Source organism: Mycobacteriales bacterium (genome assembly GCA_035504215.1).
GTDB lineage: Bacteria > Actinomycetota > Actinomycetes > JAFAQI01 > JAFAQI01 > DATAUK01.
Genome location: DATJSI010000086.1, coordinates 1 through 49285, shown reverse-complemented (window position 1 = coordinate 49285; position 49285 = coordinate 1). Strand labels below are relative to the sequence as shown.

At 68.9% G+C, this 49285-nt stretch carries 53 protein-coding genes; 30 read left to right on the top strand and 23 right to left on the bottom strand.

Annotated features, from left to right (window positions below; all coding sequences use genetic code 11):
• Positions 1 to 101 precede the first annotated feature (101 nt).
• Both VME70_10705 and VME70_10700 read left to right on the top strand, forming a co-directional pair.
• Complete coding sequence (locus VME70_10705; protein HTW20667.1) at positions 102 to 1214, top strand: enolase C-terminal domain-like protein; 1113 nt, start codon at positions 102 to 104, stop codon at positions 1212 to 1214.
• Between the two features lie 16 nt (positions 1215 to 1230).
• Positions 1231 to 1884 carry an HAD family hydrolase gene (locus VME70_10700; GenBank protein ID HTW20666.1) on the top strand — a complete coding sequence of 218 codons (654 nt, stop codon included), beginning with the start codon at positions 1231 to 1233 and terminating at the stop codon, positions 1882 to 1884.
• Between the two features lie 17 nt (positions 1885 to 1901).
• On the opposite strand, the gene VME70_10695 is transcribed toward VME70_10700, so the two are convergent.
• Positions 1902 to 2171 (bottom strand): hypothetical protein, encoded by a 270-nt coding sequence (locus VME70_10695; protein ID HTW20665.1) that lies wholly within the window; start codon positions 2169 to 2171, stop codon positions 1902 to 1904.
• 175 nt (positions 2172 to 2346) lie between these two features.
• Between VME70_10695 and VME70_10690 the strand changes: the two genes are divergently transcribed.
• From VME70_10690 to VME70_10650, 9 genes are read left to right on the top strand one after another with little or no spacing between them, the layout of a single operon-like run.
• On the top strand, positions 2347 to 2877 hold the full coding sequence (locus VME70_10690; protein HTW20664.1) for a DUF892 family protein: 531 nt from the start codon (positions 2347 to 2349) through the stop codon (positions 2875 to 2877).
• Between the two features lie 27 nt (positions 2878 to 2904).
• Complete coding sequence (locus tag VME70_10685; GenBank protein HTW20663.1) at positions 2905 to 3621, top strand: DUF72 domain-containing protein; 717 nt, start codon at positions 2905 to 2907, stop codon at positions 3619 to 3621.
• Between the two features lie 33 nt (positions 3622 to 3654).
• Entirely contained in the window at positions 3655 to 4614 is a 960-nt protein-coding gene (locus VME70_10680; protein ID HTW20662.1) for a TIGR03557 family F420-dependent LLM class oxidoreductase, read from the top strand.
• A gap of 25 nt (positions 4615 to 4639) precedes the next feature.
• A complete protein-coding gene (locus VME70_10675) occupies positions 4640 to 5698 on the top strand; it encodes an acyl-CoA dehydrogenase (protein HTW20661.1) in 1059 nt (352 codons plus the stop codon).
• The gene (locus VME70_10670) at positions 5695 to 6420 is read left to right on the top strand and encodes a PIG-L family deacetylase (protein HTW20660.1); all 726 of its coding nucleotides are present in this window, start codon (positions 5695 to 5697) and stop codon (positions 6418 to 6420) included. The genes VME70_10675 and VME70_10670 overlap by 4 nt, the downstream gene beginning before the upstream one ends.
• Positions 6417 to 7025 (top strand): SAM-dependent methyltransferase, encoded by a 609-nt coding sequence (locus VME70_10665; GenBank protein ID HTW20659.1) that lies wholly within the window; start codon positions 6417 to 6419, stop codon positions 7023 to 7025. Before VME70_10670 ends, VME70_10665 begins: the two co-directional genes overlap by 4 nt.
• On the top strand, positions 7025 to 7705 hold the full coding sequence (locus tag VME70_10660) for a glycosyltransferase (protein HTW20658.1): 681 nt from the start codon (positions 7025 to 7027) through the stop codon (positions 7703 to 7705). The genes VME70_10665 and VME70_10660 overlap by 1 nt, the downstream gene beginning before the upstream one ends.
• 43 nt (positions 7706 to 7748) lie before the next feature.
• Positions 7749 to 8633 (top strand): Rieske 2Fe-2S domain-containing protein, encoded by an 885-nt coding sequence (locus VME70_10655; GenBank protein HTW20657.1) that lies wholly within the window; start codon positions 7749 to 7751, stop codon positions 8631 to 8633.
• Entirely contained in the window at positions 8630 to 10204 is a 1575-nt protein-coding gene (locus VME70_10650) for an MFS transporter (GenBank protein HTW20656.1), read from the top strand. Before VME70_10655 ends, VME70_10650 begins: the two co-directional genes overlap by 4 nt.
• On the opposite strand, the gene VME70_10645 is transcribed toward VME70_10650, so the two are convergent.
• Both VME70_10645 and VME70_10640 read right to left on the bottom strand, forming a co-directional pair.
• A complete protein-coding gene (locus tag VME70_10645) occupies positions 10201 to 10593 on the bottom strand; it encodes an STAS domain-containing protein (protein ID HTW20655.1) in 393 nt (130 codons plus the stop codon). The two genes, VME70_10650 and VME70_10645, sit on opposite strands and share 4 nt — an antisense overlap.
• A gap of 165 nt (positions 10594 to 10758) precedes the next feature.
• Positions 10759 to 11463: a GAF and ANTAR domain-containing protein gene (locus VME70_10640; protein HTW20654.1), complete on the bottom strand. Its 705-nt coding sequence runs from the start codon at positions 11461 to 11463 to the stop codon at positions 10759 to 10761.
• Between the two features lie 202 nt (positions 11464 to 11665).
• On the opposite strand from VME70_10640, the gene VME70_10635 reads away from it, so the two are divergent.
• Both VME70_10635 and VME70_10630 read left to right on the top strand, forming a co-directional pair.
• Complete coding sequence (locus VME70_10635) at positions 11666 to 11800, top strand: hypothetical protein (protein ID HTW20653.1); 135 nt, start codon at positions 11666 to 11668, stop codon at positions 11798 to 11800.
• A 16-nt stretch (positions 11801 to 11816) separates the two neighbouring features.
• Positions 11817 to 12827: an SDR family oxidoreductase gene (locus tag VME70_10630; GenBank protein HTW20652.1), complete on the top strand. Its 1011-nt coding sequence runs from the start codon at positions 11817 to 11819 to the stop codon at positions 12825 to 12827.
• Here the strand turns inward: VME70_10630 and VME70_10625 are convergent.
• From VME70_10625 to VME70_10615, 3 genes are all read right to left on the bottom strand, one after another.
• Complete coding sequence (locus VME70_10625) at positions 12769 to 13266, bottom strand: DUF1360 domain-containing protein (GenBank protein HTW20651.1); 498 nt, start codon at positions 13264 to 13266, stop codon at positions 12769 to 12771. The genes VME70_10630 and VME70_10625 overlap by 59 nt on opposite strands.
• Before the next feature lie 118 nt (positions 13267 to 13384).
• Positions 13385 to 13774 carry an STAS domain-containing protein gene (locus tag VME70_10620; GenBank protein HTW20650.1) on the bottom strand — a complete coding sequence of 130 codons (390 nt, stop codon included), beginning with the start codon at positions 13772 to 13774 and terminating at the stop codon, positions 13385 to 13387.
• A 45-nt stretch (positions 13775 to 13819) separates the two neighbouring features.
• Complete coding sequence (locus tag VME70_10615; GenBank protein HTW20649.1) at positions 13820 to 14146, bottom strand: hypothetical protein; 327 nt, start codon at positions 14144 to 14146, stop codon at positions 13820 to 13822.
• Between the two features lie 469 nt (positions 14147 to 14615).
• On the opposite strand from VME70_10615, the gene VME70_10610 reads away from it, so the two are divergent.
• On the top strand, positions 14616 to 16067 hold the full coding sequence (locus tag VME70_10610; protein HTW20648.1) for a N,N-dimethylformamidase beta subunit family domain-containing protein: 1452 nt from the start codon (positions 14616 to 14618) through the stop codon (positions 16065 to 16067).
• A gap of 16 nt (positions 16068 to 16083) precedes the next feature.
• On the opposite strand, the gene ugpC is transcribed toward VME70_10610, so the two are convergent.
• The 4 genes from ugpC to VME70_10590 form a co-directional block, all read right to left on the bottom strand.
• Positions 16084 to 17274: a sn-glycerol-3-phosphate ABC transporter ATP-binding protein UgpC gene (gene ugpC, locus VME70_10605; protein HTW20647.1), complete on the bottom strand. Its 1191-nt coding sequence runs from the start codon at positions 17272 to 17274 to the stop codon at positions 16084 to 16086.
• 22 nt (positions 17275 to 17296) lie between these two features.
• Positions 17297 to 18205, bottom strand: a complete 909-nt coding sequence (locus VME70_10600; GenBank protein HTW20646.1) for a carbohydrate ABC transporter permease — start codon at positions 18203 to 18205, stop codon at positions 17297 to 17299.
• Positions 18206 to 19042 (bottom strand): sugar ABC transporter permease, encoded by an 837-nt coding sequence (locus tag VME70_10595; GenBank protein HTW20645.1) that lies wholly within the window; start codon positions 19040 to 19042, stop codon positions 18206 to 18208.
• Positions 19043 to 19146: 104 nt separating this feature from the next.
• On the bottom strand, positions 19147 to 20415 hold the full coding sequence (locus VME70_10590) for an extracellular solute-binding protein (protein ID HTW20644.1): 1269 nt from the start codon (positions 20413 to 20415) through the stop codon (positions 19147 to 19149).
• Between the two features lie 308 nt (positions 20416 to 20723).
• Between VME70_10590 and VME70_10585 the strand changes: the two genes are divergently transcribed.
• Both VME70_10585 and VME70_10580 read left to right on the top strand, forming a co-directional pair.
• Complete coding sequence (locus VME70_10585; protein ID HTW20643.1) at positions 20724 to 21767, top strand: sterol desaturase family protein; 1044 nt, start codon at positions 20724 to 20726, stop codon at positions 21765 to 21767.
• 57 nt (positions 21768 to 21824) lie between these two features.
• A complete protein-coding gene (locus tag VME70_10580) occupies positions 21825 to 23600 on the top strand; it encodes a glycoside hydrolase family 15 protein (protein HTW20642.1) in 1776 nt (591 codons plus the stop codon).
• A gap of 24 nt (positions 23601 to 23624) precedes the next feature.
• Here the strand turns inward: VME70_10580 and VME70_10575 are convergent, their stop codons facing one another.
• Together VME70_10575 and VME70_10570 are read right to left on the bottom strand one after the other, a co-directional pair.
• A complete protein-coding gene (locus VME70_10575; GenBank protein ID HTW20641.1) occupies positions 23625 to 25397 on the bottom strand; it encodes a thiamine pyrophosphate-dependent enzyme in 1773 nt (590 codons plus the stop codon).
• Between the two features lie 107 nt (positions 25398 to 25504).
• The gene (locus VME70_10570; protein HTW20640.1) at positions 25505 to 25987 is read right to left on the bottom strand and encodes a MarR family transcriptional regulator; all 483 of its coding nucleotides are present in this window, start codon (positions 25985 to 25987) and stop codon (positions 25505 to 25507) included.
• 167 nt (positions 25988 to 26154) lie between these two features.
• On the opposite strand from VME70_10570, the gene VME70_10565 reads away from it, so the two are divergent.
• From VME70_10565 to VME70_10540, 6 genes are all read left to right on the top strand, one after another.
• Complete coding sequence (locus VME70_10565) at positions 26155 to 26436, top strand: hypothetical protein (protein ID HTW20639.1); 282 nt, start codon at positions 26155 to 26157, stop codon at positions 26434 to 26436.
• Between the two features lie 17 nt (positions 26437 to 26453).
• Positions 26454 to 26675, top strand: coding sequence for a hypothetical protein (locus tag VME70_10560; GenBank protein HTW20638.1), 222 nt, complete (start codon positions 26454 to 26456; stop codon positions 26673 to 26675).
• 85 nt (positions 26676 to 26760) lie between these two features.
• Positions 26761 to 27897 (top strand): glycosyltransferase, encoded by a 1137-nt coding sequence (locus VME70_10555; GenBank protein ID HTW20637.1) that lies wholly within the window; start codon positions 26761 to 26763, stop codon positions 27895 to 27897.
• 32 nt (positions 27898 to 27929) lie between these two features.
• A complete protein-coding gene (locus tag VME70_10550) occupies positions 27930 to 28631 on the top strand; it encodes a polysaccharide deacetylase family protein (protein HTW20636.1) in 702 nt (233 codons plus the stop codon).
• Positions 28632 to 28833: 202 nt separating this feature from the next.
• Positions 28834 to 29571, top strand: a complete 738-nt coding sequence (locus VME70_10545) for a phosphatase PAP2 family protein (protein HTW20635.1) — start codon at positions 28834 to 28836, stop codon at positions 29569 to 29571.
• Complete coding sequence (locus tag VME70_10540) at positions 29552 to 30481, top strand: DMT family transporter (GenBank protein HTW20634.1); 930 nt, start codon at positions 29552 to 29554, stop codon at positions 30479 to 30481. Before VME70_10545 ends, VME70_10540 begins: the two co-directional genes overlap by 20 nt.
• Here VME70_10540 and VME70_10535 read toward each other — a convergent pair.
• From VME70_10535 to VME70_10505, 7 genes are read right to left on the bottom strand one after another with little or no spacing between them, the layout of a single operon-like run.
• Complete coding sequence (locus VME70_10535) at positions 30415 to 32247, bottom strand: proton-conducting transporter membrane subunit (protein ID HTW20633.1); 1833 nt, start codon at positions 32245 to 32247, stop codon at positions 30415 to 30417. The two genes, VME70_10540 and VME70_10535, sit on opposite strands and share 67 nt — an antisense overlap.
• Positions 32247 to 32594: a cation:proton antiporter subunit C gene (locus VME70_10530; protein ID HTW20632.1), complete on the bottom strand. Its 348-nt coding sequence runs from the start codon at positions 32592 to 32594 to the stop codon at positions 32247 to 32249. Before VME70_10530 ends, VME70_10535 begins: the two co-directional genes overlap by 1 nt.
• Positions 32591 to 33328 carry an MnhB domain-containing protein gene (locus VME70_10525; protein HTW20631.1) on the bottom strand — a complete coding sequence of 246 codons (738 nt, stop codon included), beginning with the start codon at positions 33326 to 33328 and terminating at the stop codon, positions 32591 to 32593. The genes VME70_10530 and VME70_10525 overlap by 4 nt, the downstream gene beginning before the upstream one ends.
• Positions 33325 to 33561, bottom strand: a complete 237-nt coding sequence (locus VME70_10520) for a hydrogenase subunit MbhD domain-containing protein (GenBank protein ID HTW20630.1) — start codon at positions 33559 to 33561, stop codon at positions 33325 to 33327. Before VME70_10520 ends, VME70_10525 begins: the two co-directional genes overlap by 4 nt.
• A gap of 10 nt (positions 33562 to 33571) precedes the next feature.
• The gene (locus VME70_10515; protein ID HTW20629.1) at positions 33572 to 33877 is read right to left on the bottom strand and encodes a monovalent cation/H(+) antiporter subunit G; all 306 of its coding nucleotides are present in this window, start codon (positions 33875 to 33877) and stop codon (positions 33572 to 33574) included.
• On the bottom strand, positions 33874 to 34128 hold the full coding sequence (locus VME70_10510; protein ID HTW20628.1) for a monovalent cation/H+ antiporter complex subunit F: 255 nt from the start codon (positions 34126 to 34128) through the stop codon (positions 33874 to 33876). The genes VME70_10515 and VME70_10510 overlap by 4 nt, the downstream gene beginning before the upstream one ends.
• The gene (locus tag VME70_10505; GenBank protein HTW20627.1) at positions 34125 to 34607 is read right to left on the bottom strand and encodes a hypothetical protein; all 483 of its coding nucleotides are present in this window, start codon (positions 34605 to 34607) and stop codon (positions 34125 to 34127) included. The genes VME70_10510 and VME70_10505 overlap by 4 nt, the downstream gene beginning before the upstream one ends.
• A 349-nt stretch (positions 34608 to 34956) precedes the next feature.
• Between VME70_10505 and VME70_10500 the strand changes: the two genes are divergently transcribed.
• Positions 34957 to 36000, top strand: a complete 1044-nt coding sequence (locus VME70_10500; GenBank protein HTW20626.1) for a DNA topoisomerase IB — start codon at positions 34957 to 34959, stop codon at positions 35998 to 36000.
• Between the two features lie 90 nt (positions 36001 to 36090).
• Positions 36091 to 38337, top strand: a complete 2247-nt coding sequence (locus tag VME70_10495) for a glycosyltransferase (GenBank protein ID HTW20625.1) — start codon at positions 36091 to 36093, stop codon at positions 38335 to 38337.
• Positions 38338 to 38348: 11 nt separating this feature from the next.
• Here the strand turns inward: VME70_10495 and lysA are convergent, their stop codons facing one another.
• From lysA to VME70_10480, 3 genes are all read right to left on the bottom strand, one after another.
• The gene (gene lysA / locus VME70_10490; GenBank protein ID HTW20624.1) at positions 38349 to 39635 is read right to left on the bottom strand and encodes a diaminopimelate decarboxylase; all 1287 of its coding nucleotides are present in this window, start codon (positions 39633 to 39635) and stop codon (positions 38349 to 38351) included.
• 46 nt (positions 39636 to 39681) lie between these two features.
• A complete protein-coding gene (locus tag VME70_10485; protein ID HTW20623.1) occupies positions 39682 to 40701 on the bottom strand; it encodes a nitronate monooxygenase in 1020 nt (339 codons plus the stop codon).
• Positions 40702 to 40866: 165 nt separating this feature from the next.
• Entirely contained in the window at positions 40867 to 43011 is a 2145-nt protein-coding gene (locus VME70_10480; GenBank protein ID HTW20622.1) for a hypothetical protein, read from the bottom strand.
• Positions 43012 to 43204: 193 nt separating this feature from the next.
• Here VME70_10480 and VME70_10475 point away from each other — a divergent pair, with 193 nt between their 5' ends.
• The 3 genes from VME70_10475 to VME70_10465 are packed head-to-tail and all read left to right on the top strand — an operon-like array spanning position 43205 to position 45497.
• The gene (locus VME70_10475; GenBank protein HTW20621.1) at positions 43205 to 43723 is read left to right on the top strand and encodes a MarR family transcriptional regulator; all 519 of its coding nucleotides are present in this window, start codon (positions 43205 to 43207) and stop codon (positions 43721 to 43723) included.
• Positions 43720 to 44688, top strand: a complete 969-nt coding sequence (locus VME70_10470) for an ATP-binding cassette domain-containing protein (protein ID HTW20620.1) — start codon at positions 43720 to 43722, stop codon at positions 44686 to 44688. The genes VME70_10475 and VME70_10470 overlap by 4 nt, the downstream gene beginning before the upstream one ends.
• Positions 44685 to 45497 (top strand): ABC transporter permease, encoded by an 813-nt coding sequence (locus VME70_10465; protein HTW20619.1) that lies wholly within the window; start codon positions 44685 to 44687, stop codon positions 45495 to 45497. Before VME70_10470 ends, VME70_10465 begins: the two co-directional genes overlap by 4 nt.
• A 16-nt stretch (positions 45498 to 45513) precedes the next feature.
• Here the strand turns inward: VME70_10465 and VME70_10460 are convergent, their stop codons facing one another.
• Positions 45514 to 46374 (bottom strand): hypothetical protein, encoded by an 861-nt coding sequence (locus VME70_10460; protein HTW20618.1) that lies wholly within the window; start codon positions 46372 to 46374, stop codon positions 45514 to 45516.
• Between the two features lie 114 nt (positions 46375 to 46488).
• On the opposite strand from VME70_10460, the gene VME70_10455 reads away from it, so the two are divergent.
• From VME70_10455 to VME70_10445, 3 genes are all read left to right on the top strand, one after another.
• Complete coding sequence (locus VME70_10455; GenBank protein ID HTW20617.1) at positions 46489 to 47049, top strand: GNAT family N-acetyltransferase; 561 nt, start codon at positions 46489 to 46491, stop codon at positions 47047 to 47049.
• A 45-nt stretch (positions 47050 to 47094) separates the two neighbouring features.
• Positions 47095 to 47538 carry a GAF domain-containing protein gene (locus VME70_10450; protein HTW20616.1) on the top strand — a complete coding sequence of 148 codons (444 nt, stop codon included), beginning with the start codon at positions 47095 to 47097 and terminating at the stop codon, positions 47536 to 47538.
• 285 nt (positions 47539 to 47823) lie between these two features.
• Positions 47824 to 49056 (top strand): DUF222 domain-containing protein, encoded by a 1233-nt coding sequence (locus tag VME70_10445; protein ID HTW20615.1) that lies wholly within the window; start codon positions 47824 to 47826, stop codon positions 49054 to 49056.
• Positions 49057 to 49285 lie beyond the last annotated feature (229 nt).

The following is a 49285-nucleotide window of genomic DNA, read 5'->3' as shown; positions in this document are numbered from 1 at the left end:
GGGTCGGCGAACCCGGCGCTGACGATCATGGCGCTCGCGGCGCGTGCAGCCGACGGTTTGGTCGCGCGGCAGCGCGACGGCACCCTTGTCTCGGGCGCGGCGTGACCGTTACGCAGCCCGACCCGGCCATCGTCCGGATCGATGTCGCGGCCTATTCGATACCCACCGACGCGCCGGAGGCGGACGGCACGCTCGCCTGGGATTCAACGACCGTGGTGGTGGTTCACGCGCACGCCGGCGGTCGCCGAGGGATGGGTTGGACCTACGGCAGCGCGGCCGCCGCGCATCTGATCCACGAGACCCTCGAACCCTTGCTGTGCGGTCGATCGGCCTTCGACGTGTCTGGCGCCAATGGCCGGATGAGCAAGGCGGTGCGCAACATCGGGCGGCCGGGCATCGCGGCAACGGCCATCTCCGCCGTCGATGTCGCCCTGTGGGACCTCAAGGCGCGCCTGCTCGACCTTCCGATCATCGGATTGCTCGGCGCGACGCGGGAGAGCACGCCGGCGTACGGAAGCGGCGGTTTCACGACGTACGACGACCAGCAGACCACCAAGCAGGTGCAGCAGTGGATCGACGACTGCGGCATCACGATGGTGAAGATCAAGATCGGCGAGTCGTGGGGCACCTGCGCCGACCGTGACCTGCAGCGCGTGGCCATCGTGCGGAAGCTGATCGGCGACCGGGCGCTGTTCGTGGACGCCAACGGCGGCTACGACGTCGGTCAGGCGGTGCGGGTGGGTCACGCCCTGGACGAGTTGGGGGTGAGCTGGTTCGAGGAGCCGGTGAGCTCCGACAACCTGCCCGGGTTGAACACCGTCCGGCAGGCGCTCATGGCCGACGTGACCGCGGGGGAGTATGGCTGGGACCTGCCCTACTTCTACCGGATGATTGCGGCGGAGGCGGTCGACTGCCTGCAGATCGATGCGACACGCTGCGGCGGCATCACCGAGTTCCTGCGGGCCGCCGCGACGGCCGCGGCCGCGAACCTCGAGGTGTCCGCCCACTGCGCACCGCACCTGCACGGCTCGTTCGGCTCGGCGGTGTCGAACCTCCGGCATATCGAGTACTTCCATGACCATTCTCGGATCGAGGAACGGCTCCTGTTCGACGGCGCCCGGCAGCCGTCGACCGGGCAGCTGACTCCGTCCGGGGAGTGCGGGCACGGGTACGTGCTGCGCGAAGCGGACGCCGAGCAGTGGCGGGTGGCGTGATGCGGCGGTCGGCCGGATGAAGGGAGTGCTGTTCGACATCGACGGCACGCTGGTCGACACCAACTACCTGCACGCGGTGACCTGGGCCGAGGCCTTCCGCTCCTGCGGGTACGCCGTTGCCACGAGCCGGCTGCATCATCTGATCGGGCAGGGTTCGGATCGGCTCGTGACGTCGGTGTTGGGCAAGGATGATCCTGCAGTGGCCGAGGCGCACGCGGACTTCTACGGTCCGCACCTTCACCACCTGTGCGCATTTGATGGGGCGGCGGACCTCCTTCGCAAGATCCGAGCATCCGGGGTCAGCGTGGTCCTGGCGACGAGCGCCGCCAAGCGTGACGCCCGGTTCCTGGCCGATGCGATCGACGCCGATGACGCGATCGACCACCTCACGACGAACGACGACGCCGACTCCTCGAAGCCGGACCCGGACATCGTGAACGCCGCGCTTCGCGGCGCCGGGCTGGACGCCGCCGACTGCGTCTTCGTGGGGGACACGACGTGGGACGTGGAGGCCGCAAAACGGGCCGGCATGCCGTGCATCTGCGTCCTCACCGGTGGGATCGACGAACGCGAGCTACGCGATGCAGGCGCGATCGAGATCTACGAGGATGTCAGTGCGCTTCACGAGCGGCTTGCGCAGTCGGCCATCGGGGCGCTGATCGACCGCTAGTTGCCGACGTCGGGCGATCAGCGACGGCCGAGCGCGCGGGCCAGCTCGTCCCGGCCCATGCTCGATCGACCGGGAAGGTCGCGGCGCTTCGCCTCCTCGTACAGCTCAGCGCGGGTGGCCGGGGTCCGGCTTCCCGTCCGCTTGCGTTGCGCGACCGCTGCGCCCTGCTTTCCCAACGCTGTCCTGGTGGACTTCGGGAGGTTGGCGATGGAGCGCTTGGAGCGAGCGCCCGCCTGCGCCTTCTTGACGTTCTTACGAGCCGCCGCAACCTGCTTCCCACTGGCCATCTGGTCCTCCTGAGAAGTGGAGCCGTCAGTGTCAATGGCCTACCCGCCCGCCTCGCTGCCTACTCGGCTGGCTCATTGCCTACTCGGCACTGCCGGCGGCATGCGGCCAGGTGTGCGTCACCGTGGTCGCGGGTACCCGCCAGACGTAGTCATCCCCGTGGAAGGAAGCTTTAACGTGCCGAACCAGTTCGCGCTCGATGTCACGCGAATCCGCGAGCAAGCTCGTGAGCAGATCGATCGCGGTCCCGTCACGAAGGACTTCGGCGCCGATGTCGATGCCGTGATCGACGTACTCAACCAGGTGGTCGCCACCGAGATCGTCTGTTACCTGCGTTACACGCAGCACGCGATCGTCGCGTCAGGGATCGATCGGGCCCAAGTGGCGGCCGAGTTCAGCGAACATGCGCAAGAGGAGCGAGCGCACGCCGAGAGAGCGGCCGAGCGGATCAGCCAGCTCGGCGGCGACCCCGACTTCAGCCCGGACGCGCTGAAGCGATCGCATACCGACTACGCGACGGCGGCGGGCAACGACCTCAAGGCCATGCTGGAGGAGAACCTCGTCGCGGAGCGGATCGTGATCGCCAGCTACCGAGAGATCATCCGCTGGCTCGGTGACGGCGATCCGACCACTCGGCGGCTGATGGAGGGAATCCTCGAAGAGGAGGAGGAGCACGCCGACGATCTGGTCGACCTGCTCGGCATCTGAGCTAGCCCGCGCGGCGCGGGGCCGTCGATGACGATCCGCGTCGGAACGAGCGGATGGCAGTACGCAGACTGGCGCGGCCTGTTCTACCCCGATCGGTTGCCGCAACGCGAATGGCTGAGCTGGTACGCCGCAGCCTTCGACAGCGTTGAGGTCAATGCGACGTTCTACCGGCTGCCCAAGCGGGAGGCGGTGCAACGCTGGGCGGACACGCTGCCCGACGGCTTCCTCATGACCGTCAAGGCCAGCCGCTACCTCACCCACATCAAACGACTGCGCGATCCCGAGGAGCCGGTGCAGCGGTTACTCGACCGGATCGAGCCCTTGCGCGAGCGCGCCTTGCTCGGCCCGGTGCTGCTCCAGCTACCGCCCGCCTTCCCGGTCGACTGCCCGCGCCTCGAGCAGACCCTCGCCTGCTTGAACGGGCACGTCCCGGTCGCGGTCGAGCTCCGCGACCCGTCCTGGTTTCACGCCGACGTGCGCGACGTCCTGGCCGCGTTCGACGCGCCGCTGGTATGGGCCGACCGGGACGGGCGTGCGACGGGGCCGCTGTGGGAGACCGCGAGCTGGCGTTACCTGCGGCTGCATCATGGCCGTGACTCGTGGTCGTACGACACGTCGACGTTGCGTCGATGGGCTCGCCGGCTGTCGGCCCACGATGGCTTTGCCTACGCCAACAACGACCCGGGCGGTGCCGCGGTCGAAGACGCTCGACGGCTGCGCGAACTGCTCGCCGATCTGCCATGAGTCGGCGAACTCCGATCCGGGTACTCAGGAGGTATGACTGAGTTCGGCTACTTCCTTTCCGCAGAAGAGCTCTCGCCCGCGGAGCTGGTCCGCGCCGCGCACCTTGCGGAGGACGCAGGGTTCGATCGGATCTGGATCTCCGATCACTACCACCCGTGGACGAGGGAGCAGGGCGAAAGCGCTTTCGTCTGGACGATCCTCGGAGCGATCGCGGCGCAGACCGAGCTGAGGATGACGACGGCCGTGACCTGCCCGACCGACCGCATCCATCCCGCTGTCATCGCGCAGGCTGCTGCGACCGTCGCCTCCGTCGCGCCGGGCCGATTCACGCTTGGGGTCGGCACCGGAGAGCGGCTGAACGAGCACATTCTCGGCGGCTTGTGGCCGCCGGCAGAGATTCGACGCGAGCGACTGGCCGAGGCGATCGAGATCGTTCGTCGGCTCTGGTCCGGCGAGACCCTCACCCATCGCGGCGCGCACTACGTCGTCGACGCGGCACGGGTTTTCTCGCTTCCGGAGCAGCTGCCGTCGATCCTCGTATCTGGCTTCGGGCCGGAGTCGGCAAAGCTCGCCGCAGCGGTTGGTGATGGCTATATCAACGTGCAGCCCGACGGCGATCTGGTCAAGGCATACCGGGACGCCGGCGGAAGGGGCTCGGTCCAGGGCGGTCTCAAGATCTGCTGGGCCGGCTCGGCGGATGACGCGGCGAAGACGGCGTACCGGCTCTGGGGCCACGAGGCCGTTGGTGGGCAGAGCGCCCAGGATCTGCTGTCGTGGACCGAGTTCGAGACGCTCGGCGAGGCCGTCACGCCTGACCAGGTCGCGGAGACCTTCCCGTGCGGGCCCGATCCCGAGCCGGCCGCGAAGCTGATTCGCTCCTACGTCGACGCCGGTTTCGACGAGGTCTATGTCTCCCAGATCGGTCCCGACCAGGAGGGCGGTATCAAGTTCCTCGCCGAAGAAGTGCTTCCGTCGCTGCGCGGCCGAGCCTGAGTTGCTGAAAGGTGACACAGCCGACGTGACGACGGCACCGATCGTCGGGTCGCGCGGCGCGGTGGAGGCCTGGTGGGACCGCTATCACGGTGCCCGCAGCATCGACGGCGCCGAGTTCGCCCGGCCCGAGGTGGTGAGCGAAGTGCTCACTGACCTGGCCGCCGACGTGCTCGACCGGCTCCCCTTGCCAGGGTCCGGCCGGACGACGGCGCGGTTCGCGGCGCTCACCGGGATCGGCGAGATCGACCTCAACCTCGGCCGGCTTGCGGAGGCGCACGCGGACGCGGTGGCGATCTTGGCGGAGCTCGCGCCCGACTACCCGCGGCCGGCGCGATCGTTGTGGGGGGTGTGGGCGGCCGAGGACCCGCGGCAGCGGCTGCATGCCGGTCGCGACACCCTCGGCCGCTGGTCCCTCGAGGGCCGCAAGGGTTGGTGCAGCGGCGCGACCGGCAGCACCCACGCCTTGGTGACGGCCGACGACGGGGAAGGCTCGCGTCCTTTCGCGGTCGAGCTCGATCAGCCCGCGGTCCGTACGGATAGTGCGCGGTGGCCCTCGCCCACGCTGGCCGGCGCGGACACTCGGGCGGTCGAGTTCCACGGCGCGGTCGCGGTGCCGATCGGCGCGGTCGGCAGCTACCTGACTCGCCCCGGCTTCTGGCACGGCGCCGCCGGCGTCGCGGCGGTCTGGTACGGCGGTGCGGTGGCGGTGGGTCGGCGGCTGCTCGACTCGAGCCGGCGTCGTGACCTGCCCGACATCGACCTGGCCCATCTGGGTGCGGTCGACGCCGCCCTGACCGCGGGACGCGCCGTCCTGCTCGAAACGGCAAGGGCAATCGACGCCGATCCCGATGACCGTGCGGAGCTTGGCGAGGCGCGCGCACGCAGCACCCGCGCGGTCGTCGAGGCTTCGGCCACCGAGGTGATCGACCGCGTGGGCCGCGCGCTCGGTCCGTCGCCATTCGTCACGGACGACCGGCACTGGCGGAAGGTCGCCGACCTGCAGCTCTACCTCCGGCAAAGCCACGCGGACCGCGACCTCGCCGAGCTCGGCCGGCAACTGGCCGCACGAGGTCCCGAGTGGTGACGATCGACGTCAACCGTCCGCGCACGGATGAGCGGCATTGGCGGGCATGGCTGACGGCTACCGCTCTCGCGCCGGTTCAGCTGCCGGCGCCGGGCCGACGGATCCTCGTGGTCGCCGCCCACCCGGACGACGAGGTGCTCGGCGTGGGCGGGCTGCTCCACCGGCTGGCGGGACAGCATCCCATCGCCATCGTGTGGGCCACGGACGGCGAGGCGTCACACCCGGGCTCGTCGGTCGTGCGGCCCGAAGCCCTGGCCGTCATCCGGCGTCAGGAATCCCAGCGCGCGCTCGCGTCCCTTGACGTCGTACCGGTCGAGAGCCACCACCTCGGCTTGCCGGACGGACGTCTCTTCGAGTGCCGGGACAATCTCGCCGCTGCGCTGCGCCGGCTGGTCGCACCCGGCGACCTCGTGCTCAGTACGTGGCGGGAGGACCGGCATCCCGACCACGAGACGGTCGGTGCAGTCACTTCCGGGCTGGGCGTCGAGTGCTGGCAATTCCCGATCTGGATGTGGCAATGGGCGGAGCCGGCGGATCGGATGGTGCCGTGGCGTCATGCCCGGTGCGTGCCCGCCATCGATGGTGCGGCGAAAGCGACGGCGATCGCCTGCTTCACCAGCCAGACCGAGGCACTCGGTCCAGAGCCCGCGGATGCCGCGATCCTGCCGCCGCACGTCGTCGAGCGGTTCGTCCGGCCGTTTGAGGTCGTGTTCGTCGAATGACCGTGAGCCTTGCGCCTTCCTACTTCGAGCAGATGTACGCCGACAGCGCCGACCCGTGGTCATTGGCAAGTCGCTGGTACGAGCAGCGCAAGTACGCGCTGACCGTGGCCAGCCTGCGGCGCGAACGGTACCGGCGCGGGTTCGAACCCGGCTGCTCGATCGGGGTCCTCAGCAAAGCCCTTGCCGCGCGATGCGACGAGCTGATCGCCACGGATGTCGTTCCGCAGGCCGTCGAGATCGCCGGCCGTCGGGTGGCGGCATCGCCCCACGTCCACGTGCGTGAACTCGCCGTGCCGCGCCAGTGGCCTGACGGCCGGTTCGACCTGCTCGTTATCAGCGAGCTGGGCTACTACCTGTCTCACTCAGAGCTCGGCGGACTGGTCGAACGGGCGGCGAGCAGCCTGGAGCCCGACGGCGACCTCGTCGTCGTGCACTGGCGCCATGAAGTTCCGGACTACCCCCTGACCGGTGACGACGTCCACGCGGCCTTCCGATCCGCCGGTGGGTTGCAACTCGTGGCCGCTCATGAAGAGACCGACTTCCGGCTCGACGTCTTCGCCCCGTTGGGCGCACCGTCCGTCGCCGAGCGGGAAGGACTGGTCTGATGCCGTCGATCACCGCGGTTGCGGTCATCATTCCGGCTCGCGACGAGGAGGAGCTGCTCCCCGCCTGCCTGGACGCCGTTGCCGCGTCAGCTCGCGTGGTCGACGTGCCAGTGCATGTGGTCGTCGCGCTCGACAGCTGCCGGGATGGAACTGCCGGTATCGTCCGCGCCCGCCCATGGGTCACGTCGGTCGAACTCGATGCCGGAAGCGTCGGAGCGGCACGCGCGGCCGCTGCCGCCACGGCTCTGACGGTCTGCGGGGAGCACGGCCCCGAAGAGCTGTGGCTGGCATGCACGGATGCGGACTCGACAGTGCCCGTGGACTGGCTGTCGACCCAGCTTCAGCTGGCCGCCGATGGCTGGGAGGTGACGGTCGGCACGGTCGATGTCGATGACTGGTCCGGCCATCCCGACGACGCCCGTCGTGCATGGCGCGACGGCTACCAACCGGTCGAGCACCATCCGCACATTCATGGCGCGAACCTCGGACTCACTGCGGCGGCGTACCTGGCGGCCGGCGGGTTCCCGCCACTTCCACTCGGTGAGGATGTCGCGCTGGTCGGTCGGCTTGCCGGTCGGCGGGTGATCCGGACCGCCAGCCACGGCGTGCTGACCAGCGCACGCACCTCGCCCCGGGCTTCGGGTGGGTTCGGCGACTACCTGCGATCGGTGGCGGGTTGACCATTGAGGGAGTGCCGCAGGGGTCGCGGGGTAGGTCGACCGGGTGTCGATCAGTGACGTACTGGCGCGGCTAACCGCGCGAATCGAAACCGCGAGCCGGCTTGATCCCGCGGCCGGAAAGCTGCACACCGCAGGCGATGTCGCGCTGGCATCACCGGCCGCCCGGGATGCGCTGGCCGGACGAGCCATCGGTCATCCGCTTCATCCGATCCTCGTGCAGCTCACCGGCGGGTCGCTGATGAGCGCGACCGCGCTCGACCTCATCGGTGGCAGCAAAGCGCGTCCGGCCGCCCGGCGGCTGATCGGCCTCGGCCTGCTCAGTGCAGTTCCCAGTGCACTCGCCGGCCTGTCCGACTGGCTGGACACCGAGGGCGCGGAGCGCCGGGTCGGCGTCGTGCACGCGGGGACTAACACCGTGGCACTCGGCGCTTATCTCGTCTCGTTTGCAAGCCGCTCGCGCGGTCACCGCGGCCGGCCAAGCGCCGCGATCGGCATCGCGGCGCTCTGCGTCGGTGGCTGGCTCGGCGGTCACCTGTCGTTCGGTCTCGGCGTGGGCGTGGACACGACGGCGTTCCAGACCGGCCCGACCGACTGGGAGGACGTGGCCGCGGTCGAGGAAGTCACGGATGAGCTGCGCCAGGTGGTGGCCGACGGCGTTGCGCTGGTGCTGAGCCGGATCGATGGCGAGGTGGTAGCGCTCGCCGACCGGTGCACGCATCGTGGCGGTCCGTTGAGCGACGGTGAACGCGACGGCGACTGCGTCATCTGCCCATGGCACGGCAGCCGGTTCAGCCTGCGCACCGGTGACGTCAAGCAGGGTCCCGCGGTTCGGCCGCAGCCGGTGTACGAGACCCGAGAGCGCAACGGACGGATCGAGGTACGCCGGACCGAGGCGCGTGCGCTTCGCCGCAACCCGGTAGGCACGTGAGCGAGTCGGGACATCGGGTCGCGACCCGTCGATCCGGCCCGCTGGCCGATAGCTATCCGGCGGCGGTCGTGCTCGTCGTCGTTGCGCTTGCGCCGTACCTCATGCTCACGGCGGCGGTGCTGCCGTTGAGCACTGTGCTTGCAACAAGCGTGGGGTTGAGCAAAGAGAGCTTCACGATCGTTCTATCGATGTCGGATGCTGCGTACGCGTTCGGCACCGTGCTCGCTGTGCAGTTCGCCCAGCATCTGCGGCCGCGGCGGATGCTCGTGCGCTACGCGGTTCTCTTGGTGGTGGCCTCGGTGCTCGCGGTCTGGGCGCCCACCGGCGCGGTGTTTGCGGCCGGCTTCGTCGGACAAGGGCTCTGCACCAGCCTGCTCCTCATCGCAGCGGTGCCTCCGCTGGTCATCGGTTGGCCGGCACGAAAGGTGCCGGTGACGGCGTCGTTCATGAACCTATGCATCTTCGGCGCCGTCGCACTCGGCCCCACGATCGGGGCTTTGCTTGCCGACGCCAAGCAGTGGAGACCGTTGTTCATTGCGGTTGTCGTCTCCAGCACGAGCACGGTGCTGTTCGCGCTCCTCACGTTCCAGGACGATGACCCGGCCGACCGTAGCGCTCCGTGGGACATCGTTGCCGTGGTTCTCGCCGCCGTCGCGTGCGCCGCGGCCTTCTTCGGTGTCGGACTGCTTGAGGGCCGGTTGTCGGCGACGGTGGCAACGATCGGGCCGCTCGCCGGCGGGGTGCTCGCCCTCGTGATCCTCGTCATTCATCAATACCGTGCGCGCCAGCCGCTCACCCCGGTCCGGCTGCTTGCGACGACGATGCCGACGGTGGGCTTGTTGACGGCGTTGCTGGCGAGCGCCGCGGGGTTCGGCCTCATGGAGCTTCTGCTTCAGTACCTGAAGTCGGTGACCAGTCCGCTGCATATCGCGGCACTGTTCGCTCCGGAGTTCGGTGCTGCAGTGCTGGTGGCTGGTGCCTTCGGCCTGGTGTTGCCGACCAGAGGCATCGCTGTGTTCGCCCTGTCCGGTCTCGTCCTCCTCGTCGCGTCGGCAGTTGTGTGCCATGTGATCGTGGCCGGTGGCGCCGAGGACCTTGCCTATGCAGCGACCACCTTGATCGGGCTGGGCCTTGCCGCCTCGGTGTCACCCGCGCTGTTCCTCGCCGGTTTGTCGCTGCGATCCGTGCAGATCCAGCGGGTCTTCGCCCTGATCGAGCTGTTGCGCGGCGTGGCGGCATTCGTCACCGCGCCGTTGCTGGTCTTCGTCGTATCGGTCGTTGGAAGCTCGCCGCAGTCCGGCCTGCAGGTGGGTGTCTGGGTGTGCCTGCTGCTAGCCGCCGGCGGCGGGGTCGTTGCGGGTACGACACTGATCGCCGGCGGCGGCGGCTTGCCCCGACCGGACATCGAGGAGTGGCAGGAGCGCGACAACCCCGCCTGGATCTCGCCCCCGTTGTTCGACGCGGTCAGGTCTCATCCACGGCACGCGCGCGAACGGGGACACACGTCGGCGCAGCCGCAGCGCTCGGGCGAGGAGCCGGTGCCCGCGGCGTCGGGCACGAGAGGCCCTTAGCTCTCGTCTCGGCCGGTCATGAGACCGCCCGGTTCTATGGGGTCGGTGGCGTCGATGCGCAGCGCTGCCGGGAGCGTGTCCCGAACGGCGAAGATCGACTCCAGGCCCGTGATCTTCAGCACCTTCAACGTCTGCGGTCGCGTGCAGATGACAGTCATGCTCCCGCCCTTTGACTGCACCCGCTTGGTAGCGCTGACCAACACGCCGAGTCCCGTGCTGTCGACGAACGAGACGCCTTCGAGGTCCACAACGAGGTCTGTGGCACCCTCGTTGATCAAGCTGAGAAGGGCATCTCTCAACGCCGGCGCGGTCGCGATGTCCAGCTGACCGCGCACGGTTGCCAGTGCGCCCGAAGGATGGTCGATGTCGATGCTGAAGTCAGAGTCCATCTGCGCACGGAATCCACAACTACGGCGTCGGCCGTACGTAGGGAGCCTGCTCGCTGCTGAACAGTAGCCTCGCGGACATCATTTGCTCGGCTGGTGAATGATCTTGTCAGCCGTCTGATGGACGGTCAACTCTGCGGCTCTGCCGCGACGCGATCGCGCACGTCGTTATGCCTGCGAACCTTCTCCGAGGACAACGGTCCCGGTCTCTGTCAGCTCCTCCGCCACATCGCGAAGCTTGCGCTGAGTGCGTTGCGACATTGCGATGAGCAGCTGGAAGGCCTGGTCGGCACCGATCCTGTGCCGCTCCATCAAGATCCCCTTCGCCTGGCCGATGACGTCCCTGCTGTCGAGGGCCACCAGCAGGTTGGCGCGGACCCGGCTGGCGGCCATGGTGGCTGCAGCGTGTGCGGCCAGCAGCTCACCGACCTGGTCGGCCGACGCGCGGAACGCGCCGGCCTCCCGCGAGTAGAGATTCAGCGCCCCGATCGCCTGCAACTCGGTGAACAGGTGGAAGCACTTCATCGACCGGATGCCATAGGTCAGCGCATGCCGTGTGAACTCCGGCCATCGCGGCTCGCTCTGCATGTCGTCAACGACGACGACGACCGACTTGTCGGGTCTCGCGGCATCCAGGCACGGGCCCTGGCGGGTCGCGTACTGCGCCTTGTCGATCTGTCGCACCAACTCGTCGGACGGGGCGTAGGTGAACATCGCCGTCTCGTCGACCACCGTGATGCCGGCGTAGTCGGCGCCGGGCACTTCGGAGACGACCACCTCGATGACGTGCTTCAGCAAGGTTTCTTCGTCGTGCTCGTCACCGAGCCGGCGAATCAGATCGGCGAGGTTGCCGGGAACCGAGGGTGCCGCCACGCTCGGACTCCTCCGTCAAGGTTCGCTCACAGATCGCCCTCCCAGGGGCGTTCGTGCGGTTCGGAGGAGTATTTGCCCGGGCGGCGGCCAAGTACACCCCGACCACGACCTCGCGGCCGGCGCGACATCAGGTGTCGATCACGATCACAACGGGTACCGACCAGACAGGCCGGAGCGCGGCCGACGGATTGGGAGGTCGGGCATGTTGCTGATCATTGCGTTGATTCTGCTGGTCGTCTTCGGGGGCCTCGGTTTCCTACTCCACGTCCTGTGGTGGGGACTCATTCTCGCCGTGATCATTGCGATCGCCCACGCCCTTACCGGGCGGCGGGCTTAGCTCATCGGAAGGACTCATGAACAGCAACGGAACAGCGCCGAATCCGGGTATCGCGGTCGTGACGGGAGGTAGCGCGGGCGTCGGCCGAGCGGTGGTGCGTGAACTAGCCGCGAGCGGGTGGGACGTTGTGGTGTTCGCGCGCGGCCAGGCCGGCGTTGATTCCGCGGTGCAAGACGTGGAGGACGCCGGGCGGCGCGGTCGCGGCTTCACGATCGACGTCACTGACCTCGAGCAGCTGCGAGTCGCAGCCGCCGACGTCGAGCGGGAACTGGGTCCGATCGACGCCTGGGTGAACGTGGCCTTCGTAGGTGCGTTGCGCTATTTCTGGGACACCGATCCAGAGTCCTTCCGTCGCATCACCGATGTGACGTATTTCGGACAGGTTAACGGCACCAGGGTGGCCCTCGAGTTGATGCGTCCCCGAGATCGTGGCGTCATCGTCAATGTCGGTTCGGCGCTTGCCTTCCGCGGCATACCACTGCAGTCGGCGTACTGCGGTGCAAAGCATGCCGTGAAGGGTTTCACCGAGTCCGTGCGAACGGAGTTGAAGAGCGAGCAGAGCCAGGTGCATCTCGGAATGGTGCAGCTGCCCGGCCTCAACACTCCTCAGTTCGACTGGAACGACAACGCCTTTGACAAGCACCCCCAGCCGGTGGCGCCGATCTTCCAGCCGGAGGCGGCGGCACGGGCGATTCGGTTCGCGGTGGAGCATCCGCGGCGGAACATGTGGGTCGGCGCATCGACGGCGTACACCATTCTCGGCAACCGTCTGATTCCGGGCGTTCTCGACTGGTACCTCGGCCGCTCAGGTGTGAAGGGTCAGCTTTCGGACCAGCCTGGGCCGCGGCACGGCGCCAACCTGTTCCAGCCCCGCGACCAGCACACGGACCGCGGCGCGAGGGGCATGTTCGACCGCAAGGCACATCCGCACGACCCGTGGTCGGGGTTGGCGATCGCAGCTGGGCGGGTCAGCTCGCGACTCGCTGAAGTGCGTCATAGCCGAACTGCAGCAGGTCGGCACCAGTAACCACGGTGAGAACGGTTGCAGCGGTTCGGGCCAGCCGGGGGTTCGCGACGTAACCGAGCACGAATGCGGTGGCCACCCACATGTCGAGGCAGAACGGGCAGGTCACCAGTTCACCGACGGCATGGCTGAATCCGGTCCCGACCACCTTCTCGGAGACTTCCGACTCGCCGCTCTGCCCTTCGAACTCGGTGAAAGGCGCGCGGAACGGGCTCGACACCGGGTCCTTGGCGAGCAGCCGCGAGGCCTTGTGGGTGGCGACCATTCCGAGGGCGACGTCCCGCAACGGAAACTCGGCGGGGAGCCGGCGCCCCTTGTGTCGCAGCACACCCGCTGCCGCCGACACGCTCGAGCTGTAGATCGTGAGCAGGATCAGGAACGATCCGAGCGGGCGGTCAGAACCGTGCTCGTACCTGTGCTTTATCCGCTCAACAGCAGTCATGGTCATACCTTCCGCCTACCCGGGTACGCCGCGGACCAACCGGTCGCGCAGCCCGGCCGGTGAGTTCGGTCGAGGTTCGTTCGAGGGCGGCAGCGGTTCGCCTATGACGAGCCCGCGCTCATGACGAGACCGTGCCGCCGTTGAGACCGGGATGCTCGCGGTGCCGACGCCCGTGCTCGGGCGGCGGCGGGATCGGGCGGTCGTCGCCGTTGCGCACCGTGAAGAACGAATGCAACCCGGTGATGCTGAACAGCCGCAGAATCTCGGGGCGGTGGCAGACGACGAGCAGCTCGCGTCCTTCCGACCGCATCCGCTTGTTGGCACTCGCGAGAACGCCGAGGCCGGTGCTGTCCATGAACGTCACGCTGTCGAGGTCGACGACCACCCGGGCATGACCGGCCGCGATCAGGGTGAGAAGTGCCTCCCGGAAGGCCGGCGCCGTTGCGATGTCCAACTCACCGGTCGCGGTGAGGATCGACTGCTCCCGGACGTCGAGCCTCAGGACCATGAGCTTGCCGTCGGCGGCGCGACGGGCCCGCGTTTGCACGGCTTCCTACGCCACATCGATGTCGGAGGTGCCCGGCTCGGATGCGGGCTTGGCTACGGCGCCCATTCGGCGGTGGTGCACTTCCGGGTCGAGCCGGGCCTTCACGACGATCTCACCATTGCGCTGCCCGAGTTGCTGGGTCGCGACCTGCAGCATCATCTGCTGCTGGTCCTCACCACTGAGCCCGAACAGCTTGGTGGCCTCGTAGGCACGCAGCACTTCATTGACGATGACGACACGGGGGTAGGTCGGGAACCGGTCGGCGAGGTTGTGGCATAACTCGGCCATGAGCAGATCGGCAGCCTGGGCTGGGGGTACGGACTTCGGCCGCATCGGCGGCTCCTTGAGTGGGCACGACGAAGTGGATTGACGACGCGCGCTCACTTCTGAGCACCTAACAGGGGGCGCTCGCTGCTGAGCACCAACCGAGCGGCCAGCAAGCCCGGCACCGGCTACCTCTCGACGATTGCACGGTGTGCATCGCTGGTCAAACCGCGCCGGTCAAACCGTGTGCTGCATGCGGGCGCCGGCCTGCGCACCGGCCGTTGCTTCGAGCCGTTGCAACGCATAATCCGCCGGTATCCGGGAACAACCGGCATGATCCAAGGCGGAGCAAGTAGCGGGCAGGCAGTGCGGTGGCACGAGAAGAGATTCGATGCGCGGGTGCCGGGGCTGACGTTCTTTCCGGCGCCTGATGGCCACCTGGTCGCGGCGGGACGTCATCCGTTTGTTCGGTGCGGCGGGCGTCGCGGCGGCTGCAGCGGGCTGTGCCCGACCTCATGCGACGACGGCGCCGACGCGCATGTCGGTCGCCGTCCACCCGTTGCGCCGTACGGTCCCGGAGTACGACCAGCCGGGCGACTCGCACTGGCGGGTGACCAGACCGGGGCCACTGTTGGCCGTCAACGGTTACCTCGACCGCACGACCGTCATGCCCGGCGATGCCGTGCAGCTGTTCGCAGCGTCCACCAACGCCGCCATTCGGGCCGACGTCTTCAGGATGGGGTGGTACGCCGGCAAGCTGGCCCGCCGCGTCGCCGGTTTCGAGCGTGTCATCGTGCCGCGGCCGTCCGAGCCGGCGCTGGATCCGGCCACGCGGACCATCACCGCCGGGTGGAGTCCGGTTCTGCGATTCGGGACCGGTGGTTGGACACCCGGTGCATATCTGATCCGGCTGCGCTGTGACGACGGTGAGCGGCACGTGCCGTTCATCCTCACCTCGCCGCGCACGCTGGGTGCGCCCGTTGTCGTGCACTCGACCGCCACCTGGCAGGCCTACAACACCTGGGGCGGCTACAGCCTCTACCAAGGTCCGGGCGGCCCGGCCGACTACGACAACCGCGCGTACGTCGTCAGCTTCGCCCGACCGTTCGACGGAAACGGCGCGCAGCGCTTCCTCGACAGCGAGCTTGGTGTGGTCGCGCTGATCGAGCGGCTGCGGTTGCCGGTCGCACACACGACCAGCGAGCAGCTCGACCTCGACCCGCAACGGCTCGACGGCGCTACCGCGGTGATCTCGCTTGGCCACGACGAGTACTGGACGCCGACGATGCGGGAGCGGGTGACGACGGCTCGCGACCGCGGCGTCAACGTCGCGTTTCTCGGCGCAAACGCCTGCTTCCGACGGATCCGGCTCGAGCGCAGCCGGCCCACCGGCGACCGGGACGTCGTGTGTTACAAGACCGACTACCAGCTCGACCCCGACTACGGCGTCGACAACGCCGCGGTGACGAATGACTACCGCGAACCTCCGGACCCGGATCCGGAGTGCACACTGACCGGCACGTATTACGAGGCCTACCCGACATCCGCGTCGTACACCGTGTACTCCCCGGACAGCTGGCTGTTCGGAGACGTGAAGGTGGAGACCGGCGAGGAGTTTCCCGGGCTGATCGGGCCAGAGTACGACCGGGTCAACCCGGTCGTACCGCTGCCGCGACCGATGCAGGTCCTGTCGCACTCCCGGTTGACCTGCAAGGGCATTCACAGCTTCAGTGATTCCGCCTACTACACGCGCCCTAGCGGAGCAGGGGTCTTCAACGCCGGAACCATGAGCTGGGTGCACGGCTTGGCCGGCAGCCAGGGGCAACTGAGTCGGCGCACCACCCGGCTCGTCACGGCGGTCACGTCGCGGCTGCTCACCGAGTTCGCCAAAGGGCCGGCGCTCGAACGCGGTCTCGAGGCTCACGACAACCTCGACGCGGTGCATCCGTGGGTGGGTGACCCGACCTACCTGCGCCACAACCTCTGGTGAGCCAGTCAGCGGTCTCTCAGGTGCTCCGGATTGCCCGTCCGCTCTCTTCGTCGAACAGACGCAGGCCATCGGGATCGATGACGAAGCTCGCCGTCGTGCCCGGCTTGATCGTGCTGTTGGGCGGAGTGCGGGCAATTCCGTCGGACAGCGTGGCCGCCCCGATGTCGCCGGCGCGGAGCGAAGCTGCCTCGTCCGCGGAGGTCGTCGCCGTCATGGCATCGGAGGTCTGCACCCGCTCGGCATCGATCTGGAAGTGCACCAGGTGCTCGGAGCCGAGCGACTCGACGAGCTCGACAGTCGCCGTCAGCAGGTTTCCGCGCGAAGTCGCGTCTCCGTTCGCCTCGTGCATGTTCTCGCCACGGAAGCCGATGATCACCGGTTGGTTGCGGTAGGGCGCCAGCGCGGGGTCCTGGCGGAGCGCCGGGGGTAGGTCGAGCCGTTGGGACCCGAGCTGTGCGCTGCTGCCGTCCTCGCTGATGGTCGCCTTGTAGAGGTTCATCGCCGGCGACCCGATGAACGCCGCGACGAAGGTGTTCGCCGGGTGGTCGTAGAGAACCTGCGGGGCGTCGCATTGCTGAAGCCTGCCGTCGCGTAGGACGGCGACGCGGTCACCCATCGTCATGGCTTCGGTCTGGTCGTGGGTCACGTACATCGTGGCGACACCGAGCCGACGTTGGATCCGGGAGATCTCGCCGCGCATCTGTACGCGGAGCTTGGCATCGAGGTTCGACAACGGCTCGTCCATCAGGAATGCCGAAGGCTCCCGTACGATCGCCCGGCCCATGGCGACGCGCTGACGCTGGCCGCCCGAGAGCTGGCTCGGCTTGCGGTCGAGATGTTCGGTCAGGCCGAGGACCTCCGCGGCCGACTCGACCCGCTGTCGGACCGCCTGCTTCGGCAGCTTGCGCAGCTGAAGGGAGAAGCCGATGTTCTCGGCGACCGTCATGTGGGGGTAAAGCGCGTAGTTCTGGAACACCATGGCGATGTCGCGGTCGCGAGGTGAGTCGTCGTTGACGACCCGGTCACCCACTCGCACAACGCCGTCCGAGATGTCCTCGAGACCGGCGACCATCCGCAGCGCAGTGGTCTTGCCGCATCCCGACGGGCCGACCAGGACGAGGAACTCCCCGTCCCCGATGTCGATCGACAGGTCGCTCACCGCGTGGGTTCCGTTGGGATAGACCTTCGACACGTGTTCCAACGTCACCGTTGCCACGATGGCGCCCCTCTCATCGGAATGACCCGGCCGTGAGCCCGGACACGATGCGACGCTGCGCGAACAGCACGAGCAGAGCGATCGGGATGCTGATGATCACGACCGCGGCATCGATCCGGTTGTAGAAGACCTGGAACTGGCTCTGGCCGAGGTTGACGATCGCGAGCGGGGCGGTGAACCGGTTCGGCGTCTCGAGGAACGAGACGGCGAACGCGAAGTCGTTCCAGGCGAGGATGAACGACATGATCGCCGCCGTGAAGACGCCCGGCACGGCGACCGGTACGACGACACGGCGCAGTGCCTGCAGCCGGGTGGCACCGTCGACCAGCGCGGCTTCCTCGAGCTCGGCCGGGATCTGCTGGAAGAAGTTGCGTAGCAACCAGGTGGCGATCGGCAGCGTGTAGATCAGGTAGACGACGATCAGCGGATAGATCGAGTTCAGCAGGCCGAGGTGCCGAAGCAGCAGGAACAGCGGGCCCACCATCGCGAGCACCGGGAAGAAGCCGACCAGCAGGATGAACCCGAGGATCGCGCCGGCACCGCGGATCGGCAGGCGCGCGAGCGCGTAACCGCCGAGCGACGCGACGATCACGGTGACCACCGTGGTGCCGAGCGCCACGATCGCGCTGTTCAGCAGCGGGCGCCAGAAGTTTTCCTGGGTGAAGTCCTCGCGGTAGGCCGCGATCGTGAGGTGGGCGGGCAACAGGCCGTTCTGGCCGCCGACACCCTGTGCGACCTGGGTGTCCGAGAGCAGGGAGGTCCGAAGGATCCAGTAGAAGGGGAACAATGCGATCGCGATCACGATCAGCACCGCGAGGTAGAACAGTGCGCGCTTGACGACCGTGCTCGCCTTCGGACCTCTACCGCGGGCTCGTCTCGGCACCGGGACCGCACGGCTCGAGACAGCGTCGGCGGACGCCATCTATACCTCCGTCCGTAGCACCCGGACATACCCGGCCGCGATGATGAGGGCGATCACCACGAGACCCACCGAGATCGCGCCGCCGTACCCGAAGTCGGTGCGGACGAGGAAGGTCTCCCAGTTCAGGTACGACAACGTCTCGGTCGATGTGCCGGGGCCGCCGCCGGTCATGATGTAGACCACGTCGAATACCAGGAACGCCTGCAGCGTCCGGAAGATCAGCGCGACCATCAGCGCCGGCCGCAACAGCGGAAGAGTGAGCCGGCGGAACATCTGCATCGTCGTGGCGCCGTCCATGCGCGCCGCTTCATAGATCTCGGTCGGGATCACCTGGAGCCCGGCGAGCAGGATGATGGCGACGAAGGGGACGTTCTTCCAGGCATCGGCGACGAAGATCGCCACCCACGACGTCCAGGTGCCGGCCAGCCAGGTTGTGTGTGCACCCGGAAGATGCAGGCCGCCGAGCACGTAGTCGACGAAGCCCTGGCGCGGGTCGAACATGGTCTTCCACAGCGTTGCCGAGACGACCGTCGGCACCGCCCAGGGCACGAGGATCGCGGCGCGAAGGACGCCCCGACCGCGGAACTTCGCGTTGAGCATGAGCGCGAGAGCGACCGCGGCAACGGTCTCGATCACGACGGAGACGACAGTGAACCCCGCCGTGCGTTCAAGCGCGTGCAGCCACTCCGAGGAGGTGACCATCTTCGAGTAGTTGCTGCCGCCCGCGAAGGAGTGCGCGCCGACGACGCTGAGATTGTCGTGGTGGAAGGAGTTCCACAGGTTGTAGACCAGCGGGTAGGCACTGACCGCCAGGAGCAGGATGACGACCGGTGCCACCAGGGCGTAGCCGAGCCGACGGTCGGTCGCGCTCCTGCGTGAGGAGCGCGACCGCCGGCGGCCCGGTTGACGGAGTGCGCGGTCAGGCGCAGCCGCCTGTGCGCTCACCCGCCGCTCGCGTCGCTCTTCACCTGCGAGGCGGCCGAGCTCAGCGCACTCGCCGGCTGCTTCTGGTTGGCGAAGACGCTCGACAGCATCACCTGCAGGTCACTCGAGATCTGCAGGTAGTTCGGGTTGACCGGTCGAGGTTGCGAGTAGTTGTTCAGCGTCTTGACCGCCTTGAAGTACGGCGCAGCGGCGTACAGCTTCGCGCCGTATGCCGACGGCAACGCCGGCGGGTCGCCGGTCGCCTTCGCACGGGCGATCTCGACGCTGGACGAGGTGAGGAACTGGATCAGCTTGTACGCCGCCGCAGCGTGTTGGCTCTTCGCGTTGATGACGAGCATCTCGCCGCCCAGCGCCGAGCCGGGGGAGCCGCCGCTGCTCGCCGGGAACGGGATGTACCCGACGTGGCCCTTGGCCGGGCCGCCGGCCGCTGCAACTGCTTCGACGAAGGGGTAGTTGATCGCGAAGGCAGCGTGGCCGGAGGTGAACTCCTGCTGGACCTGACCCTCCTGCCAGCCGGTCACGGCCTGCGGCGCGATGTGGCTCTTGTAGATCGCATCGTGCAGCCACTGCAGTGCGGCCCGGTTGCCCGGCGTGTTGATGTTGCTCGGGTTGAGTTTCCCGCCGAACGGCGCGTCGACGGTCAGGAACGCGGTGATCGCGCCTTCGTACTTGTCACCCTCGAAGGCGAGACCTTCCTTCAACGACGGATCGGCCTTCATGGCCTGCTGCGCATCGGAGACCACCTGTGCCGGGCTGGTCGGTGGCGTCTTGATCAGGTCGGTCCGGTAGAACAAGCCCTCCGGGTTGTCGAACCACGGAATGGCATACGTCTTGCCGTCGAACGTCCCGGCCGCAGTGATGCCCGAGAAGAACTTGCTCATATCGGGGTTGAACTGGGTGAGCGGCATGATCCAGCCGGCCTGGGCGAACTTCGCCGGGTACGTGACGTCCGACTCGATCACGTCAGGTGTTCCTGAGCCCGCGATGAACCGTTGCTGGAGCTGCTGGAGGAATGTTGTCGAGTCACTCGACAGCACGTCCGTCTTCACCGTGATGTTCGGGTTGGCCGCCTCGAACTGCCTGATCGCGACCTCGGTCTGCTTTCCTTCCGTTCCCAGCCCCGACTCGGCGAACTGGATGGTCTGCTTGGCCGATCCCGATGTCTGGCTGCCGCCGCTGCTCGACCCCCCGCACGCCGCCGCCACGGCACCAAGCACGACCACGGTGATCCCTGCTGCGAGTCCGCGCAGTGTGTTGGTGCGCACGGCCACCACCTCCTCTACGGTGCTCGACACACCGTTCGGCGCGGAAGCCCTGCAGCACAGTCCGGGTCCCGGCGGGTGCGGCGTCCGCGGAAAATGACGTAATTCCCCCGTTGTGTGGTGGATCACACCTGTCGCCGCACCGATCTCCGGTTGATCGGTCATCGCCCGCGGTCCGCTTGCGTCGTTTATGACGATTTCAGGCGCTTTCGAGCGCGGCCGGCCGGCCTGCGCGTGCGCTCGGCGTACGCCGCCTACATCGTGGCCTCGCAGGCCGGAACGGACCTGCCCTCTTAGCCGAAGCCGGGATAGTGAACCGCGGCCTCGCCGATCCCGTGGGCGTGGATGTGGAGAAGGTGCGGCGGATCAGTGGCTGCTCGCTTGTGCTCGCCGGGGTGACGAGCGTCGTCGTTGCCGTCGCGATCGAACGGCTCGCCGATCAGGGCCGGCTCGGTTCGACCCTTGCGGGCGGGCGGGCGGAGCTGGTCGCTCCCGCGTTGATCGTCCTGGTCGCGCTCGCTGTCCTCGCCGAGGGGCGGTGGCCGGCGGTGCCAACCCCCGGCCTGAGCCGGGGCCGGGTCCAGGACCTCGCCTGGGTCGCGGTGCACATCGCGTTCGTCGTCCCTCTGATGACGCTTCTGGGCGTCGGCTTCGCGGCAATCCTCAACGGTCACGCGTCCTGGATCGAGACCTCGTGGACGAGAACCTGGCCATGGTGGCTCCTGGTGCCCGTGACGCTCGTCGCGATGGATGGCGCGAACTGGCTGGCGCACTATCTCGACCACACCGTCAGCGGGCTATGGCGGCTGCACTCGGTGCATCACAGCCAGGAGGAGCTCAACGTCCTGACATCGTTTCGCGCGCACCCGCTCATGCACACGACCGGGTTCTTCCTCGCGACCGTGACGGCGTTGGTGTTCCTCGGCGATCGCTCGATCACCCCGGCCGCCGTGACCGCTTATGTCTGCCTGGGAACCCTGCCGCACGCGAACCTGTCGTGGACCTTCGGTCCGGCCGGCCGCGTGGTGGTCAGCCCGGCGTACCACCGGCTTCATCACGCCGCGGAGGGTGAGCAGGACGTCAATCTCGGCATCGTGCTGACGGTCTGGGACGTGCTCGTCGGCCGGGCCCGCTTCCCCGCGCCGGCAACCGTGCCGTGCCGCACCGGTCTCGTGGGTCGCCCGGTCACGGTGGAGCACGCGAGCACCAGAGCTCGCCCGATCCACGTGCTCGCTCGCCAGCTTCTCGAGCCGATGATGATCGCGAGGAGCCGGTCGACGCCGGACGCTCGCTCCGCCGAGGCGGCGTCGTACCCACAGTCCGGCGCCGCCCTGGTCGGGGTTAAAACCGCCTGAATCCGGTGATGTCAGAGGCGTGGACCACTCGGGCGGCCGGCTCGCTGAGCGCTGCCGATGAAGCCGGTACGGGTCGGAGGTTACGCGCCCATCGAGCAGTACGCCGCGATCGGTGACGGACGGTCGGTCGCCCTGGTTGCGGCCGATGGCTCGATCGACTGGTGGCCGGTCGGCCGGATGGACGAGACCCCGACCTTCTCCGGGCTGCTCGACGCGCAGCGCGGCGGCGTCCTCACCCTCTGCCCGACCGCTGCGCACACCGTCAGCCGCAGCTATCTGACCGACACCAACATCCTCGAGACGATCTTCACCACCGCATCGGGTGTGGTACGGGTGCGTGACACGCTGCCGGTCGGCCACGGCGGCCGGCTCTCGTGGGGCCAGCTCGTTCGGCAGGTCGACGGCATCGACGGCGCCGTGCCGATGCGTTGGTCGGTAGTCCCGGGAAACCGCTTCGCGACCGGTCAGCCGTGGGTACGACGGCAAGGCGAGGCGGTGCTGGTCTCCTGCGGGCCGGACCTGCTCGCCGTACAGGCCTGGGACTGCGGCGAACCGACGGTTACCGATCGGAGCATCGACGGCACGTTCACCACTGCCGCGGGCTCGAGCGGTGTGCTGGCGGTATCCGGCGGGGCCGACCAGCCGGCGGTCATCCCGACCCTCGACCAGTGCCGCGACCTGGTCGAGCTCACGGCGCAGCGTTGGCGAGACTGGTCGCGCCAGATCCGCTACGACGGGCCGTGGAAGGACGCCGTGCGCCGCTCGGCACTCGCCTTGAAGCTGCTGATCTACTCCGGCACCGGTGCCATCGCCGCGGCCCCGACCACGTCCCTTCCGGAGCGCATCGGCGGTGACAAGAACTGGGACTACCGGTACATGTGGGTCCGGGACACCTCGTTCACGATTGACGCGTTGCTCACCCTCGGCCTGCAGGACGAAGCGCACGCGGCAGTCCAATGGATGCTCGGCGCGCTTCGGCGTACATCGCCTGACCTTCGGGTCTGTTACACGCTCGAAGGCCTCGACCCGCCCTCGGACCACGCGGTGGATTTCGACGGGTACCGCGGCAGCCGGCCGGTGCGGTCGGGAAACCGCGCGGCAGGACAGACCCAGCTCGGCACCTTCGGCGACCTGTTCGACATGATCTGGCAGTACGTCGAGGACGGCCATCGACTCGACGCGGCGAGCGCCCGGCTGCTGGCGGACCTCGCCGACCGTTGCTGCGACACCTGGATGCTCCAGGACGCCGGAATCTGGGAACTGCCCGACAGCCAGCACTACACGGTTGCCAAGATCGGTTGCTGGACTGCGCTCGATCGTGCCCTTCAGCTCGTGGACGCGGGTCAGCTCGAGTCCGCACGCGCGCCCAGGTGGGCGAGCGAGCGCGAGCGGATCAAGTCCTGGATCCATGAGAACTGCTGGTCGGCCACCAAGCGGTCCTTCACCGCGTACGCCGGCACCGAGGACCTCGACGCCGCGACCTTGCTCGCCGCCCGGACCGGGTTCGACGTCGGCGAGCGGCTGGCGGGCACGATCGCGGCGATCCAGGACGAGCTGGCGCTCGGCCCGATGGTGTATCGCTACAGCGGCGCCGCCGACGAGGAGGGGGCCTTCCTTGCCTGCACATACTGGCTGGTCATCGCCATGGTGCTGAACGGGCAACGCGACGCCGCCCGCAAGCTGATGGACGATTCGGTCGCGCTCACCAACGACGTCGGCCTCCTTGCCGAAGAGATCGACCCTGACTCAGGAGCGATGCTCGGCAACTTCCCGCAAGGGCTCAGCCATCTCGCGTTGATCAACGCGGCGTGCGCCTACACCTACTCGGACTGAACGAGTCGCCCGCTACCCGTCGCGTCAGTCGTTGCGGCCCAGCTGTTGGATCTTGTCCTTGAACAACGTGCTCGCGATCGCGGCCTTGTGCGGCTGGCCCTTGAGGAACGCCTGGGCGAACTTCTTGGCCTGGTCGTACTCCACCTTGCCGGGCATCGGCGGCTCGTTCGGGTCGACGTCGATGTCGACGAGCGCCGGGCCGTCAAAGGCGAGTGCTTCCTTGATCGAGGACTCGACATTCGCCGGGTCGTTCACCTTTGCGCCGTACCCGCCGCACGCCGTAGCCCACGCGGCGAAGTCCGCCACCGGCTGCGGGAAACGCACCCCGTGCTCGGGATAGCCGAGCACCATCTGCTCCCAGAGAATCTGGCCGAGGCTGTTGTTGTTGTTGATGACGACCTTGATCGGCAGGCCGCTCCTGGCAGCGGTCAGGAACTCGGCCATCAGCATCGCGAAGCCGCCGTCCCCGACGTAGGCGATCACCTGGCGACCGGGGAAGGCATGCTGGATGCCGACCGCGTAGGGCAGGCCCGGCGCCATCGTCGCGAGGTTGCCGGACAGGTAGAACTGCCGGTTGCCGCGGATGGTCCAGTGCCGTGCGGCCCAGGTCGCGATCGTGCCGCTGTCGCAGGTGAGCACCGCGTCATCCGTCGCCAGGTCGTCGAGGACGCTCATCGGGTACTGCGGCGCGATGGGGGAGCGCTTCGGTGACTCCAGGTCGGCCATGTTCGAGCGCCACTTCGCCATTTCCTTCTGGTACTTCTCGAGGTGGCCACGGTCGGTCTTCGCGTTCAGCAAGGGCAGCAGCGCCTGCAGGGTCTCCTTCGAGTCGCCGACCATCGGCACCTCGGTCGGCATCCGCACGCCCGCGCGCGTGGGATCGGAGTCGATCTGTACGACGCGGACCGAGCCGGGCTCGGGCAGGTGCTTCGTGTAGGGGAAGTTGGTGCCGACCATGAACAGCACGTCACAGTCCTCGACCAGGTCTTCGCCCGGCTTTGTGCCGAGCAGGCCGATCCCCCCGACCGCGAACTCGGAGTCGTCGGGGATCACCGCCTTGCCGGGAAGGGTCTTGATGACCGGAGCAGCGAGCCGCTCCGCGACGGCCAGCACCTCCTCGCGGGCGTGCAGCGCGCCGACGCCGACCAGCAGCGCGACCCGCTCGCCTTCGTTCAGCACCTGCGCCGCGGACTCCAGCGTCGATGCGCTCGGCAGTCCGGGCGGGGCGATGTAGATCGGCGACGTGGCCGGCGGCCGCGCGGGTGCGACGCCCTCGTACGGGTTCGCGCCGGCGTCCGCGATCTGCACGTCGTTGGGCACCGTGAGGTGCGCGACCCCGCGGCGGGCCAGTGCAGTTCGGATGGCGATGTCCACGACGCCGGGCAGCTGGGCCGGGTTGTCGACGACCAGGTTGTACTCGGCCAGGTCGGCGTAGAGCCGGTCGGTGTGGACCTCCTGCTGGTACCCCGTTCCAAGGACGGAGGTCTCCTGCATGCCGGTGATCGCGAGCACCGGCTGATGGTCGAGCTTGGCGTCGTACAAGCCGTTCAGCAGGTGGATCGCGCCCGGTCCCGAGGTCGCCAGGCACACGCCGAGCTTGCCGGTCGCCTTGGCGTACGCCGTTGCCATGAACGCGGCCGCTTCCTCGTGGTGCACGAGGAAGAAGCGCACCTTGTCGCTTTGCCGGCGCAGGCCTTCCATGATCCCGTTGATGCCGTCCCCGGGCAGGCCGAAGACGGTGTCGACGCCCCACTCGGAAAGTCGTTCGATCAGTACCTCAGAAGTGATGCGGGACAACGTCGGGCTCCTCACGTGTGGGCGTGCGGGAAATACGCGTAGGGAGACCTACCCGCCCTGCCCGGCAGCAAGCGTGGGCAGCGGCCGGGGAAGTGGCAGCTACCGGCTCAGCTGGTCCAGCCCAGGGTCCAGCTCTGCTCCGGCGCCTCGCCGGCCGCCACTGTGAAGGCGGTGAGCGCGTCGACCACGGCGCCACGGCTGGACGCCGGCATCTTCGCGACGATGGCGGAGATCTCCTCCCGGCGGCGCGCCATCACGGTCGCGACCGCTCGCTCGCCGGCTGGAGTGATCACCAGCCGGGTCGTCCGGCGATCCGCAGGGTCTTCTACCCGGCGTACGAGGCCCTTGCGCGTGAGTCTCTCGACGAGGCGGGTCACGGTCGAGCTGTTGACCCCCAGTAGCTCTGCCATGTCGACGACTCGCTGGGCGCCGCGATAGTGCAGCACGATCAGGGCGCGGTACTGCACCAGGGTCAGCCCGTCGCCGACCGCGCCGAGGGAGCGGACGGCCACCGCCAGCAGCGCCCGGCTCGCGCCGACGATCGCATCGGTCAGCTCGTCCTGCTCCGCGTGCTTCTGCCGCGTCACCATGGGCATCACTGTGCCTGAGCCGACGGCTCCTTGCACGTCCACCCGAACCGCGCGGTGCCGATTCGACGTTTTACGGTTGCCGGCGTATGCTCGTGCATTATGCATAGATGCATTATGCACGTACCAGCGAAGCTGTGGCACGCCGGTGCCGCCGTCAAGGTCGCGCGTTGACCATCGCACGCTTCGACGGCGCCGACGGCACGGTCGACGTGCAGGCACTGGTGTGCTTCCGGCGCCTGCGCGACTTCCTCGACGGCCTCGGAACTCGGCTCTCCGCGACGCACTGCCTGACCGTCGAGGTGGCCGATCGGCGAAGCCTCGCGCGCGTCGCCGAGGCGCGGCTGAGCGTGTTCGGAGACCAGAAGCCGCGGGTGATCTCGAGCCGCTTCACGCGGCTCCCGCCGGGCGAGCTGGTGCGTGTGACAGTGACCACCGCCGCGGGCGGTTAGCCGACGGAAGGCATGAGATGGACCCGTACCTCGTTGTCATCATCGTTCTCGGCGGGCTGCTGCTGATCGTCACCGCGGTGATGGAGTGGATCGGTTTGGTGAACCTCGTCACGCCGAGCACGGGTCCCCGCTATCAGGACTGCGGCCACCTCCGGGTCAGTCCCACCTCGCCACACTCGAGCTGCTGGCGCTGCCGGCATCGCTCGCTCGACCACGTCGTGCATCCACTTCACCACTGAATCGCCGCGGCACGCCCTCGGCCACAGCGCAACGGCGACCGACCGGTGCGGATTACGGCTGCGTCGACGGGGGAGCAACCGGATCGTGGCCATCGAGGCGACCGACGTCTTCTCCCGACGCGCGCGTGCGGTCGGCGACGGCCGGGCTGCGCCCGGCGCGTCTCGGCTGCTGATCGTCGGGTCTTCGATGGGCTCCGGACACCTGACCGCGGCACGCGAGCTGGCGCGGCGCGCCCGCCATCGCGGGGCGTCCGTCCGGGTGGTCGACTACCTGGCGCTGCCGGCCGGCCCGCAGGGGCGCCTGGTTCGTGAGCTCTACCGCCGGATGGTGACCCACGCACCCGGCCTGTACGACGGGATCATTCGTGGCTGGCGCGCCCACCCGGCCTTGTTCGAGCGCCTGAGCGCGGTCGGAGAAGGCGCCTACATCAATGGGTTGGAGCGCGAGTTCGCCGCTTTCCCACCGACGGCCGTGATCTCCACCTACAACCTCGCCGGGCAGCTGCTCGGCCGGATGCGCCGCGGCGGTCGGCTTGACGTGCCGCTGATCGCCTATGTCACCGACGCCGGCGCCCACCCCTACTGGGTGTCCGACGGCGCCGACCTTCACCTTGCGCCGCTCTCGGCCACTGCTCGGGCGTTGTCGGATCTCGGTGCCGCTCGGGTGCAGGTCGTCGAGCCGCTCGTCGCCGCGCCGGCCGAGCGGTCGCGGTCGCAGGCCCGCGCGACCCTCAACCTGCCGCCGGGCCGCGTCGCTCTCGTCAACGGCGGCAGCTGGGGGGTCGGTGCGGTGCGGCTGGCCGCTGGCGCTCTTGGTACGAGCGGCACCCGGACCTACGTGCTCTGCGGTCAGTGCGAGCGGCTCGCGCGGGCAGTACGCCGACTGCCGGGTTGCCACGCGGTCGGCTGGACCGACGATGTCGCCGCGTGGATCGCCGCGGCCGACGTGGTCGTCGACAGCGCGGGTGGCACGACCTGCTGGGAGGCGATCGTCGCCGGGCGACCGGTCGTCCTGCACCGCCCGCTCGCCGGACACGGGCGACTCAACGCAGCCACGCTGCGCGACGCCGGCCTGGTCACGGTCACGCAGACCGACCGCGAGCTTCAGAGTGCCGTGCGCTCGGCGCCCGCGGCGCGGCCGGACCTGCTGCCGCCGGCGCCGGATCCGGCCGCCGTCGTCCTCGCCACCGCTGTCTCCGAGCCGATGGCGGGCCGCCGCTAAGGCCGACCGGCCGCGGCGGCGAGGATGGGCAGATGCGAGCAACGAGCGCGGCAGTCTGCGTTGCCGGCTCCTTCGCGGCGGCTCAGATCGTTCCCGCCGGGTCGTGGTTGCCGTCGCTGCGTCGCCGGCTTGCGCCGGCGTTGAACGGCCAGATGCCCGCCGGCACGGTGGCGCTCACCTTCGACGACGGGCCGCATCCCGATGGCACGCCCGCAATCCTCGATGCCCTTGACGAGCAGGGTTGGACGGCGACCTTCTTCGTCCTCGGCGCGGAGGTGGTCAAGCGGCCGCACCTGGTCGCCGAGATCACGGCCCGAGGTCACACGGTCGGCGTGCACGGCTACGAACACCGGTACCTGCTGGCCCGCGACCCGCGCTCGGCGTACTCCGACCTTCGGCGCGCTCACCAGGTGACCGCCGATGCCCTCGGCCGCGCGCCGCTGTGGTGGCGGCCGCCGTACGGCGTCCTCACCGGCCCTGCGCTGGTGGCCGCGCGGGCGGTCGGGGTCAGGCCGAGGCTCTGGTCGGCGTGGGGCAAGGACTGGCGCGCGTCAGCCTCACCGCGCTCGATCGTCACGACGATCGCCACCGGACAGGTCGACGGCGGGGTCGTCCTGCTTCACGACTCCGACCTGATGAGCGCGACCGGGTCCTGGCGCAACACCGCGGCTGCTCTGCCCTTGTTGGCCGACCACCCCTCGATGCGGGGCCTGACCGTAGCCGGGTTGCGCTGAGCGAGCTTTGGCGCGCTCTCCGGTGATCGCGCAGCGGAGCTAACGGAGTCAAAGCGCACGCACGGGGAACACTTTTCTCACTGTGCCCAGCTACCACGACTTGCCGGCCGGCCGGCGTGCGGCCGGTGGCGCGGCGATGCACTTCACTCCGGGCCGGACGGCAGACCGCAGGCGCAACGGCTGGTCGACGACTCTACGGCCGATGCATCGCGCCCGGCTCATGTCGTCGAGACCGAGCTGGTGGTCGCAACTGGTCCTCGTGGTCGGGTTTCTCTTCGCCTACGACCAGCTTCGAGCCTGGCACGGCAACGTCGTCGGCGTCGCCGTGCACAACGGACGTGAGGTGCTCTCGGTCGATCGCTGGCTGCACGTGGCGTGGTCGCAACCGATGGACACCTGGCTCGCGGGGCATGCCACCGCCGGCATCCTGCTGGCCGGCTATTACGTCGTCATGCATCTGGGTGCGACGACGGGGATGCTGCTCGCGCTCTTCTTGTGGTCTCCGGCGTACCGCCGGCACCGCAACGCCTTGCTCATCCTCAGCCTGCTCGCGCTGATCGTGTTCTGGGTCTACCCGACCGCCCCGCCCCGGTTGCTTCCCGGCTTCCACGACACCGTCCGCCACGACCTTCCCTTCGCCTACCAGGCAGAGACGGACGGCGCGAACCTGTACGCCGCGATGCCCTCGCTGCACGTCGCATGGGCGGTGTGGGTGGCCGTGTCGGTCCGAGCGCTGACCGCACGCAAGTGGGTTCGGCTGCTCGCCGCATTGCATCCGGTGGCCACCGCGGTGTCAGTCCTCGCCACCGGCAACCACTACATGTTGGACGTGCTCGCCGGCGCAGCGCTGACACCGGTCGGCTACCTGGTGCTCGGGGTCGGCGAGCGGCTTCGCCACCGGTTCGCGGTCGGGTCGGCCCATGCTGTTCGGCGTACTTAGCGCGCTCGCGGCCGCGGCGTGCTTCGCGGTCGCGGCGGTTCTTCAGCAGCGGGCAGCGGCGACCCGCCCTCCGGGAGAGGTGTTGTCGCCACGGCTGTTGCTCGCGCTTGCACGAGAGCCACTCTGGTTGGCGGGCGTCGGCACGGCGGCGCTCTCCTACGCCGTACAAGCCGTCGCGCTGTCCCAAGCACCCTTGGCGGTGGTGCAACCGATCCTGGCTTGCGAAGTGGTGTTCGCCATCCCGCTCTCCGTGCGCCTGCGCCGCGTGCGCCTGCGGGCCCGCGACTGGGTCGGGGTGTTCGGGGTAGGGCTCGGGCTCGCGGTGTCGATCGCGCTGGCCGACCCGCGTGGCGGCACCCCGCTGGCGCCGTTGTCGTCGTGGGTCCCGGTGGTTGTCCCGCTCGGCGTGGGCGCCGCAGCTGCCGCCGCGGTCGGACGCGCCGCCGGCGGCACCCGGCGGCCGATGTCCTTCGCGCTGTCGGCCGCCGTACTGACCGGGCTGGAGGCCGCACTGATGGCGGCGACGACGCGCCGGTTCGAGGGTGGGGTGGCCGCCGGGTTCACCGCGTGGGAGCCGTACGCCATGGCGGTCTGCAGCATCACCGCCACGCTCATGCTCCAGTCGGCGTTCGAGTCCGGCCCGCTGGCCGTGAGCCTGCCGATCGTCGACGCGGTCGCGCCGCTGCTGTCCATCGTGATCGGCCTGACCCTCTTCGGCGAGCAGATCACCGGCTCGCCGGCGCGGCTCGGGCTGGCGGCGATCGCGCTGGCCGTGCTGCTGGGCAGCATCGTCACCCTCGACACCTCGCCACTCGTGCAGCGCGCGGCACCGAACGTGCAGGCTCAGCGCAGAGGCAGTCCGACCAGCGCTCCGAGTGCGACCACGCCGACCATCAGCCAGGCCACGTAGTCGCCGACGTGCCCGGAGTGCAGCGCGCGGATGCCGGCGATGCCTCGTTGAAACGGACTCAGCGCGGACGCGAAGCGCTGGGTGATCGGTTCGATGTACCAGCCGATAGTGGCGACCGAGACCGCCAGGACGGTGGAGACCAGCCCGAGTACGACGCCCTTCGTGGTCCAACCGATTCCGGCGGGAGTGCGGATGGGGCGTGGCACGGCATGGCGAAGGGTCTCTGCGAGGTAGCCGGCATGGTCGAGCATGCGCTCGGCGCCGCCCCCGATCGCGTTGACCGCGGAGGAGTCCACGCCGATCGCGAGGGAGCCGGCCAGCAGCACGATGATCGGACCGACCAGGCTGACCGAACGTGCGCGGAACCGTTCGATCGTCTCCGGCTGCTCCTCGTCGCCGGTCGTCTGCTGGCTGCCCTCGGTGGGACGCGGCCCGATCCCGAGGAAGATCCGGCCACCGGCGCGCAGCGCCGCGCCGCCGGTCATGGCGGAAACCGCGACGAACAGCACAGGACCGAACCAGTAGCCGTTCGCGCTGAGCGCATCCTCGCCGATCGCCTTGCCCAGGGCGCTGCCGAAGGGCGGCAGGCCGGCCAGCGCCAGCGCGGCGATGCCGAAGAGCACCGCCAGAACCGGCGCGTCGCGGGCCCGGCCGTGCAGGGTGACCTCGTCGACGCTTCCGTAGCGGTTGAGCAGCATGCCCGCGAGCAGGAACAGTGCGCACTTCGCCCCGGCGTGGCCGGCGACGTACACCGCCGCTCCCGTCGTACCCGCGGCGCCCATGGTGCCCGCCGCGCACATGAACAAGCCCATGTGCGCGATCGTCGAGAAGGCCAGCAGCCGCTTGAGGTGCCGCTGCGCCAGGCACATCACCGCACCGACCAGTGCGGTGACCGCACCGAGGACGATGAAGGTACGACGGACGTCGGCGACCGGAATCGTGCCCGCGAACGCGGACCAGTAGACCCGCAGCACGCCGTACAGTCCGAGTTCCACCATGACTCCCGAGAACAGGACGCACACCGGCGTCGGAGCCGCTGCGTGAGCGTCGTCGAGCCAGAAGTGGAACGGCACGGCCGCCGCCTTCACCAACCAGCCGGAGATGACGAGGACGAAGCCGACGGCGATCAGCGCATCTACGCGTTGGTGGTTCAGGCTCGCACCGATCTGGGCGAGGCCGAGCTGGCCGGTGTGGGCGTACACGAGCCCGATCCCCATCAGCGTGACGTAGGCCCCGAGCGAGTTGACGATGCCGAAGTTCAACGCACCTTGAAGCGAGCTGCGATCTTCGACCTTGAAGCCGGTCAACGCATACGCCGCCGCACCCATGAGCTCGAAGAACACGAACATGTCGAACAGGTCGCCGGTCAGGGCGAAGCCGTTCATGCCGGCAAGGAACAGCATCATCAGGCAGTGGTAGTGGGCATCCGCGGACTCGAAGTAGCGCGCGGAGTAGACCATCGCGAGCAGCATCAGCGTCGCGGCGAGCAGCGCGATGCCGGCGCCGATCCGATCGACGACGAACACGATGCCGACCGGATGGCCGGCGCCGGGAAGCCAGTTGCCGATCCAGTTGATCACCCGTCCGCCGCTTCCGGCGAACAGCGCGGCGTCGAGTCCCACGACTGCGGCCGCGCCCGCGATCGCCGTACCGTCCACCAGCGGGCGGGGCGCACGGTGGCCGATCGACAGCAACACGCAGGCGACGATGATCGGGATGGCGATGCTGACGGGTGCCAGCTGAGCCAGCCCGTCGTTGAAGTGCATCAGCCCCTCAGCGCCGACAGCTTGTCCGGGTCGGTCGTGCCGTGCTGCTTGGCGATCTGCAACGACAGGGCAAGCAACAGCGCGGTGACCATCGCGGAGACGACGATGTCCGTCAGGCAGAGCGCTTGCACGACCGGGTCGACGACATCCGTGGACGGCTTGACGGTGGAACCGAACACTGGTGCCAGTGCCTTCCACTGGTAGCCGATGCTCAGCAGCAGGACATAGGTCCCTGCCTGGCTGATGGACAGGCAGACCACGGCTTGGACCAGGTTCCGGCTTCGCGCGACCCCGACTGCGCCGATGAGCAGGATCGCTCCGGCAACGAAATACGCGTAGTAGCTCATCGTGGCCGTGGGCCCAGCAGGATGGCCTGGTCGAGGAACTTTGCGACCAGGACGATCACGCCCGACGCAACCTCGATGCCGACGGCGCCGTTGAGCAGCGGCACGGTGCCGGCCGAGAAGAGCTGCCCGAACGTCCCGAGCGGGAGGGTATTGGCGAGGAAACCGAGGGTCGTGGCCGCGCCGGCGATCCCGAAGCAGGCAAACGTGGCCGCGCCGATCGCCTCGCCATGCTCGAAGATCCGGACCGGGCGCAGCCGCTGGAGCGGCCCGTACGAGCCGGCGACGTACAGCAGGTGGATCGCGGTGGCGAGCACGATGCCACCCTGGAACCCGCCACCGGGGGTGACCACGCCGTGCGCGATCACGTCCAGACCGATGATCAGCGCGAGCGGGATCATCGCGTAGCCGAGCACCCTGGTCGCTTCCATGACCCGGCCGGTGTCCGACGGGCCGGCCTCGCGCTCCTCCTTGGTCGGCCGGAGGAGGGCTGACACGCCGATGATCGAGACGAACAGGATGGACTCCTCACCCAACGTGTCCAGCCCGCGCTGGTCGAAGTTCACCGAGCTCACCGCATTCGCGGTCCGGTGAGCCACCGCCGCATGCACCGCCGCCGTGCGGTACGGATGGTGTGACCCGCCGAAGGCCGGCAGGTCGAGGAACGCGGAGGCCAGCACGACGGCCAGCGCCGCGCCGGCGATACCCACCATCCAGAGCCGAGCCCGCCTGCTCACCGGCTGCCCCGGATCTTGCTGATGGTCAGAAGCACCATGAGGGGAACGATGGCCGTCCCGACCGCGACCTGGCTGAGCGCGACGTCCGGTGCCTGAAGGACGAAGAACAGTACGGCGAGGCAGACGCCGAACAGCGACAACGTCACGGCCTGGCGGTGGGGGTCCTCGGTCATGACGACCGCGATCGCCGCGGCCAGCACCAGCGTGAGCGAGATGGCCACGAGGAAGCTCATGCTGCCCTCGTCACGGTGGGCTCGTCGGGTCGAGGATGCCGCGCTGCTGGGCTTCCACCCGGCCGGTCGCCATCTGCAGGATCGGCCCGGTGACTCCGAGTAACGCGACGATCAACAGCTGCAACCCGGCAGTGATGCCCCAGCCCGTGTGCACGACGATCGCGGCCGCGAACAGCGGACCCGCCACCGAGGTGACCGGCGTCAGGTAGTGCAGCTTGCCGAACGTCGTACGCATTGTCAGCGCGCCCACGCCCGACAGCAGGATCACGAGCAGCGCGGCCGCGAGCAACGCGTCGGAGATGACGTCTCGCGTCATGGCCGCGGTCCCAACAGCCTGGTGTAGACCAGCGTGCCGACCACGTTCAATGCGGCCAGCACGAGAGGGACGATCAGGTAGCTCGGCTGGTCAACGGCTGCCGCGAACGCCATCAGGAACAGGACGGTGACCGCGACGCCGAGCTCGAGGCCGACCAGGCGGGAGATCGCGTCACCGTGCGATCCGATCAGTAGAGCCGGCACCAGGCCGATCACGATGAGCGCGGCCGACGCCGCGAGCCAGGCGTTCATCGGCGTACCGCATCCGTCATCGACCGGCGCCCGCCGGCCAAGACGTGGGTCAGCAGCTCGCCGGTGTCGACGTCACCGTTGACGACGAAGCTTCCCGGGCTCAGCGAGACGAGCAGGGTCGCGGCAGCGCGGGTCGTGGAGGGGCGCGGGTCAGGACCGGGCGCAACCGGGATGCGCTGCCAGTGGCCCTCGCTGCGGGGACGGAAACGCTCGCGCCAGGGGAGTGCCAGCACGGCGACCGTGTCGGCGACGACCGCAGCGGGAACGGCAACGGCCCAGCGCAGGTATCGCCGCGACGGGTCGAGCCGCACACCGAGCGTGCGGCGTACGGCGACTGCCGCCGCCGCGCACGATGCGGCGGACGGACCAGCCACGATCAGGTCGGCGCCGGTCACGGAGGACAGCGTCAGCAGCCACACACCGAGCGCCGCCGCCGTCCACGCGAGCCACTCCCCGCCGACCTTGGCGATCTTCGTCACGCGCAGATGGTCCCCGCGTGCCCACGGGTTAATCCGTTAGCGGTGCGTCGCTGACGCCTCCTCGCGTCGCGGCCAGGACGGATGCCGCATCCTTGCCTGCCAGTGCACTCGGCAGGTCGGGCACCAGGCCGGATGATCGACGTCGTGGGGGCAGGTCCAGCTCGCGGTCGGGGGGATACCTGCTTCGTGGGCGGTGCGGCGGCGCTCGTGGCGGCTTCGCATGCCCGCACCGTAGGCGCGCAGCTGCCACTGTCACCGCGGCCGAACTACCCCGTACGAGTCGCCGAAGGTCCCGATTCCGGAAGGTGGCCGAAGGTTCCGTTTGCGGAGCAAGGGGCATCTGTTCGCCATGCCCGAGGCTGTGCCGGTCGTTGATCTCTACGACGATGCCGAACGCTGCGCGGAGCTCGCCGGGTTGCGCTACGTGCAGGCGGAGGAGCCGGGGCTGCGTCGGGCGCGGGCCGGCTCCGGGTTCAGCTATCGGAAGTCGAACGGCAGGCCCGTCAGCGCGGCAGTGCGAGCGAGGGTGCAGGCACTCGTGATCCCGCCGGCCTGGCAGGAGGTCTGGATCTGCGCCGACGAGGACGGGCATCTGCAGGCCACCGGCATCGATGACCGCGGACGCAAGCAGTACCTGTACCACGAGCGATGGCGGGAAGTGCGCGACCGGCTCAACTTCGACCGGTTGGTCGACTTCGGCAATGACCTGCCGGCGGTCCGGTCCGACGTCGACAGCCAGCTGCGCCGGCGTACCTTCGACCGCGCATTGGTGACGGCGGCGATGCTGCGCATCGTCGACCGCTGCGGGCTGCGCGCCGGCTCCGAGGTGTACGCCGAGGAGAACGACAGCTTCGGGTTGAGCACGCTGACCAAGAAGCATGTGTCCGTGACGCGCGACACGGTGACCTTCTCGTTTCCGGCGAAGTCCAAGCGGCAGGCGCTCGTGGTCCTCGAGGACGCCAAGGTGGCCCGGGTGGTCCGGCGGCTGGCCGATCAGCGTGGCCGCCGGCTGTTCACGGTCGACGGGTCGCCGGTGACGGCGGAGGAGATCAACGAGCGGCTGGGTGAGCTGTGCGGCTCCCACGTGACGCTGAAGGAGTTCCGCACCTGGCGCGGGTCCCGGGTCGCCTTCGCTCACCTTCGGGCCCGGCTGGGAGAACCCGACCGCAGCAGCTGCGTGGTGGACGCGATCGACGCGGCCGCCGAGGCGCTGGGCAACACCCGGGCGGTCGCCCGTGCGCACTATGTGCATCCCGAGATCCTCGAGGCCTACCTCACCAGCGACCTCGACACCTTCCTGAGCCGGCACCGCGCCCGCGCGACCCGCTACCTCGGTGCCGACGAGAACCTCATGCACCGCTTCCTTCACGACAGGGTCGACCGGCGCGCGTGAGCGCGGCTATCGGGCGCCGGTTTCTGGTGGCCGGATCGCGGAAATGATCACGCCAACGCCATCCCCCAAGATCCGGCAAGGAGCTATCGCGTGCTCGCGTCGTGGCTGATCGCCGGCCTCGCGTGCGCCGTGCTGAGCACCGCGCTCTTGCTCGCTCCGGTCCCCATCGTGATGGGCAACGCCGGCGGGACGTGGGCGTGGAGCCGACGCCTGATCCTTGCCGTGGTCGGCACGGCGATCACCGTGGCGGTCGGTGTCGGTGTGCTGGACGTCATCGGCGCCACTCGCATCAACCTGATCGGATCCGCATCCGCGCTTGCGCTCGGCTCGCTGCTGTGGCTTCCCGCTACGCGGCGATGGAGCGCGCGCGCCCACCTGTGTTGGGCCTGCACGGTCTTTCTGTTCGTCGCCTACCTCGCGTTCATGCTCGACTGGACCTTCCAGAGCGGCCTGTCCGCGCTGTCGGAGGCCGGCGGCTTCCTGCTGTGGCTGCTCGAGCTGTTCGCGGCGTTCCTTGCGTGCGCCTATCTATGGGAGCTGTGCGACGCGTTGGGCAGCCAGCGCTGGCGCCGGCGGGTCGGCCAAGGGGCCAGCACGGAGGCGTTCCAGACCGGGCCGCTGCCGTTCGTGAGCCTGCACGTCCCCGCGCACAACGAGCCACCCGAGATGGTGATCGAAACCCTGACCACGCTCCTTCGGCTCGACTACCCGTCGTACGAGGTCGTTGCCATCGACGACAACAGCGACGATCCGCAGTTGTGGCGACCGGTCGAAGCATGGTGTCTCGAGCACGGCGTCAAGTTCCAGCACCTCGAGGACTGGCCGGGCTACAAGTCGGGCGCGCTCAACTACGCGCTCCAGCACCTCACCGACCCGCGGGCCGAGCTGGTCGGCGTGTGCGACTCGGACTACCAGATGAACCCGGACTTCCTGCGAGGATGCGCGCCGCTGTTCCGCGACGAGTCCGTAGGGTTCATCCAGGCGCCGCAGGACTACCGGGAGTGGCAGGGCGACCGCTACTACCGCCGGCTGTATTACTCCTACGAGTACTTCTTCGCCGTGTCGCAGCCGTCGCGGAACGAGCGTGACGGCGCGATCTTCGCCGGGACGATGGGCCTGATCCGGCGTCGTGCCCTCGACGAGCTCGGCGGCTGGAACGAGTGGTGCATCACCGAGGACGCCGAGCTTTCTCTGCGGCTGCTTCGCGCCGGGTGGTCCGGCCTGCACGTGGATCGGTCGTTCGGCCACGGCATCATGCCGCTCACCTTCGAGGCGCTGAAGGGGCAACGGTTTCGCTGGTGCTTCGGCGGCATCCAGATCCTCCGCATGCACTGGCGGTCGTTGCTGTTCGGCAAGGCGGCGGCGGACAACCGGATGTCGACCGGCCAGCGCTGGGCCTACCTGTCGGGGGCCTTGCAGTGGTACGGCGACCTGCTCGGCCTGCTGTTCTTTCTCTTTCTCCTGGCCGGCGCCGCGAACATCGGCGCCGGCGGTGGGTTGTTGTTCCGCAAGCTCACCGGTTTCCTGATCGCCACCATCCCGCTGCTGTTCGCGCTCGGTCTGATCCGTGCGATCGCTCTGCTTCGCCGGCGGACGGGAGCAAGCTGGCGAGAGGCGCTGGGCGCGTTCCTCATCTGGCAGTCGACGTCGCTGGTCACCGCGCGGGCATCCGTCCAGGCTCTCTACGCGCGCGAGGCCGAGTTCCTGCGTACGCCGAAGACGAGCGACCGCTCCACCCTCTGGGACGCGGTGAAGGGAAACCGCGGCGAGACGTTGCTCGCGCTCGCCGGGCTGGCCGCGATCATCACCTCGCTGACCAGGCCGACGACCTATGCCGGTCCGCTCACCGCGATCCTGCTGGTCTGGCCGACGATCAGCTACGGCGCGGCGTTGGTGAACTCGCGCGCAGCACAGCGTGCGTCGCTCCCGCCGGAGCTGGCCGCGCGGCGCCGTACCGAGTGGCTGCGCGGGTCGCCCGGCGCTCGGGTCACGCTTGCGTTCGGCGCGGCCGGGGCCAGCGCTCTCATCGTGGTGATCGTCCTCGGCCTGCTGGCACCGCAACGCGGGCCGGTGCACACACCGAGCCTGTTGCAGCCCGCCAAGGGCAAGCCGGCGTACACCAGCACGTCGCCGAGCCCGAGTCCGTCGTCGTCCACCTCGCCGTCACCGACCGCATCCACGCCTGCTTCTCCGCCGGCGGGTGGATCGTCCTCGGCGTCGCCGACCTCGAGCGCGACATCGAGCGCGACATCGAGCTCCTCGCCGTCACCGACGCCGTCGTCGTCGAGTCCGGCCTCGTCGTCGTCGAGCCCGGCCGCCGCACCCGGCTCGCCATAAGGCGGCACCGCTCACTGGTCGCGGCGCAGCAGGTCCTCGTAGGTCTCCCGGCGCACGACCAGCCGGGCCTCACCGCCACGGCAGAACACGACCGGCGGGCGGCGGGCACCGTTGTAGTTGTTGGACATCGTGTAGCAGTAGGCCCCGGTGACCGGCACGACGACGATGTCACCGACTTTCGGGTCGCGCAGGGGCACGGCGTGGCTGATCACGTCGCCGGACTCGCAGTGCCGGCCGACCAGCTCGACCGGCTCACCACCTCCGACCCGGTGCGCAAGCGTGGCCTCGAACCGCTGCCCGTAGAGCGAGACGTCGAGGTTGTCACCCATGCCGCCGTCGACGGCGACGAACGTCGGTTGGTGTCCCTTGACGGACACGACGCGGTAGAGCGTGACGCCGGACCGGGCCACCAGCCGCCGACCGGGTTCGATCAGGATCTCGGCTTCTGCCGGCAGGCAGCGCCGGGCCGCCGCCACGAGCGCCGAAACCCAGTCCTCCACACCAGGTGGTGCGTCGGCGTAGGTGTAGCGCGCCCCGAGCCCGCCGCCGAGGTCGTAGGTGTCGAACTCGCCGAACCGGCTCAGCGCCTCCACCGCGGCGACGAACGGCTCGGTCGCACAGATCTGGCTGCCGATGTGCATGTGTACGCCGGCGAGATACAGCCGGTCGCTGGTTCGCAACATCGCGATCGCACGTTCGGCGTCGGCTGCGGCCAGACCGAACTTCGACCCGGCCTGACCGGTCGACATGGCGTCATGGGTCTCGCCACGAACGCCCGGGATGACGCGAAGCAGGACGCGCTGGGTGTCGACGACCCGTCGCTCGAGCCGGTCGATGTCGTCGAAGTTGTCGACGACGATCGTGCCGACCCCGGCGTCGAGTGCCAACTCGAGTTCCTCGTCGGTCTTGGCGTTGCCCTGCATCACGATGTCCGCCGGGGTGACGCCGCCGGCGAGTGCCGCCGCGAGCTCACCACCGCCTGACACTTCGATCGCCAACCCGGCCGCGGACAAGGTCCGGTAACCGGCGGTGCACGGAAAGGCCTTGGATGCGAAGACCACACGCGATCGCGGCCAGGCGGCGGTGAGGGCCGTCCTGAAACGGCCGGCCTGGGCCAGCAATGCGTCCTCATCGACGACGTACGCCGGTGTGCCGTAGGTCGACGCGAGCTCGTCGACGGGGATCCCGCCGATCCTCAGGCTGCCGTCCTCATCCAGGTCCGCGCCGACGGGGCACAGTGAGAGCACGGCGTCCCGGGCAGCGGCCAGGTCACCGGTCGATAGCGCTGACGAGGTCATGTCCGCCCCCTTTCGTGCGGGTCAACCCTAGATCGACCCGGCGCGGTCACAGCGCAGCGCTCAGGCGGCGGACGATCACCTCGGCAGGTTCTGCCGTCGCGGCTCGATAGCCGACACCGGCCCACAGGTTCACCCACTCTGGGTCGCCGGCAGCCGCGGCTGCCTTGCGCAGGCCGCTCGTCAGATGATGGACCGCGGGGTAGCCGAACGGTGCGAGCTCGTCGTACCGGCGGATGAACTCGTTGGGCAGGCCTCTTGCCGGGCGCCCGGTGAACGCTCGGGTCAGGACCGGTTCGCCTCGCGCCTCGACAAGAGCGGCCTTGTGCACGTCCGAGGCCCCACTCTCGTCGGCACGAAGCAGCAAGGTGCCGACCGCCACTGCCTCGGCACCGATGCCGAGCAGGTCACGCACTTGCTCGGTGTCTGTGACGCCACCCGCTGCAATCACCGGCAGCTCGGATGCCGCGATGACGGCACCGGTGAGCTGGGCGAGCGGCATCGTCGCAGGGGGCTGCTGCGGGGTCAGCGTGCCCCAGTGCCCGCCTGCGACCGAGGCCTGCGCCGCCAGCGCGTCCACGCCCGCGTCGCGTGCACGGCGGGCCTCGTCGGCGCTGGTGACGGTCTGGATCACCAGTGAGCCGCCCGCCCGCAACCGCGCGACCGTGCCGCCGTCCGGAATGCCGAAGGTGAAGCTCACCACGGGAACCGGGTCGCGGATCAGTACGTCGATCTTCGCCGCCCAGTCGTCGTCGTCCTCGACCGGCTCGGCCGACTCGACCATGACCCCGAAGCGGTCGGCGACCGGTTGGAGCGCGCGCGCATAGGTGCGGAAGGCGGACAGGCCGACCGGCAAGGGATTCGGTGCGAACAGGTTGACCCCGAATGCCGATGCCGTCGCGCGGACGCCGGCGATCTCCTCGCTCATCCGTTGTGCGGTCCGGTAGCCGGCAGCGAGAAAGCCGAGCCCGCCGGCGCGCGCGACCGCGGCGACCAGGGCAGGTGTCGACGGACCACCGGCCATCGGCGCCGCGACGACGGGAAGCTCGACGCCCAGGCTCTTGAGCACCGAGCCCACAGCACGACCTCCTCACCGATGAACCGGGTCATCGTCGCATCAGCGGAGGTAGCGGCCGACGCAGACCGCGAGCTGCGAACGGCCGATGGCCGGCGGCAGGGTAGGACCGTAGTCCCGAACCCGCCGCCGGCCATCCGTACCGAACCGTGCGGCCGGCTACCTCGCGAGCACGTGTGCGGCGGCCAGCAACAGGTCGGCCTGCACGATCCAGCTGCGTGCCTGGCGGTGCGAGATCGGCTGGTTGTCGAACTGCGCGTCGAGCAACGCCGGACCGATCCGGTTGGCAAGCGCGTTCCGTGCGTGGTCCAAAGCGGAGAGCGCCGCTTCGATCCGTTGGTACTCCTGGTCGTTGCTGCTCGAGCCGCTGGCGAGCGCCCGGGTGGACGCGGTCAGCGTGTCGGCGGCGAACTGCCCGGCGGACGCGAGGATTTGCTTGTACACATGGCCGAGATCGACGATGTCGTTGGTGTCACCACGAACCGCCGGCGACAGCACGTTCGGCGAGAGCAGCTCGGTGAGCACCCGGCCATCGACGTTGTAGTCGTCCCTCAGGCCGGCGAGGGCAAGCAACGTCGGACGGGTGTCGGTCTGGTCCGCCCAGACCGAGGTGTTGACACCCCGTGCCCGCACGCCCGGTCCGACGTACGACGACCAGATGTCCTGCATGTCGGGCCAGAGCCCACCGTGGTTCCAGGCATAGCCGGACGAGGTGTAGACGCACGGCTCGTTGCAGTTCTGCGCGCCGCCGCCGACGTACTCGTCCTCGCCGGAGAACGCGGTCATCGTCGGAGTGCGCGCCGGGTCGGAGGACACGAAGTGCAGGATCTTCTCCTCGACCGGATCGGCGAGCTGGTAGGCCACCTTGTCCGTACTCCCCGTGATCGGGTTGGTGACCGTCAGGCCGCTGATGTCGCGCTCGAGCTGGCGGACCTGCGGGTTGGTCGGCGAAGGGTTGCCGGTCACCCAGAGCGAGGGCGCCGGGTCACTGTGGATTGCGAACGGCGTGGTGTCCCCGTCCTTCGTGGCGAGCAGCCCCGGCAGGTTGACGTTGACCTCGGACTTCGTGGTGTAGGAGCAGTAGTTGCCGTTCAGCCCGGTGCAGTTGGCGGGCGTCGGCTGGCTGCCGGAGAAGTGGTCGCCCTCGTCGGTCGTGACGGAGAACAGGGTGTTCGCCGGCGTGATGCCGTCGGCCTTGAGCCGGCTGAAGAACTGCCCGAAGGCGACGTTGTAGTCGTGCAGCTGCTGTTCGAAGGTCTGCTCGCCCGGGCCGAGGTCGCCCGTGTCCGCAGCGGTGTGGTCGGTGTGCACGTCGGACACGTAGACGTCCACGACCGGCACGTTGTGCTCGAGCATGGTGGCGGCGTAGCCGAGTGAGTTGGTCGGAGTGAGCGAGTCGAAGCCAGGGAACCCGACGTTCCCGTAGGCGTCGCTGATCGTCGTACCGTTCAGCGCCTTGACCGGCCCGGACGGGCTGATGACCGGCTGGATCTCCGCGTTGCCGAACAGCGCCTTGTAGCCGTGGTAGCCACCCGGCTCATCGGGGAGCGCGTCGGTCTGGCCGTTCGCGCACGTCGCGGAGCCGGCGGCGCAGTGCACGGCATACCCGACGACGTCGGCGGTCGCCTTGTTCGGGTTCGTGGCCGCTTCGGCCGCCTGCGGGGAGTCCGGGCCGAACACGGTGGGGATGTCGGTGCCGATGTTCTCGAGCACCTCGTTCGACATGCCGACGTCGCCAACGTTGCAGCCCGCGCGGGTGTAGGGAACCCACGGTGCCGGCACGTTGACGTTCGTGTCGTTCGGTACGTCGTCGCGGTTCGCGGTGTACTCGAGGTTGTACCTGGTGTCGGCCGGCTTGCCCGACGGGTCGTAGAGCGGGTCGGTCCAGTACGCGAACGAGATACCGGTCTGCGTGCTGCCGCTCGGCGTGTAGTAGCTGAAGCTGTTCGACTGGGTGATCGCGGTGCGGTCGGGATAGAGCCCGGTCTGGTTCGACATGAAGTTCGTCGCGGTGTGCACCAGGTCGTCGTGGGTGTTGGCGAGGACGACCCCGTTGTCCTTCAGGAAGTTGTACAGGGTCGGCATCTGCTCCATGTCGCTCGGCACGTTCGGGTTGTCCCGGGTCAGGTGCACGTTGTCGAACTGGATCTGGATGACGTGTTTGATGCCGTTCGCCAGCCGGCAGCTGGACGAGGCGTCGTGATGCGGTGAGGCACCGGCCGGAGCCGCTGCCGTGACGCCGACGACAGCCGACCCGGCGATGACCGCCGAGACCGCTGTTGCGCTCAGAAGACGCGTGCGCACGGATGAACCTCCACAGCCCCCGAACGGCGCGACCCCACCCTCCGTGGCGGCAACCTTACGAAACGCCCTTATCTCGCACAAGTGGATAGAAGTGAATATTCGGACATCGCCCGGTGAAGGCCAGCCTCGCAGCGCGTCCTGCTGGGATAACACAGATTTGTGTTATCCCAGGAACTAGTGATAAGGTCGTCATATGCCGATGGACGCCGAGCTCACCTTCGCCGACCACGCCGGGCGCTTCTATGCCCGCCGCTACGGGATGGCCCCGATGGTCGGCCGCCTGCTCGGCTACCTGCTGATCTGCGAGCCGCGCGAGCAGAGCATCGCGGAGCTGGCCGATGCGCTGCTGGCCAGCCGGAGCGCGATTGCCGGCGCGGTCAACTCCCTGGAGACCCTTCGCCTGATCCGGCGCTCGCGCGCGGCGGGGGAGCGGATGGACCGGGTGAGCATCGACCTGAACTCCCCGCACTCGATGGGCTTCGACGTCTCGGAGTACGAGGGGCTGGCCGAGCTGGCCCGCGAAGGGCTGACCGTCCTCGCCGACGCGCCGGCCGAGCGTCGCGCCGCGCTGGTCGAGATGGCGGTCTTCGCCGACTGGCTGACCGCGCGACTGCCCGAGTGGGAGCGGGACTGGCTCGCCCATCGCGAGCGGCTGCGCGACTCGGGCGAGCTACCCCACCAACCACCGCACGCGAAGGGCGACCGCTCATGACGGACATCGAGGTACGCCGTACCGCGATCGACGCGACCGGCGTCCGCAAGTCCTTCGGCGAGCAGACCGTCCTGGACGGAGTCGACCTCCAGGTCGACGAGGGCACGATCGTCGCGCTGCTCGGGCCCAACGGCGCGGGCAAGACGACGCTCGTCCGCATCCTTTCGACCCTCATCGCCGCCGACGGCGGCGACATCCGGGTCGCCGGACACGATGTCGCCACCGAGCCGGCTCGGGTGCGCGCGGCGATCGGCGTCACCGGCCAGTTCTCCGCCGTCGACGACCTGCTCACCGGCCGGGAGAACCTTCGCCTCATGGCCGACCTGTGCCACCTCGGTCGCGACGGAGCGCGACGCGTGGCCGAGCTGCTGGACCGCTTCGAGCTCACCGACGCCGCGGACAAGCCGCTGTCGACGTACTCGGGTGGGATGCGTCGCCGCCTCGATCTCGCGATGACCTTGGTGGGCAAGCCGCGGCTGATCTTTCTCGACGAGCCGACGACCGGGCTGGACCCGAGCAGCCGGCGCACGATGTGGCAGATCATCGGCGAGCTTGCCGCCGGTGGTGTCACGATCCTGCTCACCACTCAGTACCTCGACGAGGCCGACCAGCTGGCCGACCGGGTGGCGGTGCTCGACCACGGCCGCATCGTCGCCGAGGGCACGCCGGCTGAGCTGAAGCGCCACATCGACGGCGGTCACGTCCAGCTGCAGTTCGCGGATCCACGCGCACTCGACGATGCGGCCCGGCTGTTCCCCGCGTCATCGGCGGACGCGGAGCAGCTCAGCCTCGAGGTTCCCGGAGCCGGTTCGGTCGACGTCGTACGCCGGATGCTCAACCAGCTGGCCGATGCCGCGATCGACGTCGAGCAGCTCTCGATCCACACCCCCGACCTCGACGACGTGTTCTTCGCCGTCACCGGCCGGGCCACCCAGCCAACCGTCCAGGAAGCCCTCCAGCCATGAGCTCCGCAGTCGCCTTGAGCGTGTCCGATTCCACGACGATGCTTCGTCGCAACCTCAAGCACCAGCTGCGCTATCCGTCGCTGACCCTGCTGCTTGCCGGGATGCCGATCGTGTTCCTGCTGTTGTTCGTCTACGTGTTCGGCGGCCAGCTCGGGGCCGGTCTGCAGGCGAGCCTTTCGGGCGGCCACACCGGCCGGGCCGGCTACCTCGACTACGTCATGCCCGGCGTACTGATCATGGCGTCCGCGGCCGCCGCGCAGGGCACCGCGATCATGGTCGCGAAGGACATGACCGAGGGCATCATCGACCGGTTCCGGACCATGTCGATCGCCCGCGGCGCAGTCCTCACGGGGCACGTGGTCGGAAGCCTGCTGCAGGCGCTGGTCGTGCTCGCGCTCGTGCTCGGCGTCGGCGTCGCGATCGGATTCCGTCCGCGCGCCAACCCGCTCGAGTGGTTGGCCGCGGTCGGGATGCTCGCCCTGTTCTCCTTCGCCTTGATCTGGCTGTCGACCGCACTGGGCCTGGTCGCGAAGAGCGTCGAAACGGCAAGCAACACCCCGATGTTCCTCACCTTGCTGCCGTTCCTGTCCAGTGGGTTCGTCCCCACCTCGACGATGCCGGCCGGGCTACGCCAGTTCGCCGAGTACCAGCCGTTCACTCCGGTCATCGAGACCATCCGCGGCCTGCTCACCGGTCACGCCGTCTACGCGCACGCGGTTGCTGCCATCGCGTGGAGTGTCGGCATTGCGATCGTGTCGTACCTGTGGGCGGTCCGCCTCTACAACCACCGCCGCGCCAACGCCCACTGACCCGCGGGCGTTCGAGTCAGTGCGCGACGATGGTGCTGATCGAGACGGCGGCACCGTTCTTCCCGTACACGAACGCGTAGATGTCGACGCTGATCGCCTTACCGGCCGCGCTGGCAGGCACCTTGATCGTCCGCTTCAGGCTCAGGAACTTCTCGCTGCTGCCGAGCTGCCAGGTGTAGGTGAACGCGGTTCCCTTCGGCCAGGTGCCGAGCACGACCGTCTCCGTGCCGCCCGCCGTCGGGACGGTCGGCGAGAGGCTCGGGCCCGGATCGGGTTGCGGCACCGTGCCGAAGTCGCCGGCGGCCTTGATGGAGATGTGCTTGGTGGCCTTCCCCTTCCGGACCTTGATCGACTTTCCGAACGGCGGCCCGGCGGGCTTGTCCGGGCCGTAGGCGACGTTGCCCCACTCCTTGCCTGAGCGGTACTCGCCGTAGAACTCCACCCGGTAGGTGCCGGGCTTGACGTTGAACGAGTAGTCGCCGGTCTTCTTGTTCAGAGTGACACCGTGACCACCGCTCGCGAGCACATCCTCGCTGACCACCCAGCCCTTGCTGCCGTCCTGCGCCGTCTTGGGCACGTAGAGGGTGACGACCACGCTTTTCAGGGGATGCGCCGCCTTGATCTTTCCCTTGACCGTGCCGAGCTTCGACTTCGCCGGCTGCGCCGCCGGTCGACGGGCCTGCACCGCCGCGGATGCACTGCCGGGCGTTTGACGCGGGCTTCCCGCGGCTGCTGCGGCGGGAAGCGCGGCTGTGAAGAGGGCTGCAGACGTGAGCACAACAGCGGTGAGGTGGCGCCGGTGGGTCATCAGTACCTCGGGTCTCGTCGGACTCAGGGCGCGCGCCCGCAGCACGAGCGCGAGATCGTCGCGAGGCACGATCCTAAGCATGAGCGGCCGGTGCGCGAGCGAGAATCTCAGAATGTCGCAGCCTCGCGATCGGAGCCGGCTCGATCGACGTCGTACGTCGAGTCGGGCCTCGCAAGGAGCAGGATGGCAGGCGTGTCCCTGCCGACCCCGACCCTGCACACCGCCCGCCTGCGCCTGCGTCCCTTCGCAGACGACGACGCGGAAGCGCTGTTCGCGCTGCAGAGCAACGCTCGTGTGTTGCGCTACTGGGACGCACCACCGTGGACCGAGCGTGCGCGCGCCGAGCGTTTCATCGCGAACTGCTGGCAGCAGGCCGCGGAAGGAACTGCGGCGCGGCTGGCGATGGACCGTGAGTCCGACGGCACGTTCATCGGCTGGTGCAGCCTGACCAAGTGGAACCCCGAGTACCGCAGCGCGTCGTTGGGTTACTGCCTCGACGAGCCGGCCTGGGGCCAAGGGTTTGCCACGGAGGCAGCGCGCGCACTGCTGCAGTGGGCGTTCGACACGCTGGACCTGAATCGGGTCCAGGCCGAGACCGACACCCGCAACCTGGCCTCGGCGCGGGTCCTGGAAAAACTCGGCTTCGTGCGGGAAGGGACCTTGCGCGAGGACTGCATCGTGAGCGGCGAGGTATCGGACTCGTGGGTGTTCGGGCTGCTCCGGAGGGACTGGGCAGAAACCTGATGGCCCGCGCCGGCGAGCCCCTTTATGGTCGCCGGTGTGGACGAGATGATCGCCGCGGTTGAAGCGGCGCTGCGACGCGAGGCCGCGCTGCCGGTTCGAGCACAGGCAGCGGCGACGGCGGTTCAGGATCACGGGAACGCTCGCTGGGTGGGGATCTACTCGGTGGACGACTCCGAGGTTCGAAACGAAGCGTGGGCCGGCCCTGCCGCCCCGGCCTACCCGCGTTTCGCCGTCACTGAAGGCCTCACGTCACATGCCATCGCAGCCGGCGCGATCGCGGTGAGCAACGACACCGCACGTGATCCGCGCTATCTGGCCAACCAGGACGACTCCGGCTCCGAGCTGATCGTCCCGATCGTCGTCGACGGTCGGGTCATCGGCACGCTCGACCTCGAAAGCGATCGCGTCGGTGCCTTCTCCGGCGAGAGCATCGCGCGCTTCGAGGCGGCTGCACAGTTGCTTGCTGCCTTGTGGCTCGGGCCGTCGTAGCAACGGGCGTGTCCAAGGGATGCCTGATGGGTCGTTGGCGTTGGTGCAGAAGGTGATCGCGCTCGTGTGATCGCCGGGCTGTCTCAAGGCTGGCAATAACAGGGAGCGTCGCCGTTCGCTGCGTCTCGTGGGTCGGTGTCAACGGGCTGCCGGCGATCTGTGGACGGTGGTGTTCTCGTCCACGGTTGTGGACAGGACTGTGTTCGCTGAGAGCCGAAAACATGTTGTGTATCAACGGTTTCTCGACCCCAGAAACTGTCAGATCTGGCCCTTAAGGTCAGTCGCATGTACTCGCCGGGTCCGGAGATCGAGCAGATCACCGCGGGAGTGACCGCGCTGCTCGCCCGTGACCCGCACACCCGCTCCGACCTGGAGCTGACCGACTCCACCGAGCTGCTGTTGCGCCTGCGCAGCCAGCTCGACGCGGTCCTGGTCCGCCAGCTGCAGGTGATCGATACCCGGGACGCGACCGTGAACGAGTTCGGGCGGGCCACCCGCGGGTGGCTGGTCGAGGAGCTGCGATGCGGCGCGGAAGATGTCAACCGGCTGCTCACCGTGGCCCGCGCGTTGCCGTACCGGCCGGTGATCGACCAGGCGCTCGCCGACGCGCGCATCACTCTCGACCACGCCCGGCTGATCACCACCGCGGTCGCCAAGAGCCCAGCACCGATCCGGGACGTGGTCGAAAAGGAGCTGGTCACCGCGGCCGAGACCGTCGACCCGGCCGCCCTGGGCCGGTTCGCCCGGGAGCTGGCCGCCCGGCTCACCGGCGATGACGCCGAAGCCGCCGCGCAGCGGCGCTACGACTCCCGCTGGGTCCGGCTGTCCCCGACCTTCGACGGGATGGTCGCCTTGGACGGGATGCTCGACCCGGCCGGCGCCGCCACCGTGAAGGCAGCGCTCACCCCGCTGCTGGGCAAAGCCGGCCCGCAGGACGAGCGCGCCGGTGGGCAGCGGGCCGCGGACGCGCTGGTCACCGTCGCGGAGATCGCGCTGGCCGCCGGTGGGCTGCCCGAGCACGGCGGGGAGAAACCGCAGGTGATCGTCACGATCGGCTACGACCAGCTCAACGCCGAGCTCGCCGCGCACGCCGACACCCGCACCGACACCCGCACCGGGCCGCGCACCGGGCCGCTCAGTGGCCTGACCGGGCCGGTCACCATGAACGGCATCGAGGTCACCCCGGCGACCGCCCGGATGATCGCTTGTGACGCCGGGATCATCCCGGCCGTGCTCGGCTCTCACGGTGAGGTGCTCGACCTCGGCCGCAAAACCAAGACCTGGAGCCCCGCGCAGCGCCGCGCGCTGCGCCTCGAGGACCGGGGCTGCCGGTGGCCCGGCTGCCAGGCCCCACTCGAACGCTGCCGGATCCACCACATCCTGTTCTGGTCCCGATCCGGACGCACCGACAAGAAAAACGGGATCCACATCTGCGAGTTCCATCACTGGCTCGTCCACCACGCCCAGTGGCGCATCAGCAAAGACGACAACAACCGCATCCGCGTCTGGCGCGAATGAGCAGTCTCGACGACGGCCCTTCACGTGGCTTGTTCGTGACGCGGCCGCTGGTTTGTGACCTAGCCGTAGTGACCCGCGAGGTTGTTGGCGGCGCGCCTGCTTGAAAGTGGGAGGACCTCCAGGCGGAGTGGATGTGTCTCGCATCTACCCGCAGGAGGTCTTCGATGGTTCACGCTAGTGCCCGTACGAACCTGTTCGCTCGTCGTCTGATCGTTGAGCGTGTCGCCGC

Bases quoted from the DNA above. Each gene is read 5' to 3' on its own strand.
- VME70_10465 (HTW20619.1), top strand. From the start codon at position 44,685: ATGAGCTCCGCAGTCGCCTTGAGCGTGTCCGATTCCACGACGATGCTT.
- VME70_10645 (HTW20655.1), bottom strand. From the start codon at position 10,593: ATGGACTCTGACTTCAGCATCGACATCGACCATCCTTCGGGCGCACTG.
- VME70_10535 (HTW20633.1), bottom strand. From the start codon at position 32,247: ATGCACTTCAACGACGGGCTGGCTCAGCTGGCACCCGTCAGCATCGCC.
- lysA (HTW20624.1), bottom strand. From the start codon at position 39,635: ATGACCTCGTCAGCGCTATCGACCGGTGACCTGGCCGCTGCCCGGGAC.
- VME70_10530 (HTW20632.1), bottom strand. From the start codon at position 32,594: ATGAGCTACTACGCGTATTTCGTTGCCGGAGCGATCCTGCTCATCGGC.
- VME70_10510 (HTW20628.1), bottom strand. From the start codon at position 34,128: ATGAACGCCTGGCTCGCGGCGTCGGCCGCGCTCATCGTGATCGGCCTG.
- VME70_10580 (HTW20642.1), top strand. From the start codon at position 21,825: ATGAAGCCGGTACGGGTCGGAGGTTACGCGCCCATCGAGCAGTACGCC.
- VME70_10540 (HTW20634.1), top strand. From the start codon at position 29,552: ATGCTGTTCGGCGTACTTAGCGCGCTCGCGGCCGCGGCGTGCTTCGCG.
- VME70_10680 (HTW20662.1), top strand. From the start codon at position 3,655: ATGACTGAGTTCGGCTACTTCCTTTCCGCAGAAGAGCTCTCGCCCGCG.
- VME70_10545 (HTW20635.1), top strand. From the start codon at position 28,834: ATGCATCGCGCCCGGCTCATGTCGTCGAGACCGAGCTGGTGGTCGCAA.
- VME70_10475 (HTW20621.1), top strand. From the start codon at position 43,205: ATGCCGATGGACGCCGAGCTCACCTTCGCCGACCACGCCGGGCGCTTC.
- VME70_10630 (HTW20652.1), top strand. From the start codon at position 11,817: ATGAACAGCAACGGAACAGCGCCGAATCCGGGTATCGCGGTCGTGACG.
- VME70_10665 (HTW20659.1), top strand. From the start codon at position 6,417: ATGACCGTGAGCCTTGCGCCTTCCTACTTCGAGCAGATGTACGCCGAC.
- VME70_10635 (HTW20653.1), top strand. From the start codon at position 11,666: ATGTTGCTGATCATTGCGTTGATTCTGCTGGTCGTCTTCGGGGGCCTC.
- VME70_10610 (HTW20648.1), top strand. From the start codon at position 14,616: ATGTCGGTCGCCGTCCACCCGTTGCGCCGTACGGTCCCGGAGTACGAC.
- VME70_10660 (HTW20658.1), top strand. From the start codon at position 7,025: ATGCCGTCGATCACCGCGGTTGCGGTCATCATTCCGGCTCGCGACGAG.
- VME70_10620 (HTW20650.1), bottom strand. From the start codon at position 13,774: ATGGTCCTGAGGCTCGACGTCCGGGAGCAGTCGATCCTCACCGCGACC.
- VME70_10570 (HTW20640.1), bottom strand. From the start codon at position 25,987: ATGGTGACGCGGCAGAAGCACGCGGAGCAGGACGAGCTGACCGATGCG.
- VME70_10600 (HTW20646.1), bottom strand. From the start codon at position 18,205: ATGGCGTCCGCCGACGCTGTCTCGAGCCGTGCGGTCCCGGTGCCGAGA.
- VME70_10695 (HTW20665.1), bottom strand. From the start codon at position 2,171: ATGGCCAGTGGGAAGCAGGTTGCGGCGGCTCGTAAGAACGTCAAGAAG.
- VME70_10550 (HTW20636.1), top strand. From the start codon at position 27,930: ATGCGAGCAACGAGCGCGGCAGTCTGCGTTGCCGGCTCCTTCGCGGCG.
- VME70_10615 (HTW20649.1), bottom strand. From the start codon at position 14,146: ATGCGGCCGAAGTCCGTACCCCCAGCCCAGGCTGCCGATCTGCTCATG.
- VME70_10515 (HTW20629.1), bottom strand. From the start codon at position 33,877: ATGACGCGAGACGTCATCTCCGACGCGTTGCTCGCGGCCGCGCTGCTC.
- VME70_10455 (HTW20617.1), top strand. From the start codon at position 46,489: ATGGCAGGCGTGTCCCTGCCGACCCCGACCCTGCACACCGCCCGCCTG.
- VME70_10520 (HTW20630.1), bottom strand. From the start codon at position 33,561: ATGAGCTTCCTCGTGGCCATCTCGCTCACGCTGGTGCTGGCCGCGGCG.
- VME70_10685 (HTW20663.1), top strand. From the start codon at position 2,905: ATGACGATCCGCGTCGGAACGAGCGGATGGCAGTACGCAGACTGGCGC.
- VME70_10500 (HTW20626.1), top strand. From the start codon at position 34,957: ATGCCCGAGGCTGTGCCGGTCGTTGATCTCTACGACGATGCCGAACGC.
- VME70_10445 (HTW20615.1), top strand. From the start codon at position 47,824: ATGTACTCGCCGGGTCCGGAGATCGAGCAGATCACCGCGGGAGTGACC.
- VME70_10700 (HTW20666.1), top strand. From the start codon at position 1,231: ATGAAGGGAGTGCTGTTCGACATCGACGGCACGCTGGTCGACACCAAC.
- VME70_10470 (HTW20620.1), top strand. From the start codon at position 43,720: ATGACGGACATCGAGGTACGCCGTACCGCGATCGACGCGACCGGCGTC.
- VME70_10450 (HTW20616.1), top strand. From the start codon at position 47,095: ATGATCGCCGCGGTTGAAGCGGCGCTGCGACGCGAGGCCGCGCTGCCG.
- VME70_10560 (HTW20638.1), top strand. From the start codon at position 26,454: ATGGACCCGTACCTCGTTGTCATCATCGTTCTCGGCGGGCTGCTGCTG.
- VME70_10625 (HTW20651.1), bottom strand. From the start codon at position 13,266: ATGACTGCTGTTGAGCGGATAAAGCACAGGTACGAGCACGGTTCTGAC.